Source organism: Flavobacterium niveum, from assembly GCF_055231775.1.
This window is the reverse complement of record NZ_JBUYSX010000005.1, coordinates 1-57671: the sequence shown is the minus strand read 5'-3', so window position 1 is coordinate 57671 and position 57671 is coordinate 1. Positions and strand designations below refer to the sequence as shown.

Here is a 57671-nt window from a genome sequence, read left to right as displayed (position 1 = left end):
AAGTCTTTCAAAGCAGTCGGAAGCATCTTCAAAAATGGCAGCGCCTTGTTATAATCAAGCTCCGGGTACTCCAACCCCAGTGCCCTTAGGTTAGTGTAATAGGTTTTATGGTTGTTATAATAGTTTTTTTCAGATTGTACAAACCAGGCCTTAGTGCCAAGTTTTTCTGCAAGGAACCATTTTTCAAGCAGCCGTGCCATGCGTCCGTTGCCGTCTTCAAACGGGTGGATCTTCACAAAAACAAGGTGCAGCATTGCGACATAAAAAAACACCTCACTAAAAGAGAGTTCAGTATTTACGAGAATATTCAGGTCGTGGTGAAATTTTCCCATTTCAGCAGTAACTATAGCCGGTTCAGCTGCCACATATTCTATCCTGCCATCGTCAGTCACCACAAACATAGGGCTGTTCCTATAGCGCCCCTGCTGTGACGGGTGCAGTATGTTTTTTGTAAGCAGGGCATGTGCCAGCAGTATATTATCCGGTGTAAGGGGATTTTCGGCAGCAAATTGGTAAGCACTATACAAATCATCAATCTTTTGGGTATAATCCGGCTGAAAGTGCGCCCCGAAGCATTTGTGCTTTATAAAACTGTCAAGTTCTATATTTTCCCCTTCAATCTTTGAAGAAAAAACTGCCGAGACAGATGCGTAAAAACTGAACGAGCCTGTAGAGAGTTCGCTCTCCGTCAATTTTAGAAATGTAGCTTCCGTATCTTTATTAAACAGTTCCCTGTAGGGCTGTAGTAAATCGCTCTGGATGATACGGAGTTCCTGTTTCATACTCCAAATATAACAAAAAAACCTGCAGCCTTTCAGCCACAGGTTTGTATAATTGAGTGAGCATCTATCATCTATTATCTCACGTCCCATTGTCTAAAAATCTAAGATTCCAACAATCCAACAATCTTATTTAATCAGCTCAAAGCTCCTCTTAACAAACGCTGTAAGCTCCTCACCTTTCAGTAAGTTCTGGCTTAGCTTGGCCAGGTCCAGCGCCTGCCTTATCAGGTCTTCACGGTGTGTGGTGTCTTCTGTGGCAATGATGTTGCCGGCCAGGTTGCTGTTAGTATTCACTACCAGGTTGTACATATCAGGGAAGTTACCCATACCGAACATACCGCCGCCACCGCTTTTGCTCATGTCCTTCATACGGCGCATAAACTCGGGCTGGGTAATGATAAACGGAGCCGCAGCGCTGTCCATAGCCTCAAGCTGTACGGTGTAGGTAGCCTTAGGCACTACGGTTTCTACAGCTTCTTTCAGCTTGGTTTTCTCGTCTTCGCTAAGCTTCGAAATCTGCTCCTCGTCTTTTTGTATCAGCCTGTCAATATGGTCGGCATCCACACGGGCAAAGGTAAGCTTCTCGTTGTCTGCCTCCAGTTTCTGGATAAGGTGCGAAACGATAGGGCTGTCCAGTAGCAGCACTTCATAACCTTTATCTTTAGCGGCAGCAATGTAGCTGTGCTGTGCATCCTTGTCAGATGCATAAAGCGCCACCAGCTTACCGTCTTTGTCCGTTTGGTTGGCGGCAAACTGCTCCTTAAGCTCGTCAAGGGTGTAGAATTTGCCGTCTACAGTAGGGTACAGTACAAAAGCGCCTGCCTTTTCGTAGAACTTCGGCTCGCTAAGCATACCGTATTCCAATACTATCTTAATGTCGTTCCATTTTTGTTCAAAGTCTTCGCGGTTGTCACCGAAAAGTGACTTCAGCTTATCAGCTACCTTACGGGTAATGTAGTTGCTTATCTTTTTTACTGCTCCATCGGCCTGAAGGTACGAACGCGATACGTTCAGCGGAATGTCCGGGCTGTCTATCACACCGCGCAGCATGGTAAGGAATTCCGGCACTATACCCTCTACGTTATCGGTTACAAATACCTGGTTTTGGTACAGCTGTATTTTGTCTTTCTGCACCTGTAGATCGGCCGAAAGTTTCGGGAAGTACAATATACCTGTCAGGTTAAACGGATAGTCCACATTCAGGTGGATGTTAAACAGCGGCTCTTCAAACTGGGTAGGGTACAGCTCGTGGTAAAAAGCTTTGTAATCCTCATCGGTAAGGTCGGCAGGCTGTTTGGTCCAGGCCGGGCTCGGGTTGTTGATGATGTTGTCAACTTCCACGGTCTCGGCTACGTAGTCGTCGCCTGCGTCTTCCGGTTTTGGAAGTGTTTCTGTCGTTGTGCCAAATTTAATAGGCACCGGCATAAATTTATTGTATTTGGTAAGCAGCTCACGGATTTTATACTCTTCCAGAAACTCCAAAGAATCTTCAGCAATGTTCAGGATAATCTCGGTACCGCGTGTGGTTTTATCGGCCGGTTCCAGCGTAAACTCAGGGCTGCCGTCGCATATCCAGTGTACTGCCGGTTCGTCTTTGTATGATTTGGTGATGATTTCCACTTTTTCTGCCACCATAAAGGCCGAGTAGAAACCAAGGCCGAAGTGGCCTATAATGCCTGAATCTTTGGCAGAGTCTTTATATTTTTCAAGGAATTCTTCGGCACCTGAAAAAGCCACCTGGTTGATGTACTTTTCCACTTCTTCGCCAGTCATACCAAGCCCCTGGTCGATGATACGGATTTGCTTGTTGTCTTTGTCTACCTGTACTTCAATAATGGGGTTGCCGTATTCTACTTTAGCCTCGCCAATGTTGGTAAGGTGTTTCAGCTTCAGGGTGGCATCTGTAGCGTTGCTCACCAACTCACGAAGGAAAATTTCGTGGTCGCTGTAAAGGAATTTTTTAATCAGCGGGAAGATGTTTTCTACCGAAACATTAATTTTTCCTGTTGCCATATATCTTATTGTTATGTTTAATTGTTTTTACGCAATCGATGCATTCAAAATAAATACCAAAACAGACGTTGTGACAAATTGGCACAAAAACTAATCCTGTATCACACAATTGTTAAAGCTAAAGCGATTTAAGAAAAATTTAATCGGCAGTAGTTAGTGGATGTCAATAGCGGATTTCGTTTTAAAATCAACGTTTTTTTATACAGGCCAACATTTTATTTTACAATTTCTTAGCGTATTTCCTGTTAAAAAAACAATATAAAACTTGCATCTTTACCCCATAGCATATTACCTTTATACTAAAATTCGGCCGGTATACCCAGAGCCGGCAACATTACCTAAAAAACACTGACTCATCATGAAAAAGATCATTTCTTTATGCCTTATGCTGGCACTATTTACAGCATGTGGCTCGCTGGACCAAAAATCGCAATCGGGCCTTAAGGGTAACTGGACGATAACCAGCGTCACCTACCCGGGCAGCGAGTACATTAAAGTAACGTCATTTGACGTAGCCGACTCACAATGCTTTGTGGGCAGCAGCTGGAATTTTATTTCAAACAACAACAAAGGTACTTTGAGCGTAGCCAAAGGCGGCTGCCCTTCGTTCACCAGTCCTATTGTATGGACGGTGACCAAAACAGGCGACTTTACCCTGAAGATAACCGAAGGCCAAAAGGCTAAGCGTGTTACTGAAGGCTACTTCCTTAAAATGCAAAACCAAACGGAAAGCTCATTCCAACTGGTAGACAATGTAGTGGTGGGCGGTAAAACCGTAGCAGTTACCTATAACTTTTCTAAAATTTAATCCCTTAACTTAATCCAGGCACATCATGAAAAATTTAAAAATATATGCCCTTACAGCGGTTCTTGCAGCCGGTATAGGTTTCAGTTCTTGCGAAGCAGCAAAGAATACTAACAACACCCAGCGTGGTGCAGCCATTGGTGCTGTGGGCGGTGCCGTAATAGGCGGTATACTGGGTAATAACATTGGCAAAGGCGGCAATACGGCCCTTGGTGCTATTATAGGTGGTGCCGTGGGCGGTGTAGCCGGTGGCGTTATAGGCAACCGTATGGACAAGCAGGCACAGAAAATAGAAACTGCGCTTCCGGGTGCACAGGTAGAACGTGTGGGTGAAGGTATTAAGCTTACCCTGGGTGAAAACTCGGTAAACTTTGACCTTAATAAAAGTACCCTTACCGCTAAAGCGAAAGCCAACCTGGACAAACTGATACCGGTATTTAACGAATACCCTGACACCAACATACAGATATTTGGTTACACAGACAGCAGCGGTAGCGATGAATATAACCTGAAACTGAGCAAGGAGCGTGCAGCATCTGTAGTAAGTTACCTTGGCGGTAAAGGACTTGCAGCATCGCGTTTTGCTACAGACGGTAAAGGTGAAGCTGACCCAATTGCTACTAACGATACTCCTGAAGGCAGGGCACAAAACCGCCGTGTGGAGTTTGCAATTACTGCAAATGAAAAAATGGTGCAGGATGCACAGAAAGAAGCAGGCAAACAATAATTTTAGCCCCACTTAACATAATGATGGCTGCACTCTTACATGAGGCAGCCATTTTTGTTTACCAATTTTCCTTAAATTTGGTAAACACTAAAAACCAACACCTTACCATGACAACAACCACCATGATTGCCCAAGACATAGACAGTGTTATAGCACAGCTTGAAGACATCATACACCAATGCGAAAGTTCTGGCGACAGGCTGGGGTATTTCGCGGCACTGTACCATAAGGTTACCTGCAAGGTTAAGGAAGATATAGACAACAAGCTGTTTGAAGACGGCAGCCGCCTGGCAGAGCTGGATGTGGTGTTTGCCAATCGCTACCTCTACGCCTACAGCCAATGGAAGTCAGACAAAAACAGCCCGCTGGTTTCAACTTCGTGGCGTGTGGCGTTTAAGAATGCCGAGGCTTCGTCGTATTTGGTGCTGCACCACCTGCTGCTGGGCATGAATGCACACATCAATTACGACTTAGGTATTGCCGTAGCAGAACTTGCCGCAAAAGGGAACGATGTAGATGCGCTACGCCGCGATTACAACTCTATAAACAACATACTGGGCGCGCTAACCTACAGCGTGATTAACAAGCTGAATATTGTTTCGCCATTTTTATCGGTGCTGGGTTTTACCGGCACCAGTTCAAATTCCATGCTGGTGCAGTTTAGTTTGGGTACCGCCCGCGACGGCGCATGGCTGTTTGCAACCGACCTTATAACCCTTGCTGCCGACGCGCAAAAATACGATGCCCTTACCCTGAAGCGCGACACTGAAATAAGTGACCTGGGTACACTTTTAACCCAAAGCAAAGGTTTCCTGAAATTCGGGATTTTTGTTATCCGCCTTTTTGAATGGAAGAATGTAAAGAAAGTTATTGAGGTATTGCACACCCACCAGAAACTCCATTTCAGCGAGGTGAAGGCGAATATAAAACGGTGATTTATTTCAACATACAGTCAGGAGCAGGTCGAAGCCGATTGTATATTGAAATAAATCGCTTATAAATCAGACGATAAACTTATCCACACTATCTATAGTGGTATTCTTTTCATCTTTGTTGTTCAGCACAAAATATTCACCGTTCAAGGTTACCCCCTCGCCTTTTCGTTCCAGGGTTATCTTAAGGAAGCCGTGCTTATCATCGCAATAGTTTTGCAGTTGCACACCATCCAGCAGCGGGCTGTTTGTACTGTACAATGGGTCACCCTCATATACCAGCGAATGCAGTTCGTCAAAACCACCCGCACCGCACACTATATACGGCACTACCGTACCATCCCCGTACGTTTTATGGAAACGCTGGTAGTTGTGTACGTGACCGCTAAACACCGCATCGGGCAGTACACCGCTTTCAGCAAAGGCACCTTCCAGCATTTCTATCATCGGCAGGCTGGAACCGTGGTTAAAATCAGCCGTATAGGGCGCATGGTGTATGCACACCAGTATCATTTTGCCGGGGCGTTCTTTTGCCGCAGCCTTTAGTTCTTCTACAAACCATTTGCGCTGGGCATTGTCTACAAAACCGTATTTCGGCACGTTGCTGTGCAGGCCAATGATATTGGCAAGGGGCGTTTGCAGCGTCCAGTACACATTGGGCTGGGTAATGCTCTTGCGGGTTTTGCTTGTACTGAAGCTGATGTCGCGGCTTTCGGTATCGCAAAACACGGCTGCAAAGGCATCCAGGCTTTTATACGGCACCGGGTTATTCGGGTTTACGTCGCTGTCGTGGTTGCCCGCTATGGCAAACAGCGGGCCGGGGTAACCACCGTACGGAGCAAAGAACTGCCTCTCGTAATACTCCGCCTCGCCGAAATGATACACCACATCACCCAGGTGGTACACGAATGCCGGGCTGTCGCCGCCTTCGCTGCCGGCTATCTGCCCGCACATTTGGGCCGCTACTTTCTGCTGGCCGTCCGGATAGCGCATACCACCGGTATCGCCTACCATCTGGAAACTAAACTTATCATCCGGCAGCTTTACAAACTTGGCAGCACCCAGGCGGTACGGATATGCATCCGAGGGTTTAGGCAAAGGCTGTACTTTATAACTGTCGTCGGGCTGGTATAATTTCAGTATGGGTTGGTCGTATTTTTTATCAGATTTAAAAGCCATGGTATAAAAATAAAGAGGATTATCTTCTGCCTGCAAGATACGGCTTGCACACGGAAAACCCTTAATTTTATTGGGATTTATAACCTATTGGTAACATTTGTGCCTATGGCAGTCTAAAGCCACGAATTTCAATAATTCTCACAAATTGATTTAAAAAGCCATTTTCAATTAGGGTAATTCGTGAAATTCGTGGCTAAACAACTACAAATAAAAAAGCCCCTGAATTTCAGAGGCTTTTGTGCGGGTGATAGGACTCGAACCTACACACCGTGAGGCACCAGATCCTAAGTCTGGCGTGTCTACCAATTTCACCACACCCGCAGGCTGATAATAACCGAGTAGTTATTGTTTCAGTATGAGGGTGCAAATATACAACAGTTTTTAATATTCGCAAGAAAATTTTGCAGCCACAGCAAAAATATTTTCTTTCCCACAAAATGGGTGTATAATTATAGCAACGAGGATATATTATTGCTTCAAAACGCAACTTTGTTAAAATATTCAGGCTTAACGCTATAATAAAGCGTAAGTTCTGATGTTTTTAGTACATTACACCCCTTAATGCCCAATCCATTCAGCACCGTTATGAAAGCCAGGAAAATCATAAAGAGGACATCCATCACCCTCGCATCTATAGTCGTATTGCTGCTTATAGCCATTGCCATAGCCGTAAACTTTGTATTCACACCCGAACGCATAACCCCTACCGTTGTAAGCCTCCTGAACGAAAACCTCGATGCAAAAGTGTCGTGTAAGAGTATAGAACTCACCTTCTTTTCATCGTTCCCGCGCTTTGGCGTAAAGCTGAAAGAGGGTTGTGTAGTTACGCCCGGCTACAAGGGCCACAAACCCGATACCCTGGCGCAGTTCGAGCTGTGCCGTGCCTCATTCAACGCCGAAAAGCTGTGGCGTAAGCACGACTTAGTAGTAAACCGCCTGATTATAACCAACCCGAAAGTAAAGGCCGTTATCCACAAAAATGGCAACGCCAACTGGAATATAGTAAAGGAAACACCCGAAGACACTACAACCGTGGCCGACAGCACAGCATTTGAAATAAAATCCATCTTCATAAAAAAACTACAGGTAGAAAATGCCAGCATTGCCTACCACGATTTTGTTACCAAAGCCCACGCAAAGGCCGACAGCCTGAACATAGAGCTTAAAGCCGCCAATACCGATAAGGAACTGCTCTTTACCACCGAAACATCGGGGCGTCACATCAGTTTCTCTAAAGACGGGTACAGCTTTGCCAGAAAGCTTAAGGCCGATTTCAGCACTAAAATCCATTACGATAAAAAGAACCACAAGGTAGACTTTGACAGGAGCACCCTGAAGCTGAACGACGTGGATTTCATTACCGAAGGCCACTTTAAGCGCGATACGGTGACCAATGAGGTATATACCGATGTGTCTATGGAAATGAAAGTACCATCGCTTAAAACGCTTTGGGAAACCATACCCCCGCACCTGCTGCAAAAAGACGGTATAGACGTGCACGGCAATGTAGTACTCAAGGCCACCTCAAAGGGCATTTACAGCAAAACCCGCATGCCGCTTACCGATATTACTTTTAAGATAAATAAGGGAGAACTGCGGTACGAGAAATTCCCCGGGGAAATACGCCACCTGGAGGCCGACCTGCATGCGCTGCTGAACTTTGATAAACCGGAGTTATCTAACCTTACCGTTAAGCAACTGTATGTAGAAGGCACCGGCATAGACCTGAAGGGTACCGCCACAGTAACCAACCTGCTGAAAGACCCTTATATAGACACCAATATTAAGGGCGACCTGGACCTAACCACCCTGAAGAAGAAATTCCCCATTGCAAAGGAAATTGACGCGAAAGGATTGGCCCACATCGACGTAAATGCCGTGTTTAAGAGCAATGAGATTATAGACGGCAAGTACAACAACATGAAGGTAAAGGGCAATTCGGTATTTACCAACCTGATGGTAAGCGACCCTAAGGACACTATTTACTTCGACACCAAAAAAACAGAGCTTGTTTTTGGCCGCAAGGCCGAAGATGATGCCAACCGCAAGGCATTCGGCAAGATTACCGCAACCGACCTTACCCTTAGGTATAAAAACCTGCATAACGTAACCCTGGCCGGGCTTAACGTAAAGCTGAAAGCAAAATTACAGAAGGACAGCGTACCAAAGATGACCGCCGAAATGAGCCTTAAAAACCTTAAATACAACGGTATAAACAAGATACGGGGCGTAATACGCAAAGCCGCCATTACCGCCGAACTGAGCCCGAGGAGCACCAAAGAGCGCCCAGCTATACGCACCACCTTTACTGTAGACAGCGCCGGTGTGTGGCAGGATAAGAAGTTTGTAGGCATAAAAAACGGCAACTACAAGCTGGTGGTACGCAAAAATCGCGACGATATATGGATGCCGAGGGGCGTGGTAGAATTCAACAACCTGTATGCATATACACCTGAGTTTGCACTGCCGCTGCGTATGGAGCATTCGGCGATAACGGTAAACAACCGCGCCATTACCCTTAAAAACGCGCACATTTTCTTTGGCAATTCCGATGTTACCCTTACCGGGCAGGTAAACAACATACTGGCCAAGAAATCGCCCGACAAGAAAATTGACGCTACACTTACGCTTACGTCCAACTTTATTGATGCCAATGAAATTATGGCGATTATGGATGCACACGCGCCGGCACAGGAGAAGCAGCCCGACTTTAAGGACGTAGCCGAAAACAGGCAGCACAAGCACCGCAAGCCTGGCGATAAAAAAACGGTGTTCAAGATACCGGAAAACATCAACTTTACCTTTAACAGTGACATAAAGAAGCTGCACTACGGCGGCATGGACATGAAAGACCTTAAGGGCATACTGAAAATAGAAGACGGCCACCTGAAGCTAAACCACTTTGAACTGACCACGCTTGCCGCACGCCTCGATGCCAGCCTTAACTATGTAGCCGTAAGCGACCGTCGTGCCAAAGTCGATTTCGACCTCAACCTGCACGATGTGGAAATGGCAAATATAGCCAAGGTAATGCCTGCTATGGACACCTTATTTCCCATGACAAAATCCATGGTAGGCAAAGCACACCTGCGCATGCAGGGCAGCGCACAGCTGAACCGCCGTATGGACGTGATTATCCCGTCTGTAACCAGCATAGCCGCGCTACAGGCCACGGATATTATGGTGCTGGACAGCGAAACCTTTAAAGACATGGCAAAGACCCTGATGTTTAAAGATAAGGACACCAAAACAATCAGCCAGCTGAATATGGAAATGATTATAGAAAAAAGCCACATGGAAATACTGCCCGCACTGGTAGAAATAGACCGGTACAGGCTGGTAGTGGGTGGCATACAAAACCTGGACCTCAGCTATGATTATCATCTTTCGGTACTGAAATCGCCCATACCGTTTAAGACCGGGATAGATATTAAGGGCAAGCTGACGGATTACAAAATAAGCCTGGCAAAGGCCAAATACAAATACTACTTTACCGATAAGGAACGCCTGAAGGAAAAAGCGGATGAAACCATTTTAAGCAAAAAGAAAAACATACTGGCAGCGCTCCATTTTGAATAGAAATTTGAGAAAGCCACAAAACCGTATAAAAGCAAAAAACCACCTCGTTAAAGGTGGTTTTTTTTAAGAGCCGATAGAGGGACTCGAACCCACGACCTGCTGATTACAAATCAGCTGCTCTAGCCAGCTGAGCTACACCGGCGACTCATTTACGGGTGCAAATATAGGAGTGGTTTTTTAATTTCCAAAACAAAATCTGCACTTTTTAATGACTTTTTTTGCTTACAGGGCATTTAGTTTGCCAACAAGCTGTGTAGCAGATTCTTCCAGTTTCTGGTTGATTTGCTTAAAATGTGCCTTTTTATTTTCAACGTTTTTAGCGTTTACATCCTTTATAAGGTCATCAAATACGGCAATAGCCTCGGTTACAATAGCTTCTGAAGCATCGCTGGCTTTACCGCCTTTTGCAAGCTCTGTAATGTATACGGCTTCAATAATATCGCCAAGTACAAAGTTGATGTCTTTTTTTAGGTTTCTTACACTTGCCATGTCTGTCTGTTTAAATTAAATATGTTGCAAAAGTACAACTTCTGTACTTAAATCCTGTTAAGAAATATATATTTCAAGGAGCGTAGCGTTGCCTGTAAGCGTAAAAGTTTTTACGGCCGCCGGTACCAGCACGGTATCGCCCTTTTTAAAGCTGTGGGCTGTGCCTTCGATGTCAATGCTGAATTCGCCCTCGGTACATATATACACGGTAAAGCTCTCCCCTGTACGGCTTATTTCTGCCGAACCATTTAGCGGAAGGTAGTTGGTAGTAAAATAAGGACAGTCTACCATACTGTTGCTCTTATTCTCCTCTTTGGCGTATTGTTTTTCGGTATCGGTAAGGTCGTAGTTCATGGCATCAAGCGCCAGCTCTACGTGCAGTTCGCGGCCGTTGCCGTTTGCATCTACCCTGTCCCAGTCATAAATACGGTAGGTAATATCGCTGGTTTGCTGTATTTCGGCAATAACAATACCACCACCTATGGCGTGTATGGTACCCGTTTCCAGGAAAAACACGTCGCCTTTTTTGGCAGGTACCTGGTTAAGGATATCTATCAGTTGTTTGCTTTCCAGTTTTTCAAGATACTCCTCAGGGCTTGATTTGTGGTTAAAGCCTACGATAATGCGCGAACCCGCATCGGCCTGCATTACATACCACATTTCGGTTTTCCCGAAAGAGTTGTGGCGCTCCCTGGCCAACGCATCATTAGGGTGTACCTGTATGCTCAGGTCTTCACGTGCATCAAGGAATTTAAACAGCAGCGGAAACTGCTGCCCGAACCTTGCGTGTACCGCTGTGCCCAGTATTTCATCCGGAAACTGCTCCAGCAGCTCGGTTAACGGCTTACCTGTAAAGGCGCCGTTTTTCACCACGCTTACATTGCCCGGCACTGCCGACAGCTCCCAGCTTTCGCCGGTAGTAGGGGTAGGTATGTCTTTACCTAAATCGTCTCTTAGTTTTGTTCCGCCCCAAATCCTGTCCTGCAATATTGGGGTAAAAATAAGCGGGTAATTCAATTTCATAATTGTGTAGGTTAATCGCCTTTATAGGTTACAAAATTTCTTGGTGTTTCGTATAGGGTTACTTCCAGTGTTTTATCGGCTGCTATGCGTGGCCTTATGCGGTTCCATATCACCACTGCTATGTTTTCGGCAGTGGGATTCAGGTTGGCAAAATCAGGCACTTCGGTATTCAGGTTTTTATGGTCAAAAGGTTCTTCTACCTCCTGTACTATAATATCCTTAAGTACCTTCATATCTATAACAAAGCCGGTTTCGGGGTCTATTTCGCCTGTAACACTTACTATAAGCTCATAGTTATGCCCGTGGAAGTTAGGGTTGCTGCACTTCCCGAAAATACGAAAATTTTGTGCATCGTCCCAGTCCTTACGGTACAGGCGGTGTGCGGCGTTAAAGTGGGCGCTGCGGCTTACGGTTACTTTCATTTTTGGTTTTTAGTTGATGGTTATTGGTTGTTGGTCATCAGTCTTAAAAATGGCGTTATGCCAACAACTAACAACCAAAAACCAACAACTTTAAAGAGTATGCTCTTCCAGAAAATGGTAAAATTCGTCAAATATAATACGGAACCACACGGTATATTGCTCCGGGGCTTTTGCTATGTCGGCTTTAACGTCCTCTATCGCCATCCACTTCCAACTTTCGGCTTCATCGGGATTTAGTACGGGTTCGCCTTCGTAGTAGCCTATCAGTACATGGTCAAATTCATGCTCAGTAAGGCCGTTATCAAACGGGGCTTTGTAAATGAACGAAAACAGCTCCTTAAGCCCGGTGGTAAAACCCATTTCTTCCATAAGGCGGCGTGTACCGGCCTGTATGTTGGTTTCGCCGTCGCGCTGGTGGCTGCAGGTAGTATTGGTCCACAACAGGGGCGAATGGTACTTATGGGCGGCGCGTTGTTGCAACATTATCTCGTTTTTGCCATTCAGCACAAAAACCGAAAAAGCCCTGTGCAGCAATGCCTTTTCATGCGCTTCCATTTTCTCCATCAGGCCTATAGGCTCATCCTGCTCGTTTACCAGTATTACGTGTTCTTCGGTCATAACTTCCATTAGCCACCAAAAATAAGAAAACTTTTGTGTAAATGTGCCGATTAACGTTTTGTTAGTAGCGATTTAAAAATTAATTTTGAAGTTAACCAACCCGCACACAATGGAACCTGCATTAATCATAATCGGCATAATTGTTTTTATTCCTTTTTTAGTTGCTATATACCAGTTTGGGTATTTTATAGCAAAAGGACGTTTCCCCGAAAGAAGCTTTGGGCTTTTGTTCTCATCTTTCATTTCTGTAATAGTCTATCCTTTCCTGTACATGGGTTGGGCTACCGAAAACAACTGCTGCGATGAATCTGCTGCCTTTTCCCCAAATCATGTACTGTCGGTTTTCGTACTTATAGTTGCCTATTCTGCTTCGTATTATTACTGCTTTTCCAGGACAAAGCTGTCTTCGCCTTTGTTGGAGGTATTGGCCAACTGTTTCCTGTTCATCGGTATTGTGTTTAATGTTTTTGTAGCCGTACAAACGGATGAGATAATTCTTGCAGCCATTGGTAACTTCCCGATAATGGTCTTGTTGCTGAATATGCTGATACGCAACCACCTGTTTATTATGCAGGAAATAGCTGTGCCAAATCCTGATGATTATGGTGTTTTCGGGCGCGTAAGCCTGAAGGTGCTTTATGCCCCTGCATTTATAAAATTCCCGATACTGATGGTGCTGTGCCTGCCCATTATGGCGTTGCTGATTGCTTTCCTGCTGTTGTTTGGGCAAAAACCCGATTCGTTTATACGTGCCTTTACCGATACGTACAGGCACGGCTTTTCGCATCTCAACCATGAATGTGACAACGTACAGTGCGGCGGCCATTATCTGTGCAGTGTGGCAGCAAACGGGCATACACAAATAGTAAAGCCCGAACGTTTAGGTATACGGCATGGCAACCCCATAATATGCAACAGGCAGTTACTGGTTTCTAATGCTTTCGAAGAATTGTTGCAGGAAAAACTCCCCACCCTCCACCGCATTATTCGCCGGAATTATAACAAGGTAGGGAATATGGTACACCGCTATTATGGCGTGTTTAATAATAAGTATGTATCTGACGTGGTATATGTTTTAATGAAACCTGCTGAATGGCTGTTCTTACTAACGCTGTATATTTTTGATGCCAAACCCGAAAACCGCATTGCAACACAGTACCTGAAACCGGAAGAGAAAGATTTGCTGAGAAAAAAACAGTAAAAAAACCTGTAGCCCTAAAGCCACAGGTTTGTATAATTGATTGAGCATCTGTTATCTCACATCTAATAATCTAAAATTCCAACAATCCAAAAAATCTATCTAACATACTTTTCATAGGCGTAGATATCTATTTCGGCACCTATATCAAACAACAGGCTGTACAACCCAAAGAACGTACGGTTTACATAAATAAAATGCCTGCTGCCACGGTTACCATTCATTTTACGGAGAACTTTATCGTTGGCAAATTTTTCGCTTAGGGCCGCAATGGCATTACTAAATGCAGGTTTGCCAAAATCAAAATGCTTATGCCTATACGGCTCTACAAACACCGTGAGCAGTTCGCGGAACAGGTTAAAGAAATACGCCTCTTCATCAGGAACCCCTTCATGGCGCAATACCTGTAACTCATACAGCAGTTCTTTAAACAACGGCTCATTTTCTATGGTTTCAGGCTGGATTATTTTATAATAGGGTACATAAAAATCCTGTGGCAGCTGCTTCATACAACCAAAGTCAATAGCTATCAGGTTGGCATCCTCATCAACCAGGAAGTTGCCCGGATGTGGGTCGGCATGAAATTTATGCAAACCGTGTATCTGGTACATATAAAAATCGTACAGCGCCTGCCCTACTTTGTTACGTTCTGCCTGTGTATGCTCCTCCCTGCACCATTCACTCAGGTGCTTGCCCTGCATCCAGTCCATTGTAATAATCTTCTCGCAACTCAGTTCAGGATAGTATTTAGGGAAACGAATGTTTTCTAATTTGGCACACTCTATACGCACGGCCTCGCTTTGGTGTAACTCCAGTGTATAGTCGGTTTCCTCCATCAGCTTACCTTCTATCTCATCAAAATATTCGTCGCTGGTACCCTGCAGGTTAAACATGCGTATAGCGATGGGTTTTACCATGGCAATATCGGTACCGATGCTTTCGCGTACACCGGGATACTGTATTTTCACTGCAAGCTCCTTACCCTCTTTCTTGGCCTTATGCACCTGCCCTATGCTGGCCGCGTTGATGCTTTCGGGGTTAAACTCATCGTACAGTTCGTACGGTTCCTTGCCAAAGTACTTACGGAATGTTTTGGTTACCAATGGTCCCGACAACGGCGGTACCGAAAACTGGCTTAGCGAAAACTTTTCTACATAGCTTTGCGGCAGCAGGTTTTTTTCCATGCTTAGCATCTGCGCTACCTTCAGCGCACTGCCTTTTAGCTCTTTAAGGCTGTCGTATATATCTGTGGCGTTGTTTTCGTGAAGGGTTTCTTTACTGGTATCGGGGTTTACCATTTTCTGCCCGTAGTACTTAAGGTAATTGCCCCCTATTTTTACGCCCGTAGTCACGAGCTTACTTACCCGCTCAATCTTATTGGTGGGTATACTATCTAATCGTTTCATCTTTTTAGTTGTTAGTTGATGGTTATTAGTTGTTGGTTGTTGGTTTAGACAGAATTCTAACAACTAATAACCAACAACCGGCAACCACATTAAACCGTGAACTTTTCTTTCCAAAGGAATTTACCTAAATCAACAAGGCTGTTAAGTGGTGAGTTATACACCAAGTCGTTACTTGCCTTAACCGATTTTTCTATAAACACATCGGTTTTTTCAAAGCTTGGCGAAGTATCACCCATCCAGAATTTAAAAATACTTAGGAACTGTACCCACGCGCCTTCCTTCAGGGTATCTTTTTGGATTTTTTCGGCCTTAGGGTGTTGCAGGTCTACCGGATTTTGCAGCACATTACCGGCATAATCGGTAAATGCTTTACGAAGGTCGCGAAGCTTCAGCAGGTTTTTCAGGCTGTTACTGCCCTCGCCCAGGCTGTACACCACAAAGCTGCGGTTTGCCGTGGCAATTTCGAAAAACGTGAAATAAATAGCCGACAGTTTTTCCACACCGCTATATGCAGCATAAGCGGGCGACTGTTCCTGCAGCTCTACCGCATGGGTAAACATCTCGGTGAAATAGCTGCGTTCCAGCACCTCAAACGACGGGAAGTGCTTATAAAATTCAGGTTCGGCATAACCGTTGTCCTTTGCAAATTTGTAAACCGTAGCGGGCTTGCTACCGTGGGTAAGGCAGTAGTCGGCATATTGCTCTATGATTTCAGCACGCGTAGGCACGGTTGGTTCTTTTAGTTTCTTGGTTGCCATATCATTATACGTTTAATCATTCCATACAAATTTAATACTGCACTGCTAAAACTATTCCTGCACTTGTGTTAATAATCGTTCAAAAAAAATGAAAGGATTTCGGTTGTCTACAACCATATTTTCCAACTATGGAAGAACTGAAATTCAAACTGAATCTCATTTTTCAGCATTAACAGATTTTTAACAACTAAAACCTTATTTTGGAGCAATTAAAACCACACCATCTTTCTTATGAAAAAAACATTACAGACCATTTTACCCATTATTGTCCTTTCGTTATTTTCATCTAAAGCCACGAGCCAGGTTACCGCATCATTCTACACCAATAATGCCCTCTCCAAAGCAGCTGTAGGTTATAACTTTAACAACAGGCTTTGGGCTGACTTACGGATATATTCCGGTACTAACATTGACAGCATTACACCAGAAGTGGTATTAAATTATAATTTCCTGACTAAAGAAAACTACTACACATATGTGGGCGGAGGCATAATCCTTAATGATATCAATGGTTTTCTGGTACCGGTGGGAGTCGGGATAACACCTTTTGAAGGCCTGAAAAATTTATCGCTAAACATTGAAATCAACCCCTTATATGAGATTGATGACGAAGATTTATACATCAACAGTTTTGTAGGATTACGATATAAGTTTTAAAAAACCGACAAGACCTGAATATCTAAAAACATGTTTACACTCGAACAAATTAAGGCTACGCATGCCAAAGTAAAAAGCGGCGCCGATTTCCCACAATATGTGCAGGAGATGAAAGTCCTTGGGGTTATAGCCTATACCCAATATGTTTCAGACGGGCGAACTATATATACAGGAGGAAGCCATAGCGTAGAATCGCCTGCCAAATACGGGCCGTTTACCGTTGCAGGGACTTCAGATGCAAACCAGCTGAAACACCACCTGAAAATACACCAGGCCGGAGAAACCGATTACCTCACCTTCTGCGGGCACGCCGCACAAGACGGTGTAGAAAAATGGACGGTAGACATGCTGGCGCTTACCTGCACCTATTATGATACCGCTGGGAATATGATGGTAACGGAAAATATTCCTGCGTAACGTTAATTTGTGGATGCGGTTATTCGATATAGCAGTGCTGATTCCGATAGTTACTGGAACTGATTTGACGGATGGCTACAATTTTTAATATTAAGTTGCTTTGAAACCAATATTTGCATTATCGGTTTTCCAAATAACCAAATCCACAAATAACCGCATAACCAACAAAACCATTTCTTGTCCTGGTTCAATGTTTTTTAATAAAGCATAGCCGAATTTTGCGTTAGCAAAATTTAAGACTGGTACTACTATGGACAGGAAACGATTTTTACAAACACTGGCCGCACTGCCGCTTGCAGGTGCCGCCGCCCGCCTTACCGACCTTAACCGCCTGGCCGGAGAACTGCCTGCCACCGCTACCATGCCGGTACTGTTCCTGGGGCACGGCAGCCCTATGAATGCCATAGAGGAAAACGAATTTGTAACCGGTTTCCGGAAGGTGGCCGCCTCCATACCCAAACCCGCTGCCATACTATGCATATCTGCACATTGGGAAACACGCGGTACATTTGTAACGGCTATGGAGCACCCAAAAACCATACACGATTTTGGCGGTTTCCCTAAGGCGCTGTTTGATGTACAGTACCCCGCACCCGGCAGCCCTTGGCTGGCCGGTGAAACCCAAAAACTAATCACTTCGGTAAAAGTACAACCCGATATGGATTGGGGGTTAGACCACGGCGCATGGAGTGTTATAAAACACCTTTACCCCAAAGCCGACGTGCCCGTGATACAAATGAGTATTGATTATACCAAAGAACCGCAATACCATTACGACCTGGGCAGGCAACTTGCCGCACTGCGCCGTAAGGGTGTCCTTATTATAGGGAGCGGTAATATTGTACACAACCTGGGACTGGTGGACTGGAAGAACATCCGTACCGATAACTATGCGTTCGACTGGGCGCTGGAAGCCCGCCAGAAGGTAAATAAGCTGATACTGGATGGTGACCACAAGCCGTTGGTCAACTTTAAGGCGCTTGGCAAAGAGGTGCAGAAGGCTGTACCCTCGCCGGAACACTACCTGCCGCTGGTGTATACCCTTGCCCTGAAAGGCGAAAAAGAAAAAGTAAGCCTGTTTAACGATAAGGCCGTGGGCGGTTCGCTAACCATGACATCGGTAAAAATAGGCTAACATGAAACATATATTTTTAATCCTTACAGCACTTATAACCATGAATACATACAGCCAGAGCCTGCACTACCTGGTGCGTGAGCCCAAGGTAAAAACAGCATACCCACCCGTTATCTTTTTACTGCACGGGGTGGGCAGCAACGAAAAGGACCTTTTTAGTTTTGCCGACAAACTACCCGGTGAATACCTTGTGATTTCAGCCCGGGGGCCAATAACAATTGCCGAAGGCCGCTACGCGTGGTTCCATGTGGAGTTTACCCCCGATGGGCCTAAGATAAACTTTGCCGAACAGGAAACCAGCCGCAAGCTCATTGCCACATTTATTAAAGAGATGCAGGCCAAATACCATTTTGACGAGAAGAAAGTTTTACTGGCAGGTTTCAGCCAGGGTGGCATCATGAACTACAGCGTGGCGCTTACCAACCCGGGATTGGTGAAAGGCATTGCCATAATGAGCAGCCGCCTGCTTCCGGAAATAAAGCCGCTTATAGCACCGGCCGAAAAGCTTAAAAGCCTCAACATACATATAAGCCACGGCACAGCCGATAATGTACTTCAGGTACAATATGCCCGCGATGCAAAAGCCTATCTTGAAGGCATCGGCCTGAAACCGGATTACCATGAGTACGCCGGCGCTGCACACACCATTACCCCGGCTATGGTTACGGATTTGCTGGAATGGATTAATCGTTTTTAGGGTGATTCGGTTATTTGGTTATGCGGTCATTCGACTGTTGGAACACTGATGACACTGATTTTGATGGATTAACACAGATTTTTGAATATCAGTATATATTAGGAATTAAATATTACAATACCGAATCTTTCGTATAACCAAATCACCGCATTACCGAATAAACCCCATTTGTGTTAAAATTCGCACTTAACAGGAAACCTCTTTACAAAATTGTTGCACAACATACACTAAAAGCATTATTTAGCAGTTTTAAGATACAAACCAATTCCTAAAAACACTACATGCGCCAATTATTAACACTGTTTTTGCTGGCTCTGCCATGCTTTTTGTTCAGCCAAACCATCACCCTTACGGGCAAAATAAACGACCCCGACAACCTGCCCCTTGAAGCCGCTACGGTTTACCTTAACTCAGCTAAGGATTCTACCCTCATTGACTATACAATTACCGACAAAAACGGCAAATGGGAGCTAAAGACCAAGGCAACTAAAAACCCGGTTTACCTTAAAGTTTCGTTTGTGGGCTTTGAAGGGTATAGTAAAAGGCTGGAGGGTGTTACAGAGAATGCCGACTTCGGCACCATAAAAATGGAGGAAAAGGGTAACCTGCTGAATGAGGTGGTTATAGAAAGTGAAATACCACCCATCCGTATGAAAAAGGATACGCTGGAGTTTAACGCTGCCTCTTTTGCCGTAAGGCCCGATGCTAACCTGCAGGAACTACTGAAACAGCTTCCCGGCCTGGAAATAGACGAAGAAGGCAAGATAACCATAAACGGCAAGCCCGTAAGCCAGATATTGGTAAACGGCAAGCCATTCTTTGACAAAGACGGTAAGATTGCCCTGCAAAATCTTCCGGCAGAGATTATTAACAAGATACAGATAACCGAAGCCAAAACCAAGGAAGAGGAACTTACCGGGCAAAAATCTACCAGCAACAATGCCAGTATAAACATTACCATAGACGAAGAGAAGAATAAAGGCATGTTTGGGCGGGCTACGGTGGGCTTTGGCAGCGACGGGCGGTACGAGCATAGTATGCTGGCCAACTACTTTAAAGGCGAACGAAAGATAAGTGTACTGGCCAGTACCAACAACATCAATGCTACGGGCTTCTCCATGGACGAGATTTTCGATAATATGACGGGTGGACGAAGCACCACTGCCTGGAGCGACGGTACCAGCTTTAATATAAACGGCATGCAGTTTGGCGGTGGACAGGGAATTACCCGTTCAGATATTTTTGGTGCAAACTACGCTGATAAGTGGACTAAGGGTTTTAGCGGCGCGGCAAATTATTTCTACAACGCATCTGACAGCAAAAATGATAACCAAAGCAGGGTAACGACTTACGTACCAAAAGCAAGTGAAACCGACGAGGACCAAAGCTATAAAACCGAAAGCAACGGAAAAATGAGGCAGGACCGCTACGGGCATAACATCAACACCCAGTTTGAAATAAAGGCCGACAGCACGTTTAACATTTATGTAGAGCCTAAGTTCCAGAAAGGGCACAGCTATACCAAAAATGAATCGGCCAGCAGTACTACCCGCCTTGCTTCAGGCCAGTTACTAAACGACAACACTGGTACAAATGCTTCTGAAATGAACACTGAAAGCTTTAATAACCTGGTTGTTGTTACAAAAAAATTCAATTCGAAGAAAGGCCGTTTCCTCAGCTTTGACCTGGACAACCAAAACCAGAAAGGCGACAGCTATAACCTGAACAATACAGTTACTAATACGTACGACTATACAGGCGGGGTACCCAGCACAACTACCGAAAACCGCAACCAGATACGGCGTGTAGGCACTACAAAAGATACCTATCACTTCTCAACATCATTTGGAGAGCCGGTTACCGATTCCAGCAACGTATATATACAAGGAGAGGTTTGGCGCGAAAACCAGAGCGAGAACCGCAGGGGGTATAATTTTGATGCCGGTTCGGACAGCTACAGCGATTATAACGACGCGCTAAGCGGTTATATGGGCGCCAAAACTAACCGGGCAAAGCCTGCATTAGGGTACAACTTCAGTACAAGCAAAGTGTATGTAAATGTAGAGGCAGGCGCTCACTTTATAGATTACAATGCACGAGGCAGCTACCTGGACGAAGCGCTTAATGTAAAGCGTAATTTTGTAATGCCCTCTGCCGAAGTGTATGCCAATTACCAGCTTACAAAGTCGCGCAGCATTTATATGAACTACGAATACAACTTCAGGACGCCCGAACTATCGCAGATACTGCCCGTGGCCGACGTGCTGAACCCGCTTTCTACTGTTATAGGTAACTCTGACCTTGATTTTATAAAATACCACAATTTATACCTGGGCCTCTACGACTATAACTGGGCCGAAAAAACCGGCTACAACTTTTATCTGGGTGGGGAATATTATCAAAACAATATAGGTACCAGCATGGTTATAGACGAAAGTGCACGTACTACATCGTCTTTCATTAACATACATGATACCTACCAGCTATGGGCAGGCGGACAATATGGCAAAACCTACAAGAATGAAGCCCATAGCCTTAACGCTTCGGTAGGGTTATACTTTAGCAACAGCATAAATAAAGGCATGCAAAACATGCAGATGTTTAAATCAGAATCATACGCTATAGAACCACACGTAAACCTTACCTACAAGTACGGCGAACTGCTTACCATAAACCCAAGCTACCGTTACGAATACAACCAGACCGATTACAGCAACTACAGCATCGGTTCGGCCACGAGTAACGTCCACAGGCTGAGCCTGGCCACTACCAGCTACTGGCCGAAGCATGTGGTGTTTGGTAACGACCTTACCTACAGGTACAATTCGCAGCAGGCATCGTTTGCAAAATCGTACTATCTGTGGAATACCAGTATAGGTTACAACTTCTGGAAAGACAGGCTTACCTTCAAGGTAAAAGTATACGACCTTTTGAACCAGAACCTGGGCGCTACCCGCAGCGTAGACCCTACCGGCATATCAGAACAGATGAATACCGTGCTAAAGCGCTATGTAATGTTTTCGCTAAGCGTGAAACTGGATAAATTTGCCGGTAAAAAAGGCGAGGAAACACCGGCTACCGGAGGTATCATTACGTTCTAAAAAACTAAGATGCCAACAGGTTAATTGTTAAAAAACTCTTAAATCCCAATAACCACTTAAACCTTTTCGTTAAAAACCAGTCTTCTTGTAATATACTAACTGCAAAGCCAATTTAAAATTAATGCAAAAAATCCTTACTATCCTTTTGCTGGCTTGTACCGCATTGGGTTACAGCCAGTCCATCACCCTTAAAGGCAACGTGCAGGACCCTGACGGCCTGCCACTTGAAGCCGCCACGGTGTACATCCGCTCCGTAAAAGATTCTACTCTTTTAGACTACACCATTACCGACAACAAAGGAAACTGGGAAATGAAATCACGCGGCATATCCCAGCCGTTTACACTCAGGGTTTCGTTTGTCGGTTTCGGCACGTACCAAAAACAGTACGAGGCACTGAGCAAAGACACCGACTTCGGTTTGGTAAAGCTTACTGAAAAAGGTACCGAACTGAAAGAAGTGGTTATAGAAAGCGAAGTCCCACCCGTGCGCGTAAAGAAAGACACACTGGAGTTTGACGCGGCATCGTTTAAGGTGCGCCCGGACAGTAACGTGCAGACCCTGCTAAAACAGCTGCCCGGTGTGGATATTGATGCTAACGGGAAGATAACCGTAAACGGCAAAGAAGTAAACCAGATACTGGTAAACGGTAAGCCGTTCTTTGACCGCGACGGTAAAATAGCCCTGCAAAGCCTTCCGGCAGAACTGATAAAAAAAATACAGGTATCAGACTTTAAAACCAAGAAGGAGGAACTGCAAAAAAAGCAGGCATCGGGCGATAATGCCACCATTAACCTAACCATAGATAAGGACAAGAACAAAGGCGTCTTCGGGCGGATAACAGCGGGCTATGGTACCGATGACCGCTATGAGGCAAACGGGCTGGTGAATTATTTTAAAAACAACCGTAAAATAAGCCTCCTGGCATCAAGCAACAACATTAACTCATCGGGCTTTAGCAACGATGATATTTTCGACAGTATGGGCGGTGGCCGCAACATGATGATGTGGACCAGTGGCGACGGTACTACCTATATGAACGGCGTACAGATAGGCGGTGGCGGCAGTGGCATTACCACTACAAACATTATAGGCACCAACTATAGCGACGAGTATTTTAAGGGATTTGACCATTCGGCGAGCTATTTTTACAACAACCTGGACAATAAAAACAATACGCGAACCCGCAGCGAAACCTTCCTTACCGATGAAAACGGTGCAGCAACAGAAAACAGGCTGATTAACAATCGCGAAGCCGATACACGCAGCCTTACTACATCGCACACCTTCAATACGGAATTTGACATAAAGCTGGACAGTACGTCTACGCTTAACTTCAGGCCCAAGTTTGTACGTACTAACAGTAAGAGGACAACTTCGTCTACACAAAACACCACCGACCAGGATGATGCATTACTAAACGAAAGTGCCGGCCGCACCATGAACGACGGCGACAGGAATGCCTTTAGTACTACACTTACCTATAATAAGATACTGAACAAACGCGGCAGGTCTGTCAGCGCAGAGTTTTCGAACAATAATACATCAAACGAAACGGCGTATTACAACATTACCAATACCACCTTTTACGAAGACCCTGACGGCGACGGCAATACTACCGTACGGAACGACAACCGTAATCAGCTGCAACGCAACCGCAGCCTGCAGGACAGCTACAACCTTGACCTGTCGTATACCGAGCCTATAACCGATTCTTTAAACCTGGAAATGGGCGCCATATACAACTGGGCAGATGACGTAAATGATAATAGGGGTTTTAATTATAATGCAGGGGCGGGAGATTATACTACTGCTGCCGACTCTATAACCAACTACCTGAACAGCAACACCGTTACCGTAAACCCATATGCCAGCCTTCGCCTGGAGAAGAAAAAGCTGAACATAACCCTTACCGGTGGTACGGGGATTTACAATTTCGACAACTTTGGCCGTTACCGCGGGCAAGATTATAACGTGAACAAAAATTACATCCTGCCTACGGCCTCTGCACGCTTTAACTACCGCTTTGAAAGGAGTACGCGCTTATCACTTAATTACAACTTCAATACAAACTTTGCATCGGCGTCACAAATATTGCCCATAGAAGATGTAAGCAGCGCACTGAGTACCACTACGGGTAACCCTGATTTGGCCCCGGCCAAATCGCACCGTGTATCGCTTAACTTTAATAAGTTTGATTTTGCCACACGATCGGGTTTCTTTATTTACGGCGGTGCTACCATAAATGAAACCCAGATAGTAAACTACACCGAGATTACCTCATCGGGTAAACGGAACAGTACCTACGAAAACATTAACGGCGGATACAATACCTACATGGGTGGTAACTTCAATAAAAGTGTAAAATCGGAATCAGGTAACAACCTACGCTATAACATAGGCCTTAATGCCAACTTCAGCCACAACCTGGGTTTCCTGAACACGCAGCTGTTTGAAGCCGACAACCTGGGTATATCCCCTAATGTAAATGTAAACTACGACCTTGGCGAAGTACTGAGCATCAACCCGAGTTACAGCTATACCTATAACAGTGCCAAGTACACCAACTACAGCGTAGGCTCTGCCGAGAACTTTGTACACAAGGCTTCGATTATCCTGACCAATTACTGGCCGAAACATTTTGTTATGGGTAACGACTTTACGTATACCTACAACTCGCAACTATCGGCAGGGTATAAAAAAGACTTCTTTTTGTGGAACACCAGTATAGGCTACAATTTCTATAAAGACCAGTTTACCTTTAAGGTGAAAGTATATGACCTTTTGAACCAAAACCTTGGCAACAGCCGCACCATTACCTCTACCGGTATTACCGATGTGGAAAACACCGTGCTGAAACGCTATGCCATGTTCTCCCTTACCTGGAAGATAAACAACTTTGGCAATAAAAAACCGGGGCCGGGTATGCCAGGCGGTCGCGGCGGCAGAATGCGCATGAGGGATTTTTAAATCAACAAGCATCTATAAAACAATAAAGCACCCTCTCAGGGTGCTTTATTGTTTTATATTGAAATAGAATCCGTTTATATACAAGCCGTGTAATAACCGTGCAATCTATTCCTCTGTGTTATCTGCGGCAGTTTCACTAACCACCTCAGCTTCTTTTTGCTTGCCGGGTTTCGGGGCATAGAAGTCTATTTTCTTGCGGCGCAGCTCAAAGTTCTGGCCCAGGTACACCTTACGCACCATTTCATCGCTGGCAAGGTCCTCAGGCACACCGGCCTTAAGTATACCTCCCTCAAACATCAGGTAGGTCTTATCGGTAATCGCCAGGGTTTCCTGTACGTTGTGGTCGGTAATCAATATACCTATGTTACGATCTTTCAGCTGGGCTACAATACGCTGTATGTCTTCTACCGCTACGGGGTCTACCCCTGCAAACGGTTCATCGAGTAATATAAATTTAGGGTCGGTAGCCAGCGCACGGGCTATTTCGGTACGGCGGCGTTCACCACCACTCAGCAGGTCGCCACGGTTTGTACGGATGTGCCCCAATGAGAACTCCTCTATAAGTGCCTCCATCTTGGCCTCCTGCTCCTTTTTGGTCAGGTTGGTAAGCTGTAGTACGCTCAGTATGTTGTCTTCAATACTCAGCTTACGGAATACCGATGCTTCCTGTGCCAGGTAGCCAATACCGTGCTGTGCACGCTTGTACATCGGGAAATCGGTAATCTCGGTCTGGTCCAGGAAAATCTTGCCGCTGTTTGGCTTTACCAGTCCCACAATCATGTAGAACGAAGTGGTTTTACCGGCACCGTTCGGCCCCAGCAGCCCCACAATTTCGCCCTGGTTCACCTCTACCGAAATGCCTTTTACCACACTGCGGCCCTTATATGTCTTGATTAAATTTTCTGCCCTTAACTTCATTACTGTAATTGTTTAATGTAGCAATGTGTCAATGTAACAATTTACCAATGAATTAGTATACCAATTGACGCATTGTTAAATTTATGCATTGCTACATTGAAAAATTGATACATTATTAAATTGATGCATTTTCCTCCAGCGCTTCCCAAAACTCGTAGGCACGGCGCAGGTGCGGTACTACTATAGTACCCCCTACCAATGTGGCTATGCTCAGCGCTTCCATAACTTCAGCCTTGTTAAGGCCTTCTTTATGGCAGGTTTCCAGGTGGTACTTCACGCAGTCGTCGCAGCGCAGTACGGCGCTTGCCACAAGCCCCAAAAGCTCTTTGGTCTTTACATCCAGTGCACCGGCCATATAGGCATTGGTATCCAGGTTGAAGATACGTTTTATAACCTTATTGTCATCGGCCAAAAGCTTTTCGTTCATCTTTTGGCGGTAGTCGTTAAATTCTTGTACTAAGTCTGCCATTATTCCACAGTTTTAGGTGTTTTATTAGTACGGGCAGCAATAAGTATACTGGCCTCGTACAAAATCATTAACGGAATGGTTACCGTAAGCTGGCTCACCACATCGGGCGGGGTTACTATAGCCGCTACAAGCAATATGATAACTACAGCATAGCGCCTGTACTTGCGCAAATATGATGCCGTAACCAGCCCCAGCTTGGCCAGGAAGAAAATAATTATAGGCATTTCAAAGGCCAGCCCGCACGATATAATAGTGGTTTTTATAACACTAAGGTACGAATCAAGGTCGATGTTGTTGTGTACAATCTCACTGATTTTATAATTCGCCAAAAAGTTGATGGACAGTGGCATAATCAGGTAGTAACCAAACAGTACGCCCAAAAAGAACAGCAATGAAGTACCGGTAATGAACGACACGGCCCCCTTGCGTTCTTTCTCGTACAGCGCCGGGCGGATGAATTTCCACAATTCCCACAGTATAAAGGGGAATGCTATGATAAGGCCGGCCACAATGGCGGTCCATATATCGGTGCTGAATTGCCCGTCCATGGTACGGCTTTGTATAATAAGCGGTATTTCCTGTATGCAAAAGCTTTTATCGAGGTCGTAGCGGTTAGCCATTTCGCAAAAAATGCGGTAGGTAATAAAATCGCCCTTAAGCGGCGCGAAGATAATATCGTCAAATATTTGCCTGCTAAAGAAAAACGCAACAGCAGCCCCAATGGCTATGGCAGCACAGCTGCGTACTAACAGCCACCTCAGCTCTTCCAGATGGTCCAGGAACGACATTTCGCCGCCTTCTTTGTTCTTTTTTGCCATAAATGCAATTATCCTTTTTTATAGTTGGCCAGGCGCTGGTATACCCGTGCCGGCACTTTGTTCATATCCTTTCCTTGTGCTTTCATAAGCTCAAGGTATTTGTTGTAGGCTTTTGCTGCCTCTTCCTTATCGTAAACACTGTCACTACGTACCCAGTTTGCATCACCCAGGTTAAGCCAGGCTACAACCCTGTCGGGGAATTTTTTAGTAATATTTTCCAGCAAAAGTAGTGAACAATATATTAACCTCCCCCTCCTGTAATCATCTTGGGTGTCAAATTCCAGCATATAATACGCCAAATCGTTATACTGCTGTACATTTGCAACAGTTAACGGATAGGTCTCACTAAGAAACTCTATTTCTCTTTCATCGGGCGCGGGTGCACACTTGTTAGGGAAATCATTGGTATATTCCTTGCCCGAAAACAGCTTTATAAGCCCGCTCAGCGTAAACTTCCTAACATACCATCCGTGTCCAAAGGATTCGCTGTTATTTTCATCTAATATAAAACGTTCCAAAGTAGGTACATGACCCCAGAAAATGGGGAAATATTCCTGTTCCAGATTACACGGCACTATAAGCTTCCCTTTAGCATCTTTATACGAACGATAGCGTTGCAGGCTGTACTTATGCAGCGTAGCCGTATTGTACTTGGGCGAAATCGAAAAATAGTAGGTATAAGTATCTTTACCATTTTTGCCTTTTTCCGACATAGAAAATGCCAGTGTATCGCCTTCAAAACGTATATACTTCTGCGCATCTTTTTCCTGAAGCATAAACTGCGCATCGGTATTACCGTACTTTATTTCCTTTTTTGCCCAGTCGATGTGGAACATTTCAGGCTCGCCATCACCGTTAAGGTCAAAGTTTACAGTATTTTTCAGCGTGGGCACAAAGCCCTTTTGCCAGTTAAATGCCTTATGCTTATCCAGCAGCGGCGGGTTTTCATAAGTATAATCAGTCGATACAGAGGTGTCTTTTTTCAACTCCAGGCTTTCACCTTTGGCCGTAACCAGTGTAATCGATGTTTCGGCACCCCGCTGCTTTTTGCTTATAGCTACATCGGTATATCTTTGGTCGATTAACTGCTCGCTCTCATCCTTATTATAAGTATAGTCGTACTCCCCTTCAAACACTAATGCTCCCCCGGAAATACGATATACATCATAGTATAACATAAGGTCGGCATATTGTTCCTGGAAGATGTAATACTCACCTGCCTTCTCGTTATAGTACAGAAAAAACTCATCTATAGGATCTTCAGACCCAGTAAACTCTACATCACCTGCAGGCTTGCCGCTTATAATAAACTGCATCATGGCAGGCATGGTGTACTCTGATGCGCCTTCACGCTGCATGGCTACGTTAATGTTTACAGCATTATGGGTAAGCCTGCAATAAATGTAGCCCCCCAGCTGCTTGTATTGCGCTGTAGGTGTTACCAGTTTAAAATCAGTTATACTTTGTGCAAAGGCAAAAGGCATGGCAACGAGCCAAAACAGGATAATCAAAACGGTTACATCCTTTTTTGTTGCCATACAACGTTTTTACACAACTCCCTCTTTTAAAATATCGTGCAGGTGCAGTATGCCTTTGTACTCGCCGTTGTCTACCACCACAAGCTGGGTAATGGCATGGTTTTCCATAATGTTAAAGGCATCTATCACCATATGGTGGGAGGTTATCGATTTAGGATTTTTCGTCATAATATCGGCTGCGGTAACGCCTGCTATGTTATCGCGGTCGTTCAGCATGCGGCGCACGTCACCATCGGTAATCACGCCTATAACCTTGCCGTCTTCCAGCACTGCGGTAACCCCCAGCCTCTTGTCTGAAATTTCGTGTATAGCCACCTTCACGCTGTCGGTTGGCTGCACCATAGGCTTACGGTTGGCATCAAGCAGGTCGGCCACACGAAGCAACAGCTTTTTGCCCAATGCACCGCCCGGATGGTATTTGGCAAAATCTTCAGGCGTAAAGCCGCGCAGTTCCATAAGGCAGGCCGCAAGGGCATCGCCCAGTACAAGCTGTGCGGTAGTACTGTTCATGGGTGCCAGGTTCAGCGGGCAGGCTTCCTTTTCTACATACGAATGTAATACCAAATCGGATTCTTTAGCCAGTACCGAATTTTTATTACCCGTCATGCCTATCAGCGTATTGCCGCCACGCTTCAGCAACGGAACCAGCGCCTTTATTTCGGGGCTGTTGCCGCTGTTGCTTATGCATATTACCACATCGCCGGGCTGCACCATGCCCAGGTCGCCATGTATGGCTTCGGCAGCATGCAAAAAAAGCGAAGGCGTACCCGTACTGTTTAGCGTAGCCACAATTTTGGCTGCTATAAGCGCACTTTTGCCAATACCGGTTATAACGGTGCGGCCGGTACTATTGTAAATACGGTTTACAGATTCGGTAAAATCGTTGTCAAGGTAATTTGTAAGGGCAGCAATGCTCTCACTTTCAGAAAGTATGGTTTGCCTGGCAAGTGCCAGTATTGTTTCTGTATCAATCAATCGTAGCGAAATATTTAAAGTAAGTTGCTGTTATAAAAGATTTTTGTATCTTTATTCTCTGCAAATTTATGTAAATTACTATTATCATATAATGAAATCGACCGAAATTGACTTACATAAAGAGTTAAAAAAATATTTTGGTTTTAACAAGTTCAAGGGCCTTCAGGAGGATGTAGTGCGGAGTATAATATCAGGCCAAAACACGTTTGTAATTATGCCTACAGGCGGCGGCAAATCACTATGCTACCAGCTACCCGCCCTTGTTTTGGCCGGCACTGCCATTGTGGTATCGCCCCTAATAGCCCTAATGAAAAACCAGGTAGATGCCATACGCGGGCTTTCGTCAGACCCCGGCATTGCCCACGTGCTTAACTCATCTCTTACCAAGACAGAAATAAACCAGGTAAAACAGGATATTACAGACGGTATTACCAAACTGCTGTATGTAGCCCCCGAATCGCTTACCAAGGAAGAATATACCCAGTTTTTACAGAGTGTACCGCTATCGTTTGTAGCCATAGATGAAGCCCACTGTATATCGGAATGGGGGCATGATTTCCGCCCTGAGTACCGTAACCTGCGCAACATAATACGCAACCTGGGCGATGTGCCTATCATTGGCCTTACCGCCACAGCCACGCCTAAGGTACAGGAAGACATACTGAAAAACCTGGATATGCCCGATGCCAATACCTTTAAGGCATCATTTAACAGGCCAAACCTGTACTACGAAGTACGCCCTAAGCAAAAAACCGTGGAGAGCGATATTATACGCTTCATCCGCCAGCATAAGGGCAAAAGCGGGGTTATTTATTGCCTCAGCCGCAAAAAGGTAGAAGAAATAGCACAGGTACTACAGGTAAACGGCATTAGCGCCGTACCGTACCACGCCGGGCTCGATGCCAAAACGCGTGCCCGCCACCAGGACATGTTCCTTATGGAAGATGTAGATGTGGTGGTGGCTACCATAGCCTTCGGTATGGGTATAGACAAACCCGATGTGCGTTTTGTAATTCACCACGACATACCAAAATCTCTTGAAAGCTACTACCAGGAAACCGGACGTGCCGGACGCGACGGCGGCGAAGGCCATTGCCTGGCATACTACAGCTACAAGGACATAGAAAAACTGGAAAAATTCATGAGCGGCAAGCCCGTGGCCGAACAGGAAATAGGCTACGCGCTGCTTCAGGAAGTGGTGGCCTACGCCGAAACCTCCATGAGCCGCCGTAAATTTATACTGCACTACTTCGGTGAGGAGTTTGACGAGGTAAACGGTGATGGCGCCGAGATGGACGACAACACCCGCAACCCCAAGAAAAAATCTGAGGCCAGAGACCAGGTGGTTACCCTGCTGCAGGTGGTACGCGATACCAAGCAGCTGTACAAACCTAAAGAAATCATCTTTACACTTACCGGAAAAATCAATGCCGTTATAAAAGCCCACAAAACCGATGCCCAACCGTACTTTGGCTCAGGCAAGGATTTTGACGAAAAGCACTGGATGGCACTTATACGCCAGGTGCTGGTGGCCGATTTGATGGATAAGGATATAGAATCGTACGGGGTGCTGAAGCTTACGCCAAAAGGCGAGGAGTTTATAAGCAACCCTGTTTCGTTCCTGATGACGGAAGACCATGACTATGCCGAAAGCGATGACGACACTACGGTTACGGCATCTAAATCGAGCGGCGTGGCCGATGAGGCGCTTACCGCCATGCTGAAGGACCTGCGCAAGAAAGTTGCCAAAAAACTGGGTGTACCGCCATTTGTGGTATTCCAGGATCCGTCATTGGAGGACATGGCGCTTAAGTATCCCATAAACCTGGAGGAACTGGGCAGCGTACACGGTGTAGGCGAAGGCAAGGCCAAGAAGTACGGCAAAGACTTTGTAGACCTCATAGCCCGTTACGTAGACGATAACGACATTACCCGCCCTGATGACCTTGTGGTAAAAACCACGGGGGCCAACAGCAGCCTGAAACTGTACATTATACAGAATATAGACCGCAAGCTTTCGCTGAATGACATTGCGAAAGCAAAAGGACTGGATATGGATGCGCTGCTGAAGGAAATGGAGCAGATAGTATACAGCGGCACCAAACTGAACATAAGCTACTGGGTAGACGATATACTGGACGACGACCAACAGGAAGAAATCCACGACTACTACATGGAAAGTGAAACCGACAGTATTAAGGATGCCCTTAAGGAATTTGACGGCGACTACGATACCGAAGAGCTAAGGCTGATGCGCATTAAGTTTATAAGCGAAGTAGCGAATTAAAAGCCCCCAACCCCCGAAGGGGGAGTTCGGAAACCATAAAAAATCCCCTGTAAATAAATTTACAGGGGATTTTTCTTTTCGCAAAGTTCCCCCTTCGGGGTTAGGGGGCTAATTCTCCCCTATGCGGCTTTAACGCATCGCGTACGGATATCATATACTCATCGGTTACCACCATCCATGCGGTGGCATACATATCGCTGATTACCTCATAACCTGTAATGTTTATGGGCAGCTTTTCTATAGCTATATATTCCTTAAGGTGTATTTCGTGGTGTTCTGCAGTGCGTGCTGCGGCAGGCCCGCGGAAATCCCAAATCAATTTTATTTTACGTGACATTTAGCAACAAAGTTTGGAAGGAGCAAAGTTACAAAGTTTCCTCTATAAGATTACCTTAACAACCTCCTGAAAAACTAAACACCATATCTCCCGGGCCACTCATTTCAAAACAGCCAGCGATAAAACTAAATGATTACAACACCGGACGCCTGCGCACTCCAATAGCCAGGTTAACGGCAAAAATAAACTGTGCCGCCACTGCAACCGCAATAAGCCAAAAAGAAGTGGTTTCAATTTTCCATTCAGGCAGGGCTACAAACAATATAGCATTAACAAGAACACACCCCAGGGTTACTATGGTATGTATAAGTGTAAGCATACTGTTTAATGGCATTTTTAGTTGCGAAGCAAGATAATACCCCAGCGCGATGACCAGAAGCGCGATCTTGAAAAATATAGTAAGTTCAAATTTGTCTACGGCAATAGTATTGCCGCTAAAACTGAGGTTTACAAAGCGCTCATTGGCAAAAGCGCTTATAAACAATGCGTACAGCAGGGTAAAAAACGACGAAGTTAAAAACAACAGCGCCGTGTAGTTCCTGCTAATAAAGGTACTGTTCACTTTAATAAAAATTTAGATGGGCAGTGCAAATTACTAAAATGCTCAAAAAATTCTTACTAAGGCATGCCATTTTAACGATAATTTACCTAAATACCCGACTTACTGCGTTCTTTAACGTATTCGTTAAGTACTTTTCCGTACTTAGAAGCAGCCACTTTCGGAGTCATGCTTTTAGAAATCGTGTCAAGATATTTAAGATTAATATCCGGTATCTCTTTAAGGACAATATATGGGGCCACCTCAAACTTACCGTTGTTAAGGGCATAGTTAGCCGTAAAAAGGTAGCGGCGTTTGGTATTATTATCCATAGCCTTAGCTATACTGTCCAGCCTTGTGGCATCGCCCTGCTTGGTTGCTTCCATATTTTTTGCCACCAAATCAAGGTTAATATCGGTATAGCGGCGTATCATTTTTTCGTATTCGGCAAATTTATCCTGGTTAGGCCCCGCCTTTATTTTAGCCTGGGCATAAAAATAATCCAGTTTGGTATCTATGGTAACGTTTCCCGGTTCGGCAAAAAACATCAGGTTATCGTCTATACTTTCGGTAGTACCACGGTCTATAACAAGATACAGCATATCGGGTCCGTCCATCTTCAGGTGGCTTTCAAAATTAGAATCCCCGTCTACAGCTATGGTATCTATCGTTACCAATGATGAGTCTTTGTATTGCCTTATAAACAGCCTTCCCTGCTTAAAGCCTTTAATATTACCTGTAATATGTACGTTTGTATCGCCATGGTCTTCCTTTTTACAAGCGGTAAAAAGTGTAAGGGCAGCAACTATAGCAAGTATCTTCTTCATTTTTGTATCTGTGTGTTAAAAAACCAGCGCAAAGTAATAAAAATTATGTATTGCATAATCGCTACAACGTTTTTTTATTAAGCCTGTATTTTTAGTATTACTGCACGGATATTTCAATACCATCACACAAACCTACCCGCACCCTAATCTACTATCCATAACAGCACAGGCTTTTTAGTGGCCTGTAGCCGGGCATCAAGTTTGCGCATAAAGTTATCGCTTACAGCCGGGCACCCCCAACTTAGCGGGCTATAGTTCGGAAAGACTTCGGTATCAGACACGGCATCCCAGGAGTGCAATACTATTACACGATCCCTTGAGTTGGCATTGGTTTCCTCCAGCCCGTCGAGCCAGTACTTCACATTAATTCCCCACGAACTGTAATCGCGGCTGCCCACCTTATACTTACCCGACGCGCTACAATGGCTGTCTACACGGTTGCTGAACTTCACCTTTTCGTATTTGGTATCGTTAGGCTGAAAGGCATCGCAGGCACCGTGGGTAACCAGGTTTTGTGCTACTACTTTCTTTTGAGCGAAGTCGTACACAAAAAAGCGGTTGCGTCCCGAATGTACACTCAGGTCTATCAAAAAATAATATTCGGCACTAAAACCGTTTACCTTGCAATACGCCAGGGCTTCACTATGCTTTTGGGAATAATCTTTAGGGGTAACTACTGCTTCTTTTGGGTCAGGCGCATTACCGCAGGCCAGTAAAACAGAACAAATAAATAAGGTCAGCCGGAACATGTTAGTAAGGTTTTGTATATAAACTATATTTATAGTTAAATATTGTATACTGACTTGATTTTCAAACCAAAGCTTTTAACCCCATGTTTCAAAACCAACAATAAAACTAAAATTTATCCATTTTTTAAACAAAGAATCATTTATGAGCCTTAAATTTGCCCGCTTTTTAAATTTTTAGCACTATGCAAAACAATGATACTGTAAAAGGTGTACTGCTGGTAGGGCTGGGCGCTGCAAGCTACGGCATGCTGGCTACATTTGTAAAACTGGCGTATGTTGAAGGCTATACTACTGCCGAGGTCACTGCATCGCAAATACTGCTTGGTATAGTAGCTGTAGGGTTATTGCATATATTCCAAAAGAATAAAAAGCCGCAACAGGCCGCTGCCACTACCGGCAATAAATTGTACCTGCTGGTCTCAGGCACCTCTATAGGGTTTACCAGTGTGTTTTACTACCTCGCAGTAAAGTTTGTACCGGTATCGGTAGGCATAGTACTGCTGATGCAAAGTGTGTGGATGGGCGTATTAGCCGAGTGGGCACTGGAACGCAAAGCCCCAGAACCTAAGAAATTACTGGCTGTAGCCGTGGTACTGGCCGGCACCGTATTGGCCACCAATCTTATCAAGAGTACCGATTTCCCGGACTGGAGGGGCATTGCCTGGGGATTACTGGCCGCTATTAGCTATGCTGTAACAATGTATGCCGGCAATAAAATAGCTACGCACCTGCCCAGCGTACAGCGCAGCCTGTACATGCTGTTAGGCGGAGGTGTTGTAGTATCAGTTTTCACGGCAATAACATGGCCGGGCGGCTTCAACTTTACTATTGTATACACCTGGGGCATACCATTGGCAGTATTCGGTACGTTATTGCCACCGTTACTTATGAACGCCGGTTTCCCGAAGGTGAGCATGGGGCTGGGCAGTATTGTCTCTGCGCTGGAGCTACCCGTATCGGTTACTATGGCCTACTTTATATTGCACGAAACAGTATCTAGCTCACAGTGGGCAGGTATAGCACTGATACTTGCCGCTATAGTACTGATGAATGTGTCTGTTAAACGGAGATAGGTTTGACAAGATATTGTAGAGACGTTGCAATGCAACGTCTCTACATGATGAATGTTACCGGAAAGTGATGCGAAAACTATGTAATTGTTAGTTATAAAACAATTTAACACCGCATCTCAATTATTAAAATACTGATTTTTTATCCTTAAAATACCCCTGCTTACAAAAAGAAACTTAAAAACCTGCGGGCAGCAACCTCAGTTTTTAGCATTTTTTAAAAAGTAATACCCTGCGGCGCGGCAATCGGTTTTTTTATTAATATTGAAATAGTCAATCTATTAAAAGTATAATAAGTATTACCTGATTTAATTTTTTCACGAGATGAAAAAGAGTAGCCGTCCCGAACTGGACAGGGAAGCGTTAGACAGGATAGCAACGCTGGCCCAGGAAGAAAGAAAACCCTTTGAGGAAATTAAAGCCCAATACGGCCTTTCTGAAAAGGAAGTAACCGACATTATGAAAGCAAGGCTGTCTCACGATGGTTTTGAACTGTGGAAAAAGAAAACGGCGGCCAAAAAGCCGAAGCCAAAACCCATAAATACCCTCGAAGACGACGAACTCGATTCCAGGTATTACTTTAACCGAAGATTTTAAAAACCCGAAACAAGCCAAAAGCTCCCTTCTGTAAGGGAGTTTTTTTATTTAATCACTTGTCTCTTTTGTCTTATCCATTTTATCTATATTTCCAATAATAAATTTTATTTCATTTTTATTAAACTATATTTTAATTTTATTTACCTTTGAATAAACAAAATTAAAATGACAACGCCAAAACTCCCCACCCAATGCCCCGGATGCCAAGGTACGCTGCATGTATCTCAACTGGCCTGCCCTGATTGCAGCACACAGGTATCGGGTATATTCAGCCTGCCGCCACTGGCACGGCTAAGCGCCGAAGAGCAGGATTTTATTGTGCAGTTTGTTATAAACGGCGGCAGCCTTAAGGAAATGGCCGCGCTTACAGGCGTAAGCTACCCTACCGTACGCAACCGCCTGGACGACCTCATAAACAAAATAAAAGCCAATAAATAACCTGCACGCCATGAACAAACTGATTTACAATCCTTTTGAAAAATTTTCTGAAAAGCAATTGTTAGCTTTTGGCAGTATAGCCTTATTGGCAGGCAGTGCCATAGCTATACCTTTTGCCGCGCGATTTGATGGTATTATAGACATGCACCTGTCTGATACTGTAGCATGGTGGCAACCGCTTACAGACAACCTGCTGAATACACTGGTACTATCACTATTGTTATTTGCCTTAGGCAAAAATGTAAATAAACGTACCCGTTTTGTAGACATGCTAAATGCCACACTGGTAGCACGGTCGCTTTTCTATATATTGCCGCTTACAAACATAGGCGGATATCTAAGCCGGGCTACCGATAGCATCCTTAAAGCAGGCACCGATATAACAAAAATAGACCCAATAGCGTTAGGGTTACTGTCGGCACTGGGTATTTTGTCCATATTATTGCTGGTGTGGGCAATGGCGCTGCTGTACCACGGCTACCGTGTGGCGGCTAATGTAAAGACCACCCCGCAAATACTGGCATTTGTAGCGGCAGTAATTGTAGCCGAGGTGATTTCGAAACTATTGATATACAACATTCCATACTAATTCAACATGAAAAAAATTTTACTTGCCGCAGTGCTTATGCTTAGTGCCGCACTACAGGCCCAGGACATTACGGGCGACTGGTTTTCACTGCTTAGCTTCCCGGGTGGGCAGCTGCATATAAACCTGCACATTACCAAAACTGAAAAAGGCTACACCGCCACCATGGATAGTCCTGACCAGGGCGCCAATGGCATACCGGTAACCACCATAGATTTAGAAAACAACACACTGGTGTGGGGCATCCCCGCAGGTGGTATCAACTATAAGGGCACAGTGGAAGGCAAAACCATAAAAGGTACCTTTACGCAGAACAACTACCCTATGGACCTTAACTTCAGTCGTGAAAAAGTAGAGGCCGTACCGCCAAAACGCCCGCAGGAGCCTGTAAAACCTTACCCATATTATGAAGAAGAAGTCACCATAAAGAATGACAAAGCAAATCTTACCCTTGCAGGAACCCTGACCCTGCCAAAACAGGGTGGCAGCAACTACCCGGCTGTAATACTGATTACCGGCAGCGGCGCACAAGACCGTAATGAGGAAATACTTGGCCACAAACCGTTTTTGGTGTTGGCAGATTACCTTACCCGCCAAGGCATAGCCGTACTACGCTACGACGACCGCGGGACTGCCAAAAGCACCGGCAAGTATGCCACTGCCACCACGCAGGATTTTGCCACCGATGCCGAAGCAGCCTTCAACTACCTGAAAACACGTAAGGAGATTAATGCCAAAAAAATAGGGCTTGCCGGACACAGTGAGGGTGGTATTGTAGCCCCTATAGTTGCCGTAAACAATCCCGATGTGGCTTTTGTAGTATTGCTTGCCGGTACCGCCATACCCGGCGATGAGCTGATGATGCTGCAAAACTATCTTATAGGCAAGGCAAACGGTATGCCTGAGGAAGAACTTAAAAAACTTGGCGCCATAAACCGCGCCGGTTATGACCTCGTAAAACAGGAAGAAAATACCGCAATACTAAAAACCCGCCTTCAGGCAGCGTTTAACAAAGACCTGAAGCCTTTGCTTATTTCGAAAGGTATACCCGAAGCACAGGCATCGCAATACATAGAAATGCAGATAGGCGACTTAACCTCACCGTGGTACCTGAATTTTATCCGCTGTAACCCCTACCCTACACTGGAAAAAGTGAAATGTCCGCTACTGGCCATAAACGGCAGCAAAGACGTTCAGGTAGCACCTAAGGCCAACCTCGACGCTATAAAGCGTGCTGCGATAAAAAGCGGCAATAAAAAAGTAACTGTTCAGGAACTGCCGGGACTTAACCACCTGTTCCAGACCAGCACTACAGGTGCCCCCACCGAATATGGTGAAATAGAGGAGACCTTTGCCCCGGCTGCCCTTAAAGTGGTAGGCGACTGGATAGCGCAGCAAACCAAATAATAAATTATGGAAACGACATATAAATCTAAAGTGGGGTTGTCTTTTATAATCCCCACAGTATTACTATGCGCAATTTTACTCTTTACATCAGTATATTACAAGGAATGGATGTTTGCCGCTGTGCTGGCCCTGGTATTGTCTTATGCTGTTTTTGTGTCAACCTGCACCCTTTATACCATTGAAAATGGGAAATTGGTTGTACAGGTAGGCAGCCTTTACAAAAGGCATATCGATATTGCATCAATAAGCAAAATAAACGAGGTTGTAAGTGTTATCAATGCCCCTACCACCTCATACCACAGGCTTGAAATACTGTACGGCAACCATGCGTATGTATTTGTTTCACCCATAAACCGCGACCAATTTGTACAACAACTACAGCAGTTGAACCGCGGTATTATATTCAACCAAAAGAAATAAAATGGCACAGATTTTCCGTTCGAAGGTAGGCCCTGAGCTTATCATACTCCTGTCTGTAGGGATGCTACCGGGATTTATCACCGTGCTTGCCAGCGACGAAAAAGACAAGGAGGCCATTTTTGTAGTACCGGTATTGTTTGTGCTGATATTATGGCTGATGCGCACTACCCGTTACAAAATAGACGGTACCACGCTACGGGCTTATGTATGGTTTTTCGGTTACAGGCCTATTGACATAAACACCATAACCACAATAAAAGATACTAACAATCCGCTGAGTGCCCCAGCCGCATCTATAGACCGTATGGAGATAACCCACAGCCGAGGCTATCTGCTGGTATCGCCAAAGGATAAGGTTGGGTTTATAACAGCTTTACAGAAAATTAATCCGGCTATTGTATATACCTCTAAATAACCCCACCTAATAACCTGAAACCTTACACTTGAAACATGGAACAAAAAACTTTAACTTTGCCCCATGCCGAGAGAACTACAATTTCAGGTGGCGCCGGGGGTGGCTGCACAGATGCCTTTGCTTACGCAATATGTAGCAAAGCTGATGCACGTAAGTCCAGGCGACATTAAGCACATAGCCATACTAAAGCGCAGTATCGATGCGCGCCAGCGTGCCATTAAGGTAAACCTTAAGGTGGCGGTATACCAAAATGAGGAATATCACGAAACAACCGTACCATTACCCGATTACAGGGATGTGAGCCATGCCCGTGAGGTTATTGTGGTGGGCGCAGGCCCGGCAGGTTTGTTTGCGGCGTTGCAGTTGATAGAGCTTGGCTTAAAGCCAATAGTGCTGGAACGCGGTAAAGACGTGCAGGAACGTCGCCGCGACCTGAAAGCCATAAACCGCGACCATATTGTAAACGGCGAAAGCAACTATTGCTATGGCGAAGGTGGTGCCGGCACGTATAGCGACGGCAAGCTGTACACCCGCAGTAAAAAACGCGGCGATGTAGACCGTATACTCCAGCTGTTTGTAGCCTTTGGCGCTTCGCCGGAGATACTGATAGAGGCGCACCCACACATTGGCACCAACAAACTGCCAAAGATCATCAAATCCATGCGCGAAAAGGTGATTGAGTTTGGCGGGCAGGTGCTTTTTGATACTAAAGTTGTAGATATCCTTGTAAAAAACAGTGCTGTGGAAGGTGTGGTTACCCAAAACGGCGATACCATCCACGCAAAACAGATAATACTGGCTACCGGCCACTCGGCGCGGGATATTTTTGAGTTACTCCACAGAAAAGAGATATTTATTGAAGCAAAGCCGTTCGCCCTGGGCGTACGTGCCGAGCATCCACAGGCGCTTATAGATAGCATACAGTACAGTTGCAGTATTGAAACCGGGCGTGGCGATTTTTTACCGCCTTCTGCCTACGCTATAGTAAAACAGGTAAACGGGCGGGGTATGTACTCGTTCTGTATGTGTCCGGGCGGGGTTATAGCCCCGTGCGCGACCAGCCCCGGTGAGGTGGTAACCAACGGGTGGAGCCCCAGCAAACGCGACCAGGAAACCGCAAACAGTGGTATAGTGGTAGAGCTGAAGCTGGAAGACTTTAAGCCGTTTGCCAAATTCGGGCCGCTTGCAGGTATGGAATTCCAAAAGGCAATAGAGCAACAGGCATGGCGTGTGGCAGGCGAAACGCAACGTGTACCTGCGCAACGTATGGTAGATTTTTCGCAAAACAAACTTTCGACAGATATTCCGAAAACCTCTTATGTTCCCGGTACAACTTCGGTGGAACTTGGGCAGGTGTTTCCGGGCTTCCTTACGCAGACTATGCGTGAGGGCTTCCGTGAATTTGGCAAATCCATGAGAGGTTATTTTACAAACGAAGCCATACTGCACGCGCCGGAATCACGTACATCGTCACCCGTACGAATACCACGCGACCCTGAAACATTACAGCATTTACAGATAAAAGGCCTGTACCCGTGCGGCGAAGGCGCCGGTTATGCCGGGGGCATCATCTCTGCTGCTATAGATGGGGAAAAGTGTGCTTTGAAATGCGCGGAATAGATTTTTACTGGATTTTTAGAAGGTTGGATTTTTAGAGCATTGTATGACAGGAGCTATAGCGGCTAAATTCGTTCAATTGATGTAATTCGTGGCTAAACAATCACTATTTGCACGTTTTTCGTACCTTTATACTAATCAAATCGAGCTATGAAAACACTTATCAATATCTTCTTTACTACCGTTTTTGTACTGGTACTGGCACACTTTATGCCGGGCATCCATGTACAAGATACATATACTGCACTTATAGTAGCGTTGGTACTGGGCCTGCTGAATATTTTCGTCAAACCCATACTGGTATTCTTTACGCTGCCGGCTACTATATTCACGTTCGGGTTGTTCCTATTGGTTATAAATGCTATACTGGTACTCATCTGCGATTACCTCGTAAAAGGGTTTGATGTGGCCAACTTCTGGCAGGCGCTGCTGTTCAGCCTTGTGCTGTCGTTCGGGCAGGCGCTTATATCGAGCCTTACCGATGATAAAAAGGAAAAACGTTAAGCCATGAAGAAGCCTGCAAAAACCTGTTATTCGCACCTGGGTGGTAAGTTGGGTGCCCTGCTTTTGGAAAATTTCATTGAAAAAGGGTGGATTGCCAAAGACAATGCAGCTGATAAACACTACTACATAACCGAACTTGGAGAGCAAGGATTTACTGCGTTGGGTGTGGATTTAAGCAGTATTAAGGAAGAGTAAAATACAGTAAAAGAGGTGAAAATTTAGTGCTTTTCCGGTGTTGAAATTCAATACTTTAAAAAGTGTTGTTTGCAAAATAAAAATGCATTAATTTTGCCACCCATTATTTGAAACAAAATATTTTCACAGATGAACATTACTAAAGCGCAGGTAGATGCACTAAATGCTGTTGTTACAGTGGCCATTACCAAAGACGATTATAAGCCGAAAGTAGACAAAGTACTTCAGGACTACAGGAAAAACGCTAATATTCCCGGCTTCAGGAAAGGTGCTGTGCCTATGAGCCTTATCGAAAAACAATACGGTAAAGCCATATTGCTTGATGAGGTGAACAAGCTGCTTCAGACTTCACTGAACGACTATCTTGTAGAAGAAAAACTAGACATACTGGGCAACCCGCTTCCTAAAGTTACGGAAGATTTCAACTGGGATGCCGACGATTACTCTTTTGAGTTTGAACTTGGCCTTGCCCCTCAGTTCTCTGTAGACCTTGCTGCTAAGAACAAAGTGGTTAAATACGATATCGTAGCCGACGATAAAATGCTTGACGAGCAGGTAGAGCGCATCCAGAAGCAATTTGGTAAACTGGTAGCTAAAGAAACTGTAGAAGAAGGCGATGATATTGCCGGTACGTTTACAAACGAAGAGAAAGGCATTAACAACCGCACCACAATTACTACCGATATATTCAAAACCAAGAAAGACGGTAAAAAATTCATCGGCAAAAAAGCAGGTGATGTAGTTACCCTTTCTACAAAAGGCCTTTTTGATGACGACCACAAACTTATGGATTACCTTAAAGTAGGCCATGACGATGTACACGGTCTTGACATTGAGGTAAACTTCACTATTGAAGAAGTAAACACCCACGACAAAGCTGAACTTAACCAGGAGCTTTTCGATAAGCTGTTTGGCGAAGGTGTGGTAACTTCGGTAGAAGAGCTTAAAGCTAAAATAAAAGAGGATGCCGAGCAGCAATTTGCACAGCAGGCAGACCAGAAATTCCTTAACGATGTTACGGAATCGCTTATAGAAAACACTTCGTTTGAGCTTCCGGCTGAATTCCTTGTAAAATGGCTTCAGACTGCAGGTGAAAAACAACTTACTGCTGAAGAAGCTGAGGAAGAATACAAAAAATCTGAAAACGGCCTGCGTTACCAGCTTATAGAAGGTAAGGTAATTACTGAAAACGGCCTTCAGATTACGTTTGACGACCTTAAAGCATACGCTGGTAAGGTTATCAAACAACAAATGGCACAGTTTGGCCACCTTAACCCTACCGATGAGGAAGTGGAAAGCATTGCTGCCCGCGTACTTACTAACCAGGATGAGGTTAAGAGGCTTAGCGAGCAGGTTATGAGCGAAAAAATGCTGAACCTGTTTAAGGAAAAAGTGAAATACAAAACCAAAGAAGTTACATATCAGGACTTTATCAAGGTAATGTACGGAGAATAATATCTCGTAAAAAATGAGTATATTTGAACGTCGGCTTTTAGTGAGCCGGCGTTTTTATATTTAAATAACCACAAAAAGAAAGTATCAGACTATGGACTTTGGTAAAGAATTTAAAAAATACGCCACAAAACACCATGGCGTAAACAATTTATACTACGATAAACTGGTAACAAGGGTTACCCCTACCAACCTTACACCGTACATTATGGAAGAGCGCCAGCTGAATGTGGCGCAAATGGACGTGTTTTCGCGCCTTATGATGGACCGCATCATCTTCCTGGGTACAGGTATTGATGACCAGGTGGCAAACATAGTACAGGCGCAGCTACTGTTCCTGGAAAGTACCGATGCCAGCAAGGACATCCAGATTTATATCAATTCACCGGGCGGCAGCGTGTATGCAGGCCTTGGTATGTATGATACTATGCAATACATAAAGCCCGATGTGGCTACAATATGTACCGGTATGGCGGCTTCTATGGGTGCAGTACTTCTTTGTGCAGGTGCCGATGGAAAGCGTAGCGCACTGCCACACAGCCGTGTGATGATCCACCAGCCTTCGGGAGGTGCCTCTGGGGTAGCTACCGATATGGAAATCAACCTGAAGGAAATGCTGAAGCTGAAAGAGGAGCTGTACAACATTATAGCACAGCACTCTAAACAGCCTTATGACAAAGTATACAAAGACAGCGAGCGTGATTACTGGATGAAAGCTGATGAGGCCAAAGAATACGGTATGATCGATGAAGTTTTAAGAAGAAACTAAATTTAAAATTTTACGTTATAATAGCAGGGACGGCGTTTTGCCTCCCTGTTGTTATAATATACTAAACAATGGCAAAAGAGATTTTAGAATGTTCGTTCTGCGGCAGGAAGAAGCCGGAAACCAACCTGCTTATAGCAGGTATAAGCGCCCATATATGCGACAGGTGTATAGAGCAGGCGCACGGCATAGTGCTGGAAGAGCTTAAGCAGAACGGATCGGTATCACTGGCCGGTGAACTGGAACTGAAAAAGCCGAAAGAAATCCGCGCTTTCTTAGACCAGTATGTTATTGGCCAGGACCAAACCAAAAAAGTACTTTCGGTAGCGGTGTACAACCACTACAAGAGGTTGCTGCAACAGCAGGGAGAAGATGAAGTGGAGATTGAAAAAAGCAACATCCTTATGGTGGGCCAAACCGGAACGGGAAAAACCCTGGTGGCCAAAACCATTGCCCGTATGCTGAATGTACCGCTTACCATTGTAGATGCCACTGTACTTACCGAAGCAGGTTATGTGGGCGAAGATGTAGAAAGCATCCTTACCCGCCTGCTGCAGGCTGCCGATTATGATGTAAAGAAAGCCGAGCGCGGCATAGTGTTTATTGACGAGATAGACAAAATAGCACGCAAGAGCGATAATCCTTCTATAACACGCGACGTAAGCGGTGAGGGTGTGCAACAGGCGTTACTGAAACTTTTGGAGGGCACTGTAGTGAACGTTCCGCCGAAAGGTGGGCGCAAGCACCCCGACCAGAAGTTTATTGAGGTAAACACCCAAAACATACTGTTTATAGCCGGTGGTGCTTTTGACGGTATAGAGCGCATCATCTCAAAAAGGCTGAACCGCCAGGCGGTGGGTTATAGCTCATCTAAGAATACAGATAACATTGACAAGGACAACCTGCTGCAGTATATTATCCCTAAAGATGTGAAGGATTTTGGGCTTATCCCTGAAATCATAGGGCGTCTTCCGGTGCTTACCCATATGGACCCGCTGGATAAGGAAACATTGCGCGCCATACTTACCGAGCCTAAGAACGCCCTTGTAAAACAGTACGTAAAGCTGTTTGAAATGGACGATGTGGCTCTTACGGTAGAAGACAGTGCGCTGGACTATATTGTAGACAAGGCGCTTGAGTACAAATTGGGTGCGCGTGGCCTTCGCTCGCTTTGCGAAGCCATACTTACCGAAGCCATGTATGAACTGCCGGGCAGCGATGAGCGCGAACTGCATATAGACCGCGACTATGTGGAGCACCACCTGAACAAAACCTTGCTTAAAAGGCTGAAAGCGGCTTCGTAGTATGTGGATTTGTTGATTGGTGTATTTGTTAATTCGGAGGAAACACTCACTAACCGGATTTACACAGATTTTTCACGTCGCTGTCATTCAGGTGACAGAGGCAATCTTATAAAAACAATAAAGACCGCTAATTAGCGGTCTTTATTGTTTTATTTAGTCAAAAACTCAAGCGTATATTCTAAAAATTCCTGCGGGTTATCAGCATGGAGCCAATGACCCGAATTATCTACCGTTTTCAGTTCGTAGTTAGGGAAATGTTTTTCTATAAGTGCAAGGTCTTGCTCACGTATGTACTTAGAGCGGTCGCCTTTAAGGAACAATGTTAGGCCGGCAAAGCTACTGCCTTCAGGTAATGCTTCTCCAATATTCTCCACCTGCGCATTGAACACCGGCAGGTTAAACCTGAAGCCCAGTTGCCCCGGCTCTACCCAGTACAGGCTTTTCATAAGGAACTGGCGCGTACCCGGCTCATCTATGTATTGCGCCAGGGTGGCCTCCACATCATTACGTCCGGGCTTTGTACTAAAATCAACCGCATTAAGCCCGGCCAGTATGTCCTGGTGGTGCGGTGGGTAGTATTGCGGGCCTATGTCGGCTACAACAAGCCTGTCCAGCAATTGCAGGTGTTTTATAGCAAAAAACATTGCTGCCTTACCGCCCATGCTGTGGCCTATAATATCTACTTTGCCCAAGTTGTGGGTATTAATGTACTGCACCAGGTCGTCTACCATAGCATCATACGTAAATATATCGCTATGGAAACTCTTGCCATGGTTACGCATATCTACTGCATGTACCTGGAAACCTTTTTCAACATACTTAAGGCCAAGGGTTTTCCAGTTGTCACTCATGCCCATAAAGCCGTGTATAATGATAAGCGGCTTACCGCTATCGCCTTCTATCCTGCTGTATAACATATTACTTAAGTTTTTGGAGGTACATATTCACTACATTTTCCAACCCCAGGTACAGCGATTCGGCTATCAGCGCGTGGCCTATAGACACTTCGAGCAATCCGGGGATATTCTCTTTAAAAAACTTTATATTATCCAGGCTCAGGTCATGTCCGGCATTAAGGCCAAGGCCAAGTTCCTGTGCAAGCAGTGCCGATTCGGTATACAGCTTCACCCCGTCATAATTACCAAGGGCATACTGGTGCGCAAAACCTTCGGTATACAGCTCTATACGGTCGGTCCCTGTTGCTTTGGCGCCTTCCACCATTTTCAGTACCGGGTCTACGAATATCGATGTACGTATCCCATTGCGCTGGAATTCCTGTATCACTTCCTGAAGGAAGCTTTTATGGGTTATGGTATCCCAACCGGCATTGCTGGTTATGGCATCATCGGCATCGGGTACCAGGGTTACCTGCGTGGGTTTTACTTCCAGCACCAGGTCTATAAATTTTGGCACGGGGTTACCCTCTATATTGTATTCGGTATAAACAACCGGCACCAGTTCGCGGGCATCGTTGTAGCGGATGTGCCTTTCATCGGGCCTCGGGTGTATGGTTACACCCTGTGCGCCAAACTTCTGTACATCGGCAGCTACCTGGGTTACACTGGGCACATTGCCCCCGCGTGAATTGCGTAGGGTGGCAATTTTATTGATGTTTACGCTAAGTTTCGTCATTTTTACTTGTTAAAAGTTAACAGTTGCACAAAAATACAAAGTATATAGGGGAAGCTATCTTTATTTTTGATTATTTTGCATATTATTTACTCATGCCCCATGAACGAAATTACTGACTTCCTCAACACAAATATTAAGGCGCTGCGCACTACCGATACGGTGGCCGACGCCCAGGACCTGTTTGCGGAATACCCTTTTACACACTTTCCCGTGCTGGAAAACGGTGTGTACATAGGCTGTGCCATAAGCGAGGATACCGAGCTTATGGACATAGACAAAACCATGGGCGAAACACGCTACAGCTTTGAGCGTTTTTTTGTGCGTAACACTACCATGTGGCTGGACGTGCTGGAGGTTTTTGCCAAAAACGAAACCAACCTGGTACCGGTGCTGGATGCCGAAAACGCTTACCTGGGCTATTATGAAATAACCGACATCATCCGCTTTTTTGATGAAACACCGTTCCTCAAGGAAGAAGGCGGTATACTGGTAGTGGAAAAGGGCCTTACTGAGTACAGTATGAGCGAGGTAGCACAGATTGTAGAAAGTAACAACGGCAGGCTGCTGGGCGCTTTTATAAGTGAGGCAGAAGGCGGCCGTGTACAAATAACTGTAAAGATAAGCCTGGGCGGCCTGAGCGAAATCATACAAACCTTTCGCAGGTACAATTATGATATCGTTACAGAGCACCAGGAAGATGCGTACCTTAACACGCTGAAAGACCGATCGGATTACCTGGATAAGTACCTTAATATATAGTTATGAAAATAGCTGTTTACGGCCAGTATTACAAAGACAACACGGATGACATCATCCGGAAAATGCTCCGCGTATTTGGGGACCATAATCCCGAAGTGGCCTTTGAGGCTAATTTTTACAAGGTGCTTACCGCACATAACCTGTTACCACAGGAGTACCCTACCTTTGCTACAGAAGAAGAGCTGAATGACGGCTTTAACCTGTTTATAAGCATAGGCGGAGATGGCACCATGCTGCGTGCGGCTACGTATGTACGCAGTAAAAACATTCCTATTATAGGTATTAATGCGGGCAGGCTGGGTTTCCTGGCCACCGTGCAGCAGGAAAACATAGAAACCCTGCTCCCCCTGATTTTTACAAACGAATATAAAGTTTCACCGCGTACGCTGCTTACCCTCCAATACGAAGGCAGCAACGAACAGCTGGAAGGGCTTGATTTTGCCCTGAATGAAATCACCGTAAGCCGCCGCGACACCACTTCCATGATTACCGTTGAAGTGAAGCTAAACGGCGACCACCTTAACTCCTACTGGGCAGACGGGCTTATACTGAGCACCCCTACCGGCAGTACGGGTTACTCGCTAAGCTGCGGCGGACCGGTAATGATACCCGGAGCCAACAGCCTTGTAATTACCCCCATAGCACCACACAACCTTAACGCCCGCCCACTGGTAATACCCGATGATACCGAGGTAGAGCTGCGCGTAAGCAGCCGTGAGGAACAACACCTGGTGTCGCTGGATTCGCGTATTATAAGGCTGGATGTAGAAACGGTGCTTACTGTTAAAAAAGCAAATTTTAAAATAAACCTTGTAGAATTTGCTCAGGAGAAATTCCTTGATACTCTGCGTAAAAAGCTGCTTTGGGGTGAGGATAAACGCAATTAAGCTTCCCAAATATTTACCGGCACACATACTACATCGGCACTTCTGCCGTTTTCAACTCAGATAAATTCGGAATATAGCGCTAAAGGTGCGGTAAATTGTCTAATTGTTAGGCGAATTACAAAATCTATATTGTTATATTTGCACCCAATTTTTGTTTAGATGAAACGCCTGCTGTATATAATTTTATTGGCTACTATAACCTTTTCGGCTGAAGCCCAGATAAATGAACTGGGTATTTTTGCCGGCGGCGCCAATTACATAGGCGATGTAGGGCCTACCGATTACATAGCCCCTAACGACCTTGCTTTGGGCGTCCTTTATAAGTGGAACCGTTCACCACGCCACTCGTGGAGGGCTTCGTTTACGTATGGCAAAATAAAATCAGACGATGCCGACAGTGATGTAAACGGCAGGAAAGCGCGTGGATATTCCTTTAAAAATTCGGTAAAAGAACTATCTTTAGGGCTTGAATTTAACTTTTTTGAGTTTAACCTGCACGAGGAACACTTTAAGTGGACTCCTTATATATACACCGGGCTTAGCTATACATGGTATGACGAGCTGTACCGGGACGGAGACGAAGGCAAGGATTATGACACTGGAGGCACACTGGCCATACCTATGGTTGTAGGCATTAAGGCACATATAGCCCGCGATTTTACGGTGGGTGTAGAAACCGGCCCACGCTATAGCTTTACCGACAACCTTGATGGCAGCAACCCCGACGGAAAAAAATACCCGGGCCTGCGTTTTGCTAACATCAACAGTAATGACTGGTATGTATTTACCGGAGTTACGCTTACGTATACATTTGGCGACAAGCCATGTTATTGTGCTGATTAAAAATATTTTGGATGGAGAACACCTTTACGCTTAATACCGAAAACCTGCCACAGCACATCGCCATAATTATGGACGGCAACGGCCGTTGGGCCAAGCAGAAGGGCATGTTACGCGCTTTTGGCCACGAAAACGGCGTGAAATCGGTGCGCGAAACCGTAGAGGCCTGCGCCAAGCTTAAAATAGGTTACCTTACCCTGTACGCGTTTAGTACCGAAAACTGGAACCGCCCCAAGCTGGAGGTAGATGCACTAATGAGCATCCTTATGAACTCCCTTAAAAAGGAGCTGCCTACCATGCAGAAAAACAACATAAAGCTGAACACCATAGGCAATGCCAATATGCTGCCCGACAGGGCCCGCAAACAGCTTTTTGAAGTTATAGAGCAAACCAAAGACAACACCGGCATGACCCTTACCCTGGCACTGAGCTACGGAAGCCGTGAGGAACTTGTAGCCGCTGTAAAGGAAATTTGCGAAGAAGTAAAAACAAACAAACTTGATATAGCTGACATAAACGATACGGTGATACAAAGCCACCTGTACACCCGCAACATGCCCGATGCCGACCTGGTTATCCGCACAAGCGGCGAGCAGCGTATAAGCAACTTCCTGCTATGGCAGGCCGCTTATGCCGAGCTTTATTTTACCGAAGTATTGTGGCCGGATTTCAGGGAAGAAGACCTGCACAAGGCCATATTCAGTTACCAAAAAAGAGAAAGAAGATTTGGAAAGACCAGTGAACAGCTTAAATAACACAAAGATGTTTCTTAGAAACATTGCTTTAATTTTCGGATTCGTATTTTTTTCTGTTGCAGCACATGCACAGGAAGATGGCAATCCTAACATGCAGGAACCCGGAAAATACATACTGGGCGGCATTACCGTAAGCGGACAGCTTTCGTATAACGAGCAAACCGTAGTTACCTTTACCGGGCTTGAAAAAGGCCAGTACATAAATGTACCCGGCGAGGAAATAAGTGCTGCCATAAAAAAGCTGTGGGGGCTTAAGCTTTTCAGTGACGTAAACTTTTACGTTACCGAAGTGCGTAACGACAGTATTTTCTTAGACCTGCACATTAATGAGCTGCCCAAGCTTAGCGATGTGAAAATGAAAGGTGTAAAAAAGGGTAAAATAGAAGGCCTTCTTAAAGATACCGACCTAAAAAAGGGTAAGTATGTAAACGAGAACCTTATTACCAACACCAAAAATTACATTGAAAACAAGTACCGCAAAGACGGTTTCTACAATACCAAGGTGCATATTAATATTATCCCTGACAGCACTAACACCGTGAAAATGGTGGTGAATATAGATAAGGGTAAAAAAGTACGCATCAGCAAAATAAACATTACCGGCAACCAGCAGCTTTCGGCACGTAAACTGAAACGCGCCATGAAAGACACCAAGCAGGTAGCTTTCCCTAACCCGCTACGCATCTTTAAGCCAAGTAAATTCATAGCCGACAAATACAAGGACGATAAGGTAAAACTTATAGACAAGTATAAAGAAAAAGGTTACCGCGATGCCCGTATAGTACGAGACACTGTGGTATACAACCCTGAAACTAACCGTGTAGCCATAGATATACAGGTGGAAGAAGGCCGCAAATACTACTTTGGCGACATTAAATTCCTTGGGAATACAATATACACTAATTCGCAGCTGAACCAGGTACTGGGCATCAAAAAAGGCGATGTGTACAACGGCGTATTGCTTCAAAAACGTATTGCTGACAGCAAAAACCCTGATGCCGACGACATTACTAACCTGTACCAAAATACCGGTTACCTGTTTAGTAACGTAAACGCGGTAGAAACCAAAACTGCAAACGACACTATCGACTTCGAAATACGTATTGTAGAAGGGCCTATAGCCTACTTTAATAAAATTACTGTTGTGGGTAACGACAAAACCAACGACAAGGTAATTTACCGCGAACTACGTACAAGGCCGGGCCAAAAATGGAATAAGGAAGATGTGGTGAACACTGTTAGGGAACTTGGTGCGCTGGGCTTCTTTGATGCGGAAACCATCCGCCCTGACGTGAAAAACGCCGACCCTTCATCAGGTACTGTAGACGTAGAGTGGCACGTTACCGAAAAAGGTTCGAGCCAGATAGAACTACAAGGTGGTTACGGTGGCGGTGGCTTCATAGGTACGCTGGGGCTTTCATTTAACAACTTCTCTATTTCTAACATATTTAAGAAAGATGCCTACACCCCACTACCTATGGGTGACGGACAAAAGCTTTCGCTAAGGTTACAGGGTAGTACCTATTTCCAAACGTACAGCCTTTCGTTTACCGAACCTTGGTTTGGCGGTAAAAAACCGATACAGTTGTTCGGGTCGCTTTCGCACAGTAAGCAATACTCGTACAACTACAGTAACCGCGACGTAAACCGCGACAGGAGCTTTACCATATCATCAGCTACAATAGGTGTATCTAAAAGGTTAAGTGAGCCTGATTATAACATGAGGCTTTCACATTCGGCTACATTCCAGTATTATGCGCTTAGCAATTATAACATAGGATTGTTTACCTTTGGTAACGGTGTTGCCCGAAACTTTGCCTATACTATAGAACTTACCCGCGATAACAGGGGCCGAAACCCTATATTCCCTATCTACGGTTCGTTCTTCAGCGCCAGCTTCAGGACTACCTTCCCATATTCATGGGTTAACGGTATAGACTATGCCGCCCTGAAAAATCAGGAAGAGTATAAACTGAAAAATAACGGCGAGGATTACAAAGGCCCTAATGGTGTGTATATACGTACCGGTGACTATATAGGTACTGATGGTAACAGGGTAAACACCTTTGACAAAGCCGCTGTAGATAATTCCAAGTACGACCAAAAAAGGTTTAACTGGCTGGAATACTATAAAGTTAAATTTAAAGGAGACTGGTACACCAAGCTCCTTGGAACACAAGAACATGCGCTTGTATTGCGTTCACTTGCCGAGTTTGGCTGGATGGGCGCTTACAACAAAGACCGTGGCCTTCCGCCATTTGAAAGGTTCTATCTTGGCGGTAGCGGTATGGCAAACTACTCGCTTGACGGACGCGAAATCATACAGCTAAGGGGTTACCCTGATCAGTCGCTAAGCCCGATAATTGAAGATACTAACAGCACCCAGTACGGGCAGCAAACCGGTGCTACGATATATAACAAGTTCTCATTAGAACTACGTTACCCAATTACACTTAAACCACAGGCATCTATCTATACGCTTGTGTTTGCAGAAGCAGGTAACTCATGGAACTCGTTTAGTAAATACGAGCCGTTCCAGCTAAAACGTTCGGCAGGTTTCGGTCTTAGGGTATTCATGCCGGCATTCGGCCTATTGGGTATCGACTTCGGTTACGGTTTCGACCCTATTACAACCGGTCAGCCAAACGGATGGGAAACGCACTTTATCATCGGGCAGCAGTTCTAAAAAAATTGGCATGATATTTTCTAATGCATAAATGTAAGAGGTTATGAAAAAGTATTTTGTTTTACTGTTTACCATTTGTGCTTCGCTTATAGCCGGTGCACAGACCAAGGGGCTTAAGATAGCCTACATAGACATGGAATATATCCTGGATAAGGTTCCGGATTTTGCCGAAGCCAAAAGCCAGCTGGAACAGCGTGCCGCAAAATGGAAAACAGAGCTGGACGCAAAACGCAATGAAATAACCAAGCTTAAGGAAAGCCTTCAGGCCGAAAAAGCCCTGCTGACCAAAGAACTTATAGAAGAACGCGAGGAAGAAATAGCGCAGCTGGAAAAAGACCTGAGCGAATACCAGGAAAAGAAATTTGGCCCAAAAGGCGAACTGATAACGCAAAAATCAGTTTTGGTAAAGCCAATACAAGATCAGGTGTTCACCATAGTACAGGATATTGCAGCTACGCGTAAGTATGATTTTGTGTTTGACAAATCGTCTGACCTTACCATGCTGTTTGCTGCTAAAAAATACGACATAAGCGACCTTATTGTAAAAAGGCTGAGTCGCACTGCCAAACAGCAGAAGATGAACAGCAAGGAAGCAAAACAACTTGAAGAGCAGGAAAAAGAAGACGAACGTAAAAGTGACCCGGACATTGCTGAGCGCGAAAAAGCACAGGAAGATAAAAAGGCTGCAAGGCAAAAACTGTTAGATGACCGCAAGGCTGCTGCTGAGGCTAAAAGGCAAGCAGCGCTGGATAAGAAAGAGCAACAACTTAAAGAACGCCAGGCCGCTCGCGAAGCCGCCAAAAATGGCACCAAACCTGCCACTACCCCTGCAGCAAAAACTACAGACGGCACTACAGGAGAAGACGATGCACCCGGTACTACAGACAAAAAAGCTGCTGCTACCGACAAAAAAGAGGAGTCTACTAAAGAGGGCGAAACAAAAGAAGAAGCTCCGGCAACTAAAACAGCCGATGAAATAAAAGCCGACAGGGAAGCCGCTGCTAAAGCCTCTAAAGAGGAACGTGAACGCATCCTCGAAGAGCGTAAACAAGCCGCTGCTAAACGCAGGCAGGAAGCACAGGATAAACGTGATGCCGCCAAAAAAGCACGCGAAGACAAGCAAAAAGAAAAACAAGGCGGGACTGAAGGCGGTACAACTGCCCCGGACCCTACAGGCGGAGAAGACGATGCGCCAACAACTCCTGCTCAGGGCAACGGCACAAACTAATTGGAGAGAAACTAAAAACAAAAATTAATATTTAATAACGTAAATGATGAAACAATTGAAATCTCTGTTAATCGCAGCCATACTTTTTGTAGGTGCCAGCCAGGCCGTTTCAGCCCAGGCAAAAGTGGCCCACATTAATGTAAAGGACCTAATGGACAACATGCCTGATATGAAGGCTGCGAATGCACAGCTTGATAAACTTAACCAAACGTATACTACCGAATACAACACCATGGTAGAAGAGTTCAAGAAAAAAGTGCAGCAATACGAAAAAGAAGCTACTACTGTAACTGATGCTGTAAATGAAACGCGCAGCAAAGAGCTTCAGGATATGCAATCAAGGATACAAAGCTACCAGCAAAATGCTTCTAAAGAGCTTAACGAAAAGCAGGAAGCTATCTATAAGCCAATCCTTGAAAAAGCTAAAGCTGCTATCCAGAAAGTAGCCAAAGCTAAAGGTTACCAGTATGTACTTGATGCTACCGTAGGCAGTGGTGTCCTTGTGGCTGACGGCCCGGATCTTCTTGCTGACGTAAAAAAAGAGCTTGGCTTTAAATAAGAAATACTGCGAAAGCAACTACAATATACTACAGAAAGCGGCCTATACGGCCGTTTTTTTTATATTTGCCCTATGGATAACAGCAAACGCACACAACCCATCGGCCTGTTCGACTCCGGTATAGGCGGTACTTCTATATGGAGGGAAATACACTCCCTTCTGCCCAATGAAGACACAATATACCTTGCCGACAGTAAAAATGCGCCTTACGGCCCTAAAAGCAAAGACGAAATCGTAGCACTTAGCTTTAAGAATGTTGACTATCTTTTAGAGCAGGGCGCCAAGATAATTGTAGTAGCCTGCAATACCGCTACCACAAACGCCATTAAGGAAATGCGCGAAAAATATGAGGTGCCGTTTATAGGTATAGAGCCTGCCATAAAACCTGCCGCAACCAACACCAAGACCAACACCGTAGGCATCCTGGCCACCAAGGGCACCCTGAGCAGTGAACTGTTCCACAAAACGATAGCAGACTTTAAAGACATAAAAGTCATAGAACAGGTTGGTTATAACCTTGTACAACTTATAGAAGACGGCAAAACCGAATCTGACGAAGTGTTTTCATTATTGCAGCAATACCTGCAGCCTATGGTAGATGAAAATATAGACTACCTTGTTTTGGGCTGTAGCCATTACCCTTATCTTGTTCCACAGATAAAAAAAATAGTACCCCCCCATGTAAAAATCATCGATTCCGGCGAAGCTGTGGCACGACAAACCAAAGCTGTATTGGAGATCAATAGTTTATTGAACACTATCCCACATGAAGGCACGCAGCTATTTTATACTAACCATGACCCGGCAGTATTGCAAAGTTTTGTACCAAATTTTCAGGTAAGGCAAAAAGATTTTTAATCTTCCTTAAACCACGAAGCATACATAACATAGTTGTTTGAAATGCGTCCTATTTCCCCGGCAAAGTCAGATGCATTAATATCTTTAACTTTTTTTGCAGGGACACCGGCGTAAATAGTGCCACTTTCTATATGGGTATTTTGGGTCACTACGGCGCCGGCTGCAATAATGCAGTTACTTTCCACAACACAATTATCCATTATAATAGCCCCCATCCCCACAAGCACATTGTCTTTTATTGTACAGCCATGTACTATGGCATTATGCCCTATAGAGACATTATTACCTATCTCCGTCGGATGTTTTAGATACGTACAGTGAATCGTAGCACCATCCTGTATATTTACTTTGTTGCCAATTTTTATATAGTGCACGTCGCCCCGCACCACAGCATTAAACCACACACTACATTCGGCACCAAAAGTAACGTCACCCACAATCGTGGCATTTTCGGCCACATAACAATCTTCAGGTATTACAGGAGCCTTACCTCTTACTGCTTTAATCAAAGCCATAGCTAAATAATTTTAGTTGGGTTATACACATAAAAAACGTCCCGAGATAATAACTATATCGGGACGGAATTAATAATATCTGCTTTATAATTAATTAACGGCAGGACAGTGGCACTCGTACCTGTCGCTCTTACAATTCAGGTTAAGACCAATGGTTATCTGGTGGAAACCACTGTTATCAAACTTCACGTCACCGGTTAGGTATGTATACGTGTAAGCAAACATGAAGTTCTTATAGTTTATACCCACAATCGGGGTAAAATACTGAAGATATTGTTCCTGGATACTAACACCCGGCGAAGCCTGGTACTGTGCACCATCAAGGCTCCTCCTGTATGAAAGACCACCCCAAACACGCCCGAAGTCAAGTTCGCGATAGGCTTTAAGGTTAATATCTATAGTTTTCTCTTTTGTTTCGCTAATTGCCTGGAACATAATTGAAGGCTCTAAACTCCAAGTATCATTAGAAAGGCCAAACACATAACCTGTTGAAAACAAGAATGAAGTAAGGTTAGAACTTTCTACATCAGTATACAGGTTCCTTTTGCTCTTGATAACGTTCTTCGCAGTAAAGTGCGCATAGAAATCAAGGAAGTGGTATGATGCACCAATATCTACGTTAAAGTATGAATCTTTTTGCTTCATACCACCGTCTACGATTGGGTCAAAAGTTGGATCAAATTCTGTCTCATCAAGGCGGCTTTGTATTAAACCTGCACTCATACCAAATGAAAGCATGTTCAAATCATAATCGCTCCTTGAAAACCTGATGTGGTGGGCATACGTAACCTTAGCACCGGTTTGTGAGTGGTAACCGTTCTTATCGTTGTGGACAATAACACCCACACCAGACTGCTCACCAAGTGCAGTGTTGAAGCTTAACGTTTGCAACTGAGGCGCATCGTCTTCACCAAACCACTGCTGGCGTGCTGTAGCCCTGATTTTGGCACAATTAGCCGCACCCGCCATTGAAGGGTGGATAAGATAATAGTTATCAGACAGGTAATCTGTGTACACCGCAACGCCTTCCTGAGCAAAAGACATTTGGGCTAAAAATAAACCAAAAATGAGGTAAACCTTTTTAAAATTCATGTTGACCATTGATCGTTTTAATGAAATACGTGCTCTTTATTATTAGACCTTTTGGCAATTATGTTAAAATACTTTTATCATAACCACAGGCGTCTTCCCTACCGTTCATGCTTACTTTACAGTAATTTTCCTTAGCGGTCAAATATATAAATTTTTGTGTTAGGTTGGTTACAATATCTCAATAATATTAGAAAAATTGCAGTTAAGTTTACCGCAGTTTTACATTAATCCCTGCATTTTAACTAATCTTCACAAAACAGGGCAAAAAATTATCTAATTCTGCCTACAAAACCGCACCAAACACCTATATATATAACTCCAAAACGCCTTATTTTATTGCAGAAGCCGCGTACAAAGCGCCCTCTTGCCATCGTCGTACCCGCTGTCCGCTGTATCTGCAAGCCAGCCCCCCAACCCCCAAAGGGGGAGAATGGCTTGCAGGATGCCGCTCCCATCGGGGCTAAGGGGATACACCGTTTGTTTACCGGTAAACGTTCCTTCTCTGCGCCTTGGCGAGGGATATTGAACAAACAACAAAGGCAGCCGTATGGCTGCCTTTTGTTTATCTATTGTTGTTTGCTGACAGCTATCAGCTTATCGCTTCATTGCAAAGTGCGCCCTGAACTCCAGGCGGTGCCCGTTGTAGGTGTACTCAACGGTGAACCAGTAGTCGTCACTCGGTAGTGCCGCTCCGTTGTAGGTACCGTCCCAGCCTTCTCCGCTTGGC

56 protein-coding genes and 2 tRNA genes (1 of these 58 running past the window's edge) are annotated in these 57671 nt (G+C 44.9%); 33 read left to right on the top strand and 25 right to left on the bottom strand.

Annotated features, from left to right (window positions below):
- On the bottom strand, positions 1–782 hold the 5' portion of the coding sequence (locus tag ACZIX4_RS13330) for a Fic family protein (protein WP_463336138.1). Its footprint begins 10 nt before the window's first position; only the first 782 of its 792 coding nucleotides appear in the window; its start codon is at positions 780–782; the stop codon falls past the left edge of the window.
- 126 nt (positions 783–908) lie between these two features.
- Positions 909–2795: a molecular chaperone HtpG gene (gene htpG / locus ACZIX4_RS13325; RefSeq protein WP_463336137.1), complete on the bottom strand. Its 1887-nt coding sequence runs from the start codon at positions 2793–2795 to the stop codon at positions 909–911.
- Positions 2796–3153: 358 nt separating this feature from the next.
- On the opposite strand from htpG, the gene ACZIX4_RS13320 reads away from it, so the two are divergent.
- From ACZIX4_RS13320 to ACZIX4_RS13310, 3 genes are all read left to right on the top strand, one after another.
- Positions 3154–3603 carry a lipocalin family protein gene (locus tag ACZIX4_RS13320; protein WP_463336136.1) on the top strand — a complete coding sequence of 150 codons (450 nt, stop codon included), beginning with the start codon at positions 3154–3156 and terminating at the stop codon, positions 3601–3603.
- A 25-nt stretch (positions 3604–3628) separates the two neighbouring features.
- Positions 3629–4327: an OmpA family protein gene (locus ACZIX4_RS13315; RefSeq protein WP_463336135.1), complete on the top strand. Its 699-nt coding sequence runs from the start codon at positions 3629–3631 to the stop codon at positions 4325–4327.
- A gap of 107 nt (positions 4328–4434) precedes the next feature.
- Entirely contained in the window at positions 4435–5262 is an 828-nt protein-coding gene (locus ACZIX4_RS13310) for a DUF5995 family protein (RefSeq protein ID WP_463336134.1), read from the top strand.
- Between the two features lie 66 nt (positions 5263–5328).
- Here ACZIX4_RS13310 and ACZIX4_RS13305 read toward each other — a convergent pair whose 3' ends face one another.
- Both ACZIX4_RS13305 and ACZIX4_RS13300 read right to left on the bottom strand, forming a co-directional pair.
- Positions 5329–6438 (bottom strand): metallophosphoesterase family protein, encoded by a 1110-nt coding sequence (locus ACZIX4_RS13305; RefSeq protein ID WP_463336133.1) that lies wholly within the window; start codon positions 6436–6438, stop codon positions 5329–5331.
- 239 nt (positions 6439–6677) lie between these two features.
- Positions 6678–6759 (bottom strand) — tRNA-Leu (locus ACZIX4_RS13300).
- A 264-nt stretch (positions 6760–7023) separates the two neighbouring features.
- On the opposite strand from ACZIX4_RS13300, the gene ACZIX4_RS13295 reads away from it, so the two are divergent.
- Positions 7024–10017 (top strand): AsmA family protein, encoded by a 2994-nt coding sequence (locus ACZIX4_RS13295; protein WP_463336132.1) that lies wholly within the window; start codon positions 7024–7026, stop codon positions 10015–10017.
- A gap of 68 nt (positions 10018–10085) precedes the next feature.
- On the opposite strand, the gene ACZIX4_RS13290 is transcribed toward ACZIX4_RS13295, so the two are convergent.
- From ACZIX4_RS13290 to idi, 5 genes are all read right to left on the bottom strand, one after another.
- Positions 10086–10159: transfer RNA gene (locus tag ACZIX4_RS13290), tRNA-Thr, on the bottom strand.
- Between the two features lie 80 nt (positions 10160–10239).
- On the bottom strand, positions 10240–10506 hold the full coding sequence (locus tag ACZIX4_RS13285; protein ID WP_463336131.1) for a hypothetical protein: 267 nt from the start codon (positions 10504–10506) through the stop codon (positions 10240–10242).
- 57 nt (positions 10507–10563) lie between these two features.
- Positions 10564–11529 (bottom strand): type I phosphomannose isomerase catalytic subunit, encoded by a 966-nt coding sequence (locus ACZIX4_RS13280; RefSeq protein ID WP_463336130.1) that lies wholly within the window; start codon positions 11527–11529, stop codon positions 10564–10566.
- An 11-nt stretch (positions 11530–11540) separates the two neighbouring features.
- Positions 11541–11951 carry a 6-pyruvoyl trahydropterin synthase family protein gene (locus ACZIX4_RS13275; RefSeq protein WP_463336129.1) on the bottom strand — a complete coding sequence of 137 codons (411 nt, stop codon included), beginning with the start codon at positions 11949–11951 and terminating at the stop codon, positions 11541–11543.
- Positions 11952–12041: 90 nt separating this feature from the next.
- Positions 12042–12569, bottom strand: a complete 528-nt coding sequence (gene idi / locus ACZIX4_RS13270) for an isopentenyl-diphosphate Delta-isomerase (protein WP_463336128.1) — start codon at positions 12567–12569, stop codon at positions 12042–12044.
- A 109-nt stretch (positions 12570–12678) separates the two neighbouring features.
- On the opposite strand from idi, the gene ACZIX4_RS13265 reads away from it, so the two are divergent.
- Positions 12679–13770, top strand: coding sequence for a DUF6688 domain-containing protein (locus tag ACZIX4_RS13265; RefSeq protein WP_463336127.1), 1092 nt, complete (start codon positions 12679–12681; stop codon positions 13768–13770).
- Positions 13771–13865: 95 nt separating this feature from the next.
- Here ACZIX4_RS13265 and ACZIX4_RS13260 read toward each other — a convergent pair whose 3' ends face one another.
- Together ACZIX4_RS13260 and ACZIX4_RS13255 are read right to left on the bottom strand one after the other, a co-directional pair.
- Positions 13866–15173 (bottom strand): ABC1 kinase family protein, encoded by a 1308-nt coding sequence (locus ACZIX4_RS13260; protein WP_463336126.1) that lies wholly within the window; start codon positions 15171–15173, stop codon positions 13866–13868.
- 89 nt (positions 15174–15262) lie between these two features.
- Complete coding sequence (locus ACZIX4_RS13255) at positions 15263–15931, bottom strand: TetR/AcrR family transcriptional regulator (RefSeq protein ID WP_463336125.1); 669 nt, start codon at positions 15929–15931, stop codon at positions 15263–15265.
- Positions 15932–16162: 231 nt separating this feature from the next.
- Between ACZIX4_RS13255 and ACZIX4_RS13250 the strand changes: the two genes are divergently transcribed.
- The 6 genes from ACZIX4_RS13250 (at position 16163) to ACZIX4_RS13225 (ending at position 24906) form a co-directional block, all read left to right on the top strand.
- Positions 16163–16588, top strand: coding sequence for a hypothetical protein (locus ACZIX4_RS13250; protein WP_463336124.1), 426 nt, complete (start codon positions 16163–16165; stop codon positions 16586–16588).
- A 30-nt stretch (positions 16589–16618) separates the two neighbouring features.
- Positions 16619–17005 (top strand): DUF1398 domain-containing protein, encoded by a 387-nt coding sequence (locus ACZIX4_RS13245; RefSeq protein WP_463336123.1) that lies wholly within the window; start codon positions 16619–16621, stop codon positions 17003–17005.
- 361 nt (positions 17006–17366) lie between these two features.
- Positions 17367–18140, top strand: a complete 774-nt coding sequence (gene ygiD, locus ACZIX4_RS13240; protein WP_463336429.1) for a 4,5-DOPA-extradiol-dioxygenase — start codon at positions 17367–17369, stop codon at positions 18138–18140.
- A gap of 1 nt (position 18141) precedes the next feature.
- On the top strand, positions 18142–18837 hold the full coding sequence (locus tag ACZIX4_RS13235; protein ID WP_463336122.1) for an alpha/beta hydrolase: 696 nt from the start codon (positions 18142–18144) through the stop codon (positions 18835–18837).
- 281 nt (positions 18838–19118) lie between these two features.
- Complete coding sequence (locus ACZIX4_RS13230; RefSeq protein WP_463336121.1) at positions 19119–21938, top strand: outer membrane beta-barrel protein; 2820 nt, start codon at positions 19119–19121, stop codon at positions 21936–21938.
- A gap of 121 nt (positions 21939–22059) precedes the next feature.
- Positions 22060–24906: an outer membrane beta-barrel protein gene (locus tag ACZIX4_RS13225; protein ID WP_463336120.1), complete on the top strand. Its 2847-nt coding sequence runs from the start codon at positions 22060–22062 to the stop codon at positions 24904–24906.
- Positions 24907–25011: 105 nt separating this feature from the next.
- Here ACZIX4_RS13225 and lptB read toward each other — a convergent pair whose 3' ends face one another.
- The 5 genes from lptB to ACZIX4_RS13200 form a co-directional block, all read right to left on the bottom strand.
- Positions 25012–25824 carry an LPS export ABC transporter ATP-binding protein gene (gene lptB / locus ACZIX4_RS13220; RefSeq protein ID WP_463336119.1) on the bottom strand — a complete coding sequence of 271 codons (813 nt, stop codon included), beginning with the start codon at positions 25822–25824 and terminating at the stop codon, positions 25012–25014.
- A gap of 115 nt (positions 25825–25939) precedes the next feature.
- Entirely contained in the window at positions 25940–26293 is a 354-nt protein-coding gene (locus tag ACZIX4_RS13215; protein WP_463336118.1) for a carboxymuconolactone decarboxylase family protein, read from the bottom strand.
- Positions 26293–27111 (bottom strand): twin-arginine translocase subunit TatC, encoded by an 819-nt coding sequence (gene tatC, locus ACZIX4_RS13210; protein ID WP_463336117.1) that lies wholly within the window; start codon positions 27109–27111, stop codon positions 26293–26295. The genes ACZIX4_RS13215 and tatC overlap by 1 nt, the downstream gene beginning before the upstream one ends.
- Positions 27112–27119: 8 nt before the next feature.
- The gene (locus tag ACZIX4_RS13205; RefSeq protein ID WP_463336116.1) at positions 27120–28649 is read right to left on the bottom strand and encodes a hypothetical protein; all 1530 of its coding nucleotides are present in this window, start codon (positions 28647–28649) and stop codon (positions 27120–27122) included.
- A 9-nt stretch (positions 28650–28658) separates the two neighbouring features.
- Entirely contained in the window at positions 28659–29624 is a 966-nt protein-coding gene (locus ACZIX4_RS13200) for a KpsF/GutQ family sugar-phosphate isomerase (protein ID WP_463336115.1), read from the bottom strand.
- A 91-nt stretch (positions 29625–29715) separates the two neighbouring features.
- Here ACZIX4_RS13200 and recQ point away from each other — a divergent pair, with 91 nt between their 5' ends.
- Positions 29716–31911, top strand: coding sequence for a DNA helicase RecQ (recQ, locus tag ACZIX4_RS13195; RefSeq protein ID WP_463336114.1), 2196 nt, complete (start codon positions 29716–29718; stop codon positions 31909–31911).
- A gap of 100 nt (positions 31912–32011) precedes the next feature.
- On the opposite strand, the gene ACZIX4_RS13190 is transcribed toward recQ, so the two are convergent.
- From ACZIX4_RS13190 to ACZIX4_RS13175, 4 genes are all read right to left on the bottom strand, one after another.
- On the bottom strand, positions 32012–32248 hold the full coding sequence (locus ACZIX4_RS13190) for a hypothetical protein (protein ID WP_463336113.1): 237 nt from the start codon (positions 32246–32248) through the stop codon (positions 32012–32014).
- A gap of 133 nt (positions 32249–32381) precedes the next feature.
- Positions 32382–32810, bottom strand: a complete 429-nt coding sequence (locus ACZIX4_RS13185; protein ID WP_463336112.1) for a hypothetical protein — start codon at positions 32808–32810, stop codon at positions 32382–32384.
- An 86-nt stretch (positions 32811–32896) separates the two neighbouring features.
- Positions 32897–33613 (bottom strand): DUF4369 domain-containing protein, encoded by a 717-nt coding sequence (locus ACZIX4_RS13180; protein WP_463336111.1) that lies wholly within the window; start codon positions 33611–33613, stop codon positions 32897–32899.
- Between the two features lie 143 nt (positions 33614–33756).
- Complete coding sequence (locus ACZIX4_RS13175) at positions 33757–34362, bottom strand: murein L,D-transpeptidase catalytic domain-containing protein (protein WP_463336110.1); 606 nt, start codon at positions 34360–34362, stop codon at positions 33757–33759.
- Between the two features lie 182 nt (positions 34363–34544).
- Between ACZIX4_RS13175 and ACZIX4_RS13170 the strand changes: the two genes are divergently transcribed.
- From ACZIX4_RS13170 to clpX, 13 genes are all read left to right on the top strand, one after another.
- Positions 34545–35435, top strand: coding sequence for an EamA family transporter (locus ACZIX4_RS13170; RefSeq protein WP_463336109.1), 891 nt, complete (start codon positions 34545–34547; stop codon positions 35433–35435).
- A 321-nt stretch (positions 35436–35756) separates the two neighbouring features.
- Positions 35757–36029, top strand: a complete 273-nt coding sequence (locus tag ACZIX4_RS13165) for a DUF2805 domain-containing protein (protein WP_463336108.1) — start codon at positions 35757–35759, stop codon at positions 36027–36029.
- 165 nt (positions 36030–36194) lie between these two features.
- Positions 36195–36467 (top strand): DUF2089 family protein, encoded by a 273-nt coding sequence (locus tag ACZIX4_RS13160; RefSeq protein WP_463336107.1) that lies wholly within the window; start codon positions 36195–36197, stop codon positions 36465–36467.
- Between the two features lie 10 nt (positions 36468–36477).
- On the top strand, positions 36478–37056 hold the full coding sequence (locus ACZIX4_RS13155; protein WP_463336106.1) for a hypothetical protein: 579 nt from the start codon (positions 36478–36480) through the stop codon (positions 37054–37056).
- A gap of 6 nt (positions 37057–37062) precedes the next feature.
- Positions 37063–38460 (top strand): alpha/beta hydrolase family protein, encoded by a 1398-nt coding sequence (locus ACZIX4_RS13150; RefSeq protein ID WP_463336105.1) that lies wholly within the window; start codon positions 37063–37065, stop codon positions 38458–38460.
- Positions 38461–38466: 6 nt separating this feature from the next.
- Positions 38467–38880 carry a PH domain-containing protein gene (locus ACZIX4_RS13145; protein ID WP_463336104.1) on the top strand — a complete coding sequence of 138 codons (414 nt, stop codon included), beginning with the start codon at positions 38467–38469 and terminating at the stop codon, positions 38878–38880.
- A 1-nt stretch (position 38881) separates the two neighbouring features.
- On the top strand, positions 38882–39295 hold the full coding sequence (locus ACZIX4_RS13140) for a PH domain-containing protein (protein WP_463336103.1): 414 nt from the start codon (positions 38882–38884) through the stop codon (positions 39293–39295).
- A 63-nt stretch (positions 39296–39358) separates the two neighbouring features.
- Positions 39359–40915 (top strand): NAD(P)/FAD-dependent oxidoreductase, encoded by a 1557-nt coding sequence (locus ACZIX4_RS13135; RefSeq protein ID WP_463336102.1) that lies wholly within the window; start codon positions 39359–39361, stop codon positions 40913–40915.
- A gap of 147 nt (positions 40916–41062) precedes the next feature.
- Positions 41063–41416, top strand: coding sequence for a phage holin family protein (locus ACZIX4_RS13130; RefSeq protein ID WP_463336101.1), 354 nt, complete (start codon positions 41063–41065; stop codon positions 41414–41416).
- A 3-nt stretch (positions 41417–41419) separates the two neighbouring features.
- The gene (locus ACZIX4_RS13125) at positions 41420–41611 is read left to right on the top strand and encodes an ArsR family transcriptional regulator (protein ID WP_463336100.1); all 192 of its coding nucleotides are present in this window, start codon (positions 41420–41422) and stop codon (positions 41609–41611) included.
- Between the two features lie 129 nt (positions 41612–41740).
- Complete coding sequence (gene tig / locus ACZIX4_RS13120; RefSeq protein WP_463336099.1) at positions 41741–43066, top strand: trigger factor; 1326 nt, start codon at positions 41741–41743, stop codon at positions 43064–43066.
- A gap of 91 nt (positions 43067–43157) precedes the next feature.
- On the top strand, positions 43158–43832 hold the full coding sequence (gene clpP, locus ACZIX4_RS13115; protein WP_463336098.1) for an ATP-dependent Clp endopeptidase proteolytic subunit ClpP: 675 nt from the start codon (positions 43158–43160) through the stop codon (positions 43830–43832).
- 68 nt (positions 43833–43900) lie between these two features.
- A complete protein-coding gene (gene clpX / locus ACZIX4_RS13110) occupies positions 43901–45133 on the top strand; it encodes an ATP-dependent Clp protease ATP-binding subunit ClpX (protein ID WP_463336097.1) in 1233 nt (410 codons plus the stop codon).
- A 149-nt stretch (positions 45134–45282) separates the two neighbouring features.
- Here clpX and ACZIX4_RS13105 read toward each other — a convergent pair whose 3' ends face one another.
- The gene (locus ACZIX4_RS13105; protein WP_463336096.1) at positions 45283–46050 is read right to left on the bottom strand and encodes an alpha/beta fold hydrolase; all 768 of its coding nucleotides are present in this window, start codon (positions 46048–46050) and stop codon (positions 45283–45285) included.
- A gap of 1 nt (position 46051) precedes the next feature.
- Positions 46052–46765, bottom strand: coding sequence for a pyridoxine 5'-phosphate synthase (locus ACZIX4_RS13100; RefSeq protein ID WP_463336095.1), 714 nt, complete (start codon positions 46763–46765; stop codon positions 46052–46054).
- A gap of 99 nt (positions 46766–46864) precedes the next feature.
- Here ACZIX4_RS13100 and ACZIX4_RS13095 point away from each other — a divergent pair, with 99 nt between their 5' ends.
- From ACZIX4_RS13095 to murI, 8 genes are all read left to right on the top strand, one after another.
- On the top strand, positions 46865–47524 hold the full coding sequence (locus tag ACZIX4_RS13095; RefSeq protein ID WP_463336094.1) for a CBS domain-containing protein: 660 nt from the start codon (positions 46865–46867) through the stop codon (positions 47522–47524).
- Between the two features lie 2 nt (positions 47525–47526).
- Positions 47527–48411 (top strand): NAD kinase, encoded by an 885-nt coding sequence (locus ACZIX4_RS13090; protein WP_463336093.1) that lies wholly within the window; start codon positions 47527–47529, stop codon positions 48409–48411.
- A 159-nt stretch (positions 48412–48570) separates the two neighbouring features.
- The gene (gene porG / locus ACZIX4_RS13085; protein WP_463336092.1) at positions 48571–49254 is read left to right on the top strand and encodes a type IX secretion system protein PorG; all 684 of its coding nucleotides are present in this window, start codon (positions 48571–48573) and stop codon (positions 49252–49254) included.
- Positions 49255–49265: 11 nt separating this feature from the next.
- On the top strand, positions 49266–50006 hold the full coding sequence (locus tag ACZIX4_RS13080; protein ID WP_463336091.1) for an isoprenyl transferase: 741 nt from the start codon (positions 49266–49268) through the stop codon (positions 50004–50006).
- A 7-nt stretch (positions 50007–50013) separates the two neighbouring features.
- On the top strand, positions 50014–52692 hold the full coding sequence (locus tag ACZIX4_RS13075) for a BamA/OMP85 family outer membrane protein (protein ID WP_463336090.1): 2679 nt from the start codon (positions 50014–50016) through the stop codon (positions 52690–52692).
- Positions 52693–52735: 43 nt separating this feature from the next.
- Positions 52736–53920, top strand: coding sequence for an OmpH/Skp family outer membrane protein (locus tag ACZIX4_RS13070; RefSeq protein ID WP_463336089.1), 1185 nt, complete (start codon positions 52736–52738; stop codon positions 53918–53920).
- Positions 53921–53966: 46 nt separating this feature from the next.
- Positions 53967–54479 carry an OmpH/Skp family outer membrane protein gene (locus ACZIX4_RS13065; RefSeq protein WP_463336088.1) on the top strand — a complete coding sequence of 171 codons (513 nt, stop codon included), beginning with the start codon at positions 53967–53969 and terminating at the stop codon, positions 54477–54479.
- A gap of 72 nt (positions 54480–54551) precedes the next feature.
- Complete coding sequence (gene murI / locus ACZIX4_RS13060) at positions 54552–55337, top strand: glutamate racemase (RefSeq protein WP_463336087.1); 786 nt, start codon at positions 54552–54554, stop codon at positions 55335–55337.
- Here murI and ACZIX4_RS13055 read toward each other — a convergent pair.
- From ACZIX4_RS13055 to ACZIX4_RS13045, 3 genes are all read right to left on the bottom strand, one after another.
- The gene (locus tag ACZIX4_RS13055; protein ID WP_463336086.1) at positions 55334–55852 is read right to left on the bottom strand and encodes a gamma carbonic anhydrase family protein; all 519 of its coding nucleotides are present in this window, start codon (positions 55850–55852) and stop codon (positions 55334–55336) included. The genes murI and ACZIX4_RS13055 overlap by 4 nt on opposite strands.
- A 90-nt stretch (positions 55853–55942) precedes the next feature.
- Positions 55943–56944, bottom strand: a complete 1002-nt coding sequence (locus tag ACZIX4_RS13050; RefSeq protein WP_463336085.1) for a PorP/SprF family type IX secretion system membrane protein — start codon at positions 56942–56944, stop codon at positions 55943–55945.
- 594 nt (positions 56945–57538) lie between these two features.
- Positions 57539–57671: T9SS type B sorting domain-containing protein (locus ACZIX4_RS13045; RefSeq protein ID WP_463336428.1), on the bottom strand; the 133-nt coding region annotated here is incomplete at its 5' end.

Coding starts and splice junctions, on each gene's coding strand:
- htpG (WP_463336137.1), bottom strand. CDS start 2,795: ATGGCAACAGGAAAAATTAATGTTTCGGTAGAAAACATCTTCCCGCTG.
- ACZIX4_RS13320 (WP_463336136.1), top strand. CDS start 3,154: ATGAAAAAGATCATTTCTTTATGCCTTATGCTGGCACTATTTACAGCA.
- ACZIX4_RS13315 (WP_463336135.1), top strand. CDS start 3,629: ATGAAAAATTTAAAAATATATGCCCTTACAGCGGTTCTTGCAGCCGGT.
- ACZIX4_RS13310 (WP_463336134.1), top strand. CDS start 4,435: ATGACAACAACCACCATGATTGCCCAAGACATAGACAGTGTTATAGCA.
- ACZIX4_RS13305 (WP_463336133.1), bottom strand. CDS start 6,438: ATGGCTTTTAAATCTGATAAAAAATACGACCAACCCATACTGAAATTA.
- ACZIX4_RS13295 (WP_463336132.1), top strand. CDS start 7,024: ATGAAAGCCAGGAAAATCATAAAGAGGACATCCATCACCCTCGCATCT.
- ACZIX4_RS13285 (WP_463336131.1), bottom strand. CDS start 10,506: ATGGCAAGTGTAAGAAACCTAAAAAAAGACATCAACTTTGTACTTGGC.
- ACZIX4_RS13280 (WP_463336130.1), bottom strand. CDS start 11,529: ATGAAATTGAATTACCCGCTTATTTTTACCCCAATATTGCAGGACAGG.
- ACZIX4_RS13275 (WP_463336129.1), bottom strand. CDS start 11,951: ATGAAAGTAACCGTAAGCCGCAGCGCCCACTTTAACGCCGCACACCGC.
- idi (WP_463336128.1), bottom strand. CDS start 12,569: ATGACCGAAGAACACGTAATACTGGTAAACGAGCAGGATGAGCCTATA.
- ACZIX4_RS13265 (WP_463336127.1), top strand. CDS start 12,679: ATGGAACCTGCATTAATCATAATCGGCATAATTGTTTTTATTCCTTTT.
- ACZIX4_RS13260 (WP_463336126.1), bottom strand. CDS start 15,173: ATGAAACGATTAGATAGTATACCCACCAATAAGATTGAGCGGGTAAGT.
- ACZIX4_RS13255 (WP_463336125.1), bottom strand. CDS start 15,931: ATGGCAACCAAGAAACTAAAAGAACCAACCGTGCCTACGCGTGCTGAA.
- ACZIX4_RS13250 (WP_463336124.1), top strand. CDS start 16,163: ATGAAAAAAACATTACAGACCATTTTACCCATTATTGTCCTTTCGTTA.
- ACZIX4_RS13245 (WP_463336123.1), top strand. CDS start 16,619: ATGTTTACACTCGAACAAATTAAGGCTACGCATGCCAAAGTAAAAAGC.
- ygiD (WP_463336429.1), top strand. CDS start 17,367: ATGCCGGTACTGTTCCTGGGGCACGGCAGCCCTATGAATGCCATAGAG.
- ACZIX4_RS13235 (WP_463336122.1), top strand. CDS start 18,142: ATGAAACATATATTTTTAATCCTTACAGCACTTATAACCATGAATACA.
- ACZIX4_RS13230 (WP_463336121.1), top strand. CDS start 19,119: ATGCGCCAATTATTAACACTGTTTTTGCTGGCTCTGCCATGCTTTTTG.
- ACZIX4_RS13225 (WP_463336120.1), top strand. CDS start 22,060: ATGCAAAAAATCCTTACTATCCTTTTGCTGGCTTGTACCGCATTGGGT.
- lptB (WP_463336119.1), bottom strand. CDS start 25,824: ATGAAGTTAAGGGCAGAAAATTTAATCAAGACATATAAGGGCCGCAGT.
- ACZIX4_RS13215 (WP_463336118.1), bottom strand. CDS start 26,293: ATGGCAGACTTAGTACAAGAATTTAACGACTACCGCCAAAAGATGAAC.
- tatC (WP_463336117.1), bottom strand. CDS start 27,111: ATGGCAAAAAAGAACAAAGAAGGCGGCGAAATGTCGTTCCTGGACCAT.
- ACZIX4_RS13205 (WP_463336116.1), bottom strand. CDS start 28,649: ATGGCAACAAAAAAGGATGTAACCGTTTTGATTATCCTGTTTTGGCTC.
- recQ (WP_463336114.1), top strand. CDS start 29,716: ATGAAATCGACCGAAATTGACTTACATAAAGAGTTAAAAAAATATTTT.
- ACZIX4_RS13190 (WP_463336113.1), bottom strand. CDS start 32,248: ATGTCACGTAAAATAAAATTGATTTGGGATTTCCGCGGGCCTGCCGCA.
- ACZIX4_RS13180 (WP_463336111.1), bottom strand. CDS start 33,613: ATGAAGAAGATACTTGCTATAGTTGCTGCCCTTACACTTTTTACCGCT.
- ACZIX4_RS13175 (WP_463336110.1), bottom strand. CDS start 34,362: ATGTTCCGGCTGACCTTATTTATTTGTTCTGTTTTACTGGCCTGCGGT.
- ACZIX4_RS13170 (WP_463336109.1), top strand. CDS start 34,545: ATGCAAAACAATGATACTGTAAAAGGTGTACTGCTGGTAGGGCTGGGC.
- ACZIX4_RS13165 (WP_463336108.1), top strand. CDS start 35,757: ATGAAAAAGAGTAGCCGTCCCGAACTGGACAGGGAAGCGTTAGACAGG.
- ACZIX4_RS13160 (WP_463336107.1), top strand. CDS start 36,195: ATGACAACGCCAAAACTCCCCACCCAATGCCCCGGATGCCAAGGTACG.
- ACZIX4_RS13155 (WP_463336106.1), top strand. CDS start 36,478: ATGAACAAACTGATTTACAATCCTTTTGAAAAATTTTCTGAAAAGCAA.
- ACZIX4_RS13150 (WP_463336105.1), top strand. CDS start 37,063: ATGAAAAAAATTTTACTTGCCGCAGTGCTTATGCTTAGTGCCGCACTA.
- ACZIX4_RS13145 (WP_463336104.1), top strand. CDS start 38,467: ATGGAAACGACATATAAATCTAAAGTGGGGTTGTCTTTTATAATCCCC.
- ACZIX4_RS13140 (WP_463336103.1), top strand. CDS start 38,882: ATGGCACAGATTTTCCGTTCGAAGGTAGGCCCTGAGCTTATCATACTC.
- ACZIX4_RS13135 (WP_463336102.1), top strand. CDS start 39,359: ATGCCGAGAGAACTACAATTTCAGGTGGCGCCGGGGGTGGCTGCACAG.
- ACZIX4_RS13130 (WP_463336101.1), top strand. CDS start 41,063: ATGAAAACACTTATCAATATCTTCTTTACTACCGTTTTTGTACTGGTA.
- ACZIX4_RS13125 (WP_463336100.1), top strand. CDS start 41,420: ATGAAGAAGCCTGCAAAAACCTGTTATTCGCACCTGGGTGGTAAGTTG.
- tig (WP_463336099.1), top strand. CDS start 41,741: ATGAACATTACTAAAGCGCAGGTAGATGCACTAAATGCTGTTGTTACA.
- clpP (WP_463336098.1), top strand. CDS start 43,158: ATGGACTTTGGTAAAGAATTTAAAAAATACGCCACAAAACACCATGGC.
- clpX (WP_463336097.1), top strand. CDS start 43,901: ATGGCAAAAGAGATTTTAGAATGTTCGTTCTGCGGCAGGAAGAAGCCG.
- ACZIX4_RS13105 (WP_463336096.1), bottom strand. CDS start 46,050: ATGTTATACAGCAGGATAGAAGGCGATAGCGGTAAGCCGCTTATCATT.
- ACZIX4_RS13100 (WP_463336095.1), bottom strand. CDS start 46,765: ATGACGAAACTTAGCGTAAACATCAATAAAATTGCCACCCTACGCAAT.
- ACZIX4_RS13095 (WP_463336094.1), top strand. CDS start 46,865: ATGAACGAAATTACTGACTTCCTCAACACAAATATTAAGGCGCTGCGC.
- ACZIX4_RS13090 (WP_463336093.1), top strand. CDS start 47,527: ATGAAAATAGCTGTTTACGGCCAGTATTACAAAGACAACACGGATGAC.
- porG (WP_463336092.1), top strand. CDS start 48,571: ATGAAACGCCTGCTGTATATAATTTTATTGGCTACTATAACCTTTTCG.
- ACZIX4_RS13080 (WP_463336091.1), top strand. CDS start 49,266: ATGGAGAACACCTTTACGCTTAATACCGAAAACCTGCCACAGCACATC.
- ACZIX4_RS13075 (WP_463336090.1), top strand. CDS start 50,014: ATGTTTCTTAGAAACATTGCTTTAATTTTCGGATTCGTATTTTTTTCT.
- ACZIX4_RS13070 (WP_463336089.1), top strand. CDS start 52,736: ATGAAAAAGTATTTTGTTTTACTGTTTACCATTTGTGCTTCGCTTATA.
- ACZIX4_RS13065 (WP_463336088.1), top strand. CDS start 53,967: ATGAAACAATTGAAATCTCTGTTAATCGCAGCCATACTTTTTGTAGGT.
- murI (WP_463336087.1), top strand. CDS start 54,552: ATGGATAACAGCAAACGCACACAACCCATCGGCCTGTTCGACTCCGGT.
- ACZIX4_RS13055 (WP_463336086.1), bottom strand. CDS start 55,852: ATGGCTTTGATTAAAGCAGTAAGAGGTAAGGCTCCTGTAATACCTGAA.
- ACZIX4_RS13050 (WP_463336085.1), bottom strand. CDS start 56,944: ATGAATTTTAAAAAGGTTTACCTCATTTTTGGTTTATTTTTAGCCCAA.